Raw genomic sequence first — 57671 nt, forward strand, 5'->3', positions numbered from 1 at the left:
AGAGAAGTTAAGCCCACCAGAGCCGATGGTACTGCGGTAACACGTGGGAGAGTAGGTCGGTGCCAAATCTTAAGCAAAACCCTGTAGCTAAACGCTGCAGGGTTTTTGTGTTTATATACATTTCTGAAAGAAAAACCTTCTTAATAGCTATTCCATTAGATATAATTGACATTCATCTTAATGATGTTACAAATTATGAAAATAAATATTTCATAATGATAATGTATATCGCTAAGTTTAGTTCTTAAACACACACACAAATGAAAAAGAAACTATTAACTGCAGTAGCAGTATTGGCTTCCCTATGCGGGTATGCCCAAACAAAAGGTACCAATGCTTTAGGTTTTGGTATTAATTCACAAACAAGTAAATCTGAGGTCAGAAGTGAAACTGGAGCTACCGAGATTGAAAAAACAAAGGCAAATAATTTCACTTTGAGCTACGGATTATTTATAAAAGACAACACGAAATTAGGTCTTGATGTTAGTTATGGAAATCAAGATTATCGATATGTACAAGGATTATCTGGTTCAAAATCAAAAAGTTATGGAGCAGGTTTGAATTATCAGCAGTACTATCCATTGGTTAAAAAGCTATACGCCTTTGCTGGCGGTTCACTGGGATATGGTTATACGAAAACTGATAATGCCGATCCTAATTATGAAGACAGGAAAACGGATCAATATTCGGTTGGTGTAAATGGTGGTTTGACATGGTTTTTTTCTAAAAGATTTGCCATTGAATCCAGTTTATTATCAGCTAACGCATTCTACACTGTTGATAAACAAAATGGAAATAATTCCGGTGGTCAAAGTAGTTATGAAAATAGCTATACCAATTTTAATTTGAGCACTAGTGGAGCTTTCAATAACCTTGGTTTTAAAATCTATTTGCTATTCTAAAGCTTAATTTTACATCAAATTAATATCAAAATAAAGCACCTCAAATTGAGGTGCTTTATTGTTATGGTGTGTTTTTCACATTTATATTTAGAATTTTAAATAGTTTTTGGTTATTTATTCAATTTCGTATCAAGCGTAAAAATCGCTAAATTTAAGTGTCATGAGTAAAACTGCTAAAAATCCTTTGTTACAGAAGAAAATCTTTGTTCTCGATACTTCTGTTATTTTATACGATCATAACGCTTTCAATAATTTCCAGGAGCATGATGTTGCCATACCAATTCAAGTTCTAGAAGAGCTTGATAATATGAAAAATGGCAATGAAACACGTAATGCAGAGGCAAGGAGTTTTATTCGTCTTATGGATAATGCTTCAGGTAATAAAATAATGAACCAATGGATTCCTTTAAATGGCACTAAAAGTGGGCGATTTAAAGTGGTAATGGATAATAAGCCAGATCATGCTGATGCTGAGGCAATTTTTGGAGCCGGAAAGTTTGATCATCGTATTCTTAATGCTGCTTTAAGCTTAAAGCAAGAATTTCCAGAGAAAAAAGTGGTACTGGTATCAAAGGATATATGTCTGCGCTTAAAGGCAAAATCTCTTGAACTGTATGCTGAAGATTATGAAACTGGAAAGATTAAAAATGTAGATGAACTTTATACCGGTAAAACGGTTCTTTCTAAAGTTCCGGAACAACTTTTTGCAGAACTCAAAACTGAAGGCAGCATTAGCACTGAGTTACTGGATATTGTACCCCAATCTCCAAATCATTTCTGCATATTAAAAAATAGCCGGAAAACTGCAACTGCATGGTTCGACTCTACTACGCAACGCTTGTATCCGGTAGCGTCAAAGAAAATATTTAATATTTCGCCAAGAAACCATGAGCAGTCTTTTGCTGTACACGCTTTGCTTAATCCTGAAATTAAACTGGTAACTATTCAGGGTAAGGCCGGTACCGGAAAAACACTTCTTGCAATTGCCAGTGCATTGGAGCAACGTAAAGATTACAGGCAAATTTATGTAACCAGGCCAATTATTCCATTAAGTAATAAGGATATAGGTTTTTTACCGGGAGATGCTAAATCGAAGATAGATCCTTATATGGCACCAATATGGGATAATCTGAGGTTCATTAAAGAGCAGTATAATCATGATTTAAAGATGCAGGGAAGGATAGATGAGTTTGTAACTACAGGCAAAATCGTAATTACTCCCCTCGCTTATATTAGAGGAAGAACGCTTTCTAAAATCTTTTTTATTGTTGATGAGGCCCAAAACTTAACTCCACATGAAATAAAAACAATAATTTCGCGGGCAGGAGAAGATACCAAGATCATATTTACCGGCGACATATATCAGATAGATACACCTTATCTTGATGCCGAGAGTAATGGCCTGTCTTACCTGATTGAAAATGCAAAGAACCATCCACTATACGCGCACATTACATTAGATAAGGGCGAACGTAGTGAACTGGCAAATCTTGCAAACGACTTATTGTAATTTGAAAAATAAACTGGTTATCATGTTTAAAAAAGCTGTTCTAATAAAGAATCTAATCTTGTTGATTCCAATTCTGATGATATTATCGTGTAAACAAAAAGAACAAGCTGCAAGTCAGCTTGTTGAAGACCCGCATTCTTTCTCAAAACCATCTATAGCTGTAGTTGAACATCTGGATCTGGATATAAAGGTTGATTTTGAAAGTCAGCAGATTAGTGGGAAGGCAGTTTGGAAAATAAACAATAAGGCTAAATCAAATGAGATTATTTTTGATGATAGTCAGCTTAATATATCAAAAATCACTCTTGGTGCAGAAGAAAAGGAGACCACATTTACCTATGGCGAGGAGAAGGAGTTTTTAGGAAGGCCACTAAAAGTGGTTATTACCCCTGAAACAAAGTTGATAACCATTTATTATACAACCAATGCACAAGCAAGTGCTTTGCAGTGGTTAAACCCACATCAAACAGCAGGCAAAAAACGCCCATATTTATTTACGCAGTCAGAAAGTATTGCCGCACGTAGCTGGATACCTTGTCAGGATAGTCCAGGTATAAGGTTTACATACAATGCAACTGTTTCAGTTCCCAACGATTTGCTGGCTTTAATGAGTGCCGAGAATCCTGAAGTAAAAAACAGTACAGGTATTTATCATTTTAAACAAGTTCATCCTATTCCTTCATATTTATTGGCATTGGCTGTTGGTGATATTGAATTTAAAGCAGTAGATGAGCGCACTGGTGTATATGCTGAACCTTCGGTTTTAGCAAAAGCGGTATATGAATTTGCTGATATGGGTAAAATGGTAAATGCTGCTGAAAAGCTATATGGCCCATACAGGTGGGGAAGGTATGATTTGCTTGTGTTGCCTCCGAGTTTTCCTTTTGGAGGTATGGAAAATCCTAATCTGACATTTATTACCCCAACAATTATCGCTGGAGATCGGTCTTTAGTAAGTATAATTAGCCACGAATTGGCACATAGCTGGAGTGGTAACTTAGTTACAAATGCTACATGGAATGATTTCTGGCTTAACGAAGGCTTTACCAATTACTTTGAAAGAAGGATCGATGAGGAGATTTTTGGTAAACAGGAAGCCGAGATGCAGGAGGAATTTGCGAAAAAGGCTTTGGAAGATGCTGTAAAGGAAATGGGCGATACCAGTAAGGATACTTATCTGAAAACTGATTATACTGGAAGAAACCCCGATGAGGGTACTAATGATATTGCTTATGAAAAAGGCTATTTCTTTTTAAGGACAATTGAAGAGGCAGTAGGAAGAGAAAAATTTGATACTTTTTTAAGAGGCTATTTTGATGGTCATGCTTTTCAATCTGTTTCTACCGAACAGTTTCTAGCTTATCTGAATGAGAATCTAATTAAAGGTAATTCTGATCTTGAGAAGAAAATTAGGGTAAATGACTGGGTTTATGGCCCTGGTGTTCCATCAAATATCGCTTATTCGAAAGGTCTGTGGGCTAAAGATGGAAAGTTCGCTAAAATTGATCATATAGCATCGGTATGGAATAAAAATGAATTGAAAGATACTTCAGTGTTGACTAAAGAAATCGTTACAAGTAATGAGAAGAAATTCTTTATCAATCTCCTGTCACCTGAAATGACTGCAAAGCGAATGGCTGACTTAGATCGTCAGTTTAACTTTACCGGTTCTAATAATACTGACATTCAGTTGGCATGGTACACATTGGCCATTCGCCATCAGTACACTGCTGCCAATAAAAGAATAGAAGATTATTTAATAGAAAATGGAAGAATGTGGCACATCATTCCTTTGTATAAAGAAATGATAAAAACGCCAGAGGGTTTGAAAAGGGCCAAAGAGATTTACAAAAAAGCAAGGCCTAATTATCATCCTATGACTTATCTGGCGATAGATAAGTTTTTAAAGTAATGTAATAATTTGAAAGTGCAATTGTCTAAACTAAATTAATATAATTCGAATTAGTTGTAGCGGAATGACGATTAATCTCGTTATATATTAAATAACAGTTTATAAATCAATTCAACTTAATCATATTATGGATTCATTACACCCTTTTCACCAGAATATAGAACATATTAAGAATGATGCTTCTTCTCAATTTCTTATTGTAGATAGTGATGATATAAAACAGGTAGAATCATTAGCGATTATGTTCCCAAGGCTAACCAGTTTGATCAAAAACAATGGAAATAAGAATTTTCTAATCAATTTCCGTGATGAGCAGCAACGGTCTCTTATTGTAATGGTGGTTTCTAAGAATAGAATTCCGATGGCAAGCTAAAGATTCTTTTTGCCCTTAGTTAGTGTGGCACCAAGGCTTGCAATGATTACAAAAGTTACTGCCAACCATTGATGCAGGGTGAGGTGTTCTTTTAAAAACACTAGCCCGAATAATGCTGCAGCTGCTGGCTCAAGGCTCATCAAAATACTAAAAGTACGCGCTGGTAATTTCTTAAGGGCACCAATTTCCAAAGTAAATGGAATAGCACTTGATAACAATGCCAGCGCACCGCCGCTTAAGATCATAATGGGTGTGAAATTGGATAAGCCCCCGCTTCCAAAGCCGAAAGGAACCACTACAATAGCGGCGAATATCATGCCTACGGCTACTGCTTGTTCTCCATCCATAATTTTAGCTATTCGGCCGCCAAGAAGAATGTAGCCTGCCCAAAAACCTCCGGCCAGCAATGCAAGTGACGCACCAATTAAATCAATACCTTTTTCATTCCAGGGTGCAATAAAAGCTATTCCTATTGCAGCCAAAAATACCCAAAAGAAATCTAATATACGTTTGGATCCGCTTACAGCTAATAAAAGAGGTCCAATAAATTCGAGTGTTACACCTAAACCCAGTGGGATCCTTTCTATGGCCATATAGAAAATAACATTCATTAATCCTAGCGATATACCATAAGGGATAACGGCTTTCCATTGTTTTGCTGTGAAACGCTTGAAATTTGGTCTGTAGGCACCCACTAAAATAATTGCAGATAAACCTATCCTCACAGATGCAGTACCGGTTGCCCCGAGTGCAGGAAATAATCCTTTGGCTATTGCGGCTCCGGCTTGAACGCTAATTATAGACAATAGTACGGCAGGGAGGGGTGGTATATTTATTAATTTATTGGTGCTCATTGATAGATGGTGATGGGAGGGATAACCCTGCAAATTTAAGGATTTGATTAAATAAAAAAGCACCGAAATCCATCGGTGCTTTTTTATTTATCAACTAAACCTAAACTATAAATACTAACCAAATATTTATATCACAAATATAAGGTGGATTATAATAGGCAGATGTTAAGAAATGTTAAATTGAATTATTGGTAATATTTTGCTAATTTTGTTAGTAATGAAAAGATCTGGGACGGCTGATTTACCTTTGCATTATGGATATGTTCCTAAATGGCTGGCAGAACGTATGTCGCGTTTGGGGTTGGCAATTACAGAGGCAATAATTATCGAGTATGGTACAGCTGAAGTATTGCGGAGATTAAGTGATCCCTTTTGGTTCCAAAGTTTAGGTGCTGTGATGGGTATGGATTGGCATTCTTCCGGAATCACCACTTCAGTTATGGGTGCCTTAAAGGCCTCAGTTAACCCTCATTATAAAGAATTAGGCATATATATTTGTGGAGGCAAAGGCAAAAAATCCAGACAAACTCCGGATGAACTACTTAAATTTGGAGAACGCACCGGGTTAAATGGTAATGACTTAGTACGAAGCAGTAAGCTAAGTGCAAAGGTTGATAATACCGCTTTACAAGATGGGTTTCAGTTGTATATGCATAACTTTATTGTAGACAAGCACGGGTTGTGGACTGTTGTGCAGCAGGGAATGAGAGATGGAAGTTCGACTGCACGTAGGTATCATTGGCATTCGTCATCATTAAAATCCTTTGTGGATGAGCCCCATACAGGCATTTGTGGGAAAAACCAAGGACAAATTTTAAATCTTGTGGCCAAAGAAGCATTACTTTCCCGTAATGCTATGTTATCAATGACAGCAGAGCATCCGGAACGAATGATAGGAGAAGTGCGTAAACTCGTCTTGCCAGCGCATCATGACGTTAGGGCTAAAGATGTAGATCTTAAACGTTTGGGTGCGATGCTGTGGTTAAGTCATGAAAAGAACCCTAGTGATTTTGAAGAATTGCTGCTACTTGAGGGAATGGGACCTAGAACTCTGCAGTCACTTGCATTAGTAAGTGAGGTTATTTATGGTACATCTGCTCGATTTACTGATCCGGCCCGTTTCTCATTTGCACATGGAGGCAAGGATGGGCATCCATTCCCAGTGCCTTTAAATGTTTATGATGAAACGATTAGTGTACTAAGCAAAGCAGTTTATAAAGCAAAAATAGATCAAGCCGATAAGCTTCACGCTATACAAAAGCTAAGCGAACTGTCTTTCAAAGTTGAAAAGGACTTTATTCCTAATGATAATTTTGAAGAGCTTATAGAAAAAGAGAGAAACGACTCATGGAAATATGGCGGTAAAACAGTTTTTGGTGATGCAAAACCACCGAATGGCGGACAATTGAATCTGTTTTAAAATTATGAGGGAAAATAGCTTAACCCTCATAATTTATAAATTTTATAAGCTTGCCACAAATGGTGCTTTTCCAATAAAATCAGTTTCTAAGATCTGATCTATGAGAAAATGTGCCAGATCTGTTGTACTAATCTTTTCACCAGGGCTGTCTTCCAGACTTACAGTCAGGTTTCTTACTTCTTCCGTCTGTTCAATCCATGGTAACCGTACCATAGTCCAATCCAAGCCACTCATTTTTACTATTTCAAAAGCCTTTTCCTTGTCGGCTACAAATACTGGAAATGTCTCCTTCATCCATGTGGATGCCTGAACTGTTTTCATACTTTTCTTATCTCCCGGAACATCTATATTCAGCCCGGTTAAGAATATATATCTTTTGATCTGCTGCTTATTCATAGCTTTTATAATGTTGTGAGCTGCTACACTTGCTATTAGAGGCTCATCTTTTGCTTGTCCAAGAGCACTTATCACAACTCCACAGTTTTTAATAAGCTCATTCGCTGTTTCTAAATCTTTTATATCTCCTCTTACAATCTCCAAATTGGGATGCAGGTAATTATAAGATGATGGATTTCTGATTAGTGCTTTGACTGTATAACCTTGATTTAATAGTGTTTTTAGTAAATAGCTTCCAGCTTTACCAGTTGCGCCAATTAGGGCGACTTTTATATGATTAGTCATTTTTAAAATTCCAATGTGAAAAGAATAATTCTTTCTAAATATTATTAGGGATACGATTGTAACATAGGAAAAAAGGCAATAAAATAGCCTTCCCGCTATAGGTTTGGATTTTTGGTAATCCTATTTAGATATGTGACTAATGTTAATATGATTCAAATATATAAATAATCTGGCTGTAAATCATTACGTCCCCCAACATTTCAGTATCTTTAATTATTGTTATTTGTAGCATAATTGAAAATTTTAACGTCTTAAGGTTATGAAAAAATTATTATTCCTATTGTTTATTGGATTTGCCATGGTAAGCTGTAACACAGCGAAACAGGCAGGAAGTAAGGGCTTAGTTAAGTTAAGCGGTAAAATTGAAAAATTAGGGATGACCACATTCCAGTATGGTACCCATATTTTAACAGTGGATGCTAAAACCTATGCATTAAAAAGCAGTAAGGTTGATTTAAATGCTTATGTAAATAAGGAGGTTACCTTAAAAGGAACAAAGGTTGATGGTTATCCTATTGAAAATGGCCCGGACTTAATAGAGGTAGAAGAAGTTACTTCCAAATAGAACAGGAAAGTTTAAAAGGTTATCTTCGCCAAAAAAAGTTTAAATGCTAGAAATTGTTTATCAGGATGACCATTTAATTGCAATTAATAAACCTCATGGCCTGCTTGTGCATCGGTCGTCGATTGCCAATGATGCAAAAGAATTTGCATTACAACTTTTAAGAGATCAGGTAAACAGACATGTTAGCCCTGTTCATCGTTTGGACAGGAAAACAGGTGGTTTGCTACTATTTGCTTTTGAAAAAGATGTAGAAATAGCAATGCATCAGCAGTTTCAAAATGGTTTGGTTCAAAAGAAATATCTTGCGATTGTTAGAGGGTATGCGCCTGATAGCCAGGATATAGATTATCCTCTTGCAAAAGAAAATGGAACCATTCAGGATGCTTTTACTGCTTTTATAACTTTAAAGAGGGCAGAGCTGGATGTTGCCTTCGGTAAACATACCACCTCAAGATATTCCTTAGTGGAAGCTACACCAACAACCGGAAGAATGCATCAGCTTAGAAAACACTTTGCTCATATTTTCTATCCTATAATTGGCGACCGCAAGCATGGGTGCAATAAACAAAATAAACTGTTTAAAGAGCAATGGGAAATGACTACGATGTTATTACATGCATCAGAACTTATATTTAAGCATCCGGTAACCAATGAAGAAATTCACCTTAAAGCCCCTCTTCAAGAGGAGTTTAGAAGAGTGATGGAATTAATGAAATGGTAAAAAATAATTATGATTAATGTTACTTGCGCCATAATAGTGGATGATTCCAATAGCATATTGGTTACTCAGCGCAGTGCATCAATGAAACTACCATTGAAAATTGAATTTCCAGGAGGAAAAATTGAAGAAGGAGAAACCCCTTCCGAATGCCTGATAAGAGAAATAAAAGAGGAGTTAAATCTGGATGTTGAGATTCTTTTTGAAATGCCAGCCAACATTCATCATTATGTTGAATTTTCGATTAATCTAATCCCTTTTGTTTGTAAAGTTATTGGCGGTTCTATTGAATTAAGAGAGCATGTATCATACCAATGGCTAAATTCATCTGAGCTTTTAGATCAAGACTGGGCAGAAGCAGATGTTCCTATAGTTGAGAATTATTTAAACTCCCTAAATACGATTTAACTAGTATTACTTAAAAATGCCCGATATCGAACGTTTAGTTTGTTATCGGGCATTTTTATGAATTATTATTTATGTAATTAACTGTTTATTAGATATTTAAGTTTGGTATTTGAGTTGTAATGCTTTGTCGAAACAAACAAGCAATGGACAAATCAATTGAAGAAGAAGTTACCGTAAAAAGAAAGAAGAAAACCAGAATAATTGTAATCATAATAGTGGGAATTATAATTGGAGGAATATTCACTTTACGGGCTTACATCAAACCTTCGATAGCTACTTCCGAATTTACCACAGCGGTGGCTGAAACTGGGGATATAGAAAATACAATAAATGCTACAGGAGAAGTGCTGCCTGAATTTGAAGAGGTGTTAACCAGCCCTATAAATGCAGCTGTAAGAAACGTATTAATGGATGCAGGCACAAAGGTAAAAGCCGGACAATCTATTCTTACTCTTGATAAATCATCTGCCGAAACTGATTTTGATAAACTAAAGTTTCAAATTGAATCCAAAGAAAACGAAATCAGAAAACTAAAGCTTGATCTCGAGAAAACGTTTTACGACATCAATTCCAATAATAACATTAAACAATTACGCATTGCAAATTTTAAAGATGCAGTAGCAAGTGCCCAGAGGCTATACAAAGCCGGTGGAGGAACTAAGGAAGATATTGAGCAGGCTCAGTTAAATTTAAAAGTAGCAGAACTGGAAAAGCAGCAGCTTGAAAATGAAATTAAAAACAAGCAGCAGACCATGAAAATAGAGATCAGGGAGGCCGAAATTGCTTTAGCCATTCAAAAAAACGATCAACAAGCCTTAAAACGTAAGCTTGATCTTGCAAATGTGATCGCTACACGCGAAGGTGTGGTAACCTGGGTAAATAAAAATATCGGCGCAAGCATAAAGGAGGGCGAGTCATTGGCTAGAATTGCAAACCTGAGCAGTTATAAGGTTGCAGGAAGTATATCGGACAATATGTTAGATCAGCTTCACAATAATATGCCCGCTATTATCAGGATAAACGATATTCAACTTAGAGGATCTGTTGCCAGTGTTTCTCCGGCTGTAAGCAACTCAATTGTTTCATTTGAAGTCCAGTTGGACGAAAAGAATAATAAGCTGCTTAGGCCAAACATGAAAGTTGATGTTTTTCTGATTACTGAAACCAGAAGTAAGGTAATTCGGGTGAATAACGGAGCGGCCTTTAAAGGTTCAAATCAGCAAGAGGTGTTTGTGCTAAATAACGGAAAAGCAGTACGAAGAAATGTGAAAACAGGACTTAGCAATTTTGATTACATAGAGATCATCAGTGGTATAAAGGCAGGTGAGACTGTGATCACATCCGATATGAGCAAGTATGCGTATTCAAAAGAAATTTCAATCACTAATTGATCATAAGCGTATGAAAATCAGTTTCACAACCCTAATGATCATGTATTGCTTTAACGTTTGGGGCAGTAGCATAGAATTAAAAAATGCGGCCGACACTTTGAAACTAACTTTAAACGAGGTAGTTGAAAAAGCTAAGTCGAATTCAATAGCCGCAAAACAAGCCATTACAGTTAAGGAAACCAAGTATTGGGAGTGGCGGACATTTAAGTCTAATTATCAGCCTCAGTTGGCATTAAGTGGTATTTTGCCCGGATACAATAAAACCTACTCTCAAGTACTTCAACCAAATGGAACAGTAGCTTTTCAGCCAATAAGAAATGATAATTCTTCACTAACGCTCGATTTTAGTCAGAGTTTGGCCGCAACAGGTGGTACTATTTATGGTACCACCCAGTTGCAACGTTTTACAGATTTTGATAGGGACAATGTGTTGTATAATGGTACTCCTTATGGTATTGGGTACATACAACCTTTGTTGCAGTTTAATAGCCTCAAATGGGATAAAAAAATAGCACCCTTAAAATACAACGAGAGTAAACAAGCTTACATAGAATCGCAGGAACAAATTTCTGTAACAGTTACCGGATATTTCTTTGATCTGTTGCTTGCTCAGGTAAATCTTCATATCGCAGAGACGAATTATACAAATACCGGCAACATCTTAACCATAGCCAATACCAAATTTGAATTGGGAAAAATCTCTAAAAATGAAATTCTGCAATTACAACTTGAGCAGGTAAATGCTAAGAAAGCTGTTGGAACGGCCAAACGAGATATGGAAATTGCAACGCTGAACTTAAGAAGCTATGCCGGGATAGAGGGGGATGACAGGATTGTGCTGACCATGCCAGAGGCAGTAAAACGTGTTGAGGTTACTTCAGAAAGGGTTCTAACTGAAGCATTTGAAAATCGCTCTGATGCGATAGCTTTTGTTAGACGTATTGCTGAGGCAAAACGGGATGTAGCTAAGGCTAAAGGAGAGAATGGGCTTATAGCAACCTTAAAAGCTAATCTGGGCTTCTCTAGCGCAGGTAGTAATATACTAGATGTTTACCGTTCACCTAAAAGTCAACAATCTGTTGAGTTACAATTGGCTATTCCGGTTCTTGATTGGGGAAGATCTAAATCCAGAACCAAAACAGCCGAGGCGAATCAGCAATTTACTATTTATGAAGTAGAGCAAGACAAGCAAACCTTTAAGCAACAGATAGTAACGCAGGTTACGCTTTTTAATATGATGAAAGAGCAATTGGCGCTAACCGCGCAAGCCGATAGGATTGCTTCTGAAAAATATCAGATTGCAAGTGAACGCTATGTTTTAGGCAATTTGAGTATAACAGATCTGAGCATAGCCTTTCAGGAAAGCGATAGAGCCAAAAGAGATTATGTGGCTTCATTAAGAGATTTTTGGGGAGCCTATTACCAGTTGAGGTATTTGTCGCTATATGATTTCGAAAAGAATGAAAAAATAACTTATAAATAAATCTTAATTACTAATTATACATTATGATACGTTTACAAAATATTGAAAAGGTGTATCGCACCGATACGGTTGAAACACTGGCTATAAATGGCATTAACCTGGATATTGCAAAAGGAGAGTTTTTATCAATAATGGGTCCTTCGGGATGTGGTAAAAGTACACTTCTTAATATTATGGGTTTGCTTGATGAACCATCAAAAGGCAGTATTAGAATAGCAGATCAGGATATTACCAGATTCTCGGATCAGCAACTGGCAAAATTCAGAAATCAAAAACTTGGATTTATATTTCAGAGCTATCACCTGATCAATGACTTACAAGTGTTGGATAATGTGGAACTGCCGCTATTGTATCGTTCTGGATCTGCTAAAGAGCGCAGAGAATTGGCTACCGAAGCCTTGGCAAAAGTAGGACTGAGCAACAGAATCAAGCATTTCCCAACCCAGCTTAGCGGGGGGCAGCGTCAGCGTGTGGCTATTGCCAGGGCTATTGTAGGCAGACCCCAGATCATTCTGGCTGATGAGCCAACAGGTAACCTTGATAGTGCTATGGGGAATGAGATTATGGATATTCTGATTAGTCTGAACAAGAATGATGGTACTACCATAGTGATGGTTACCCACGATGAAAATATGGCACATAAAACGCACCGTCTGGTACGTTTGTTTGATGGTTCTCAAGTACAATAAATCCTATAGTTATGCTTAAAAACTACTTTAAAATAGCCATAGCAGTATTGAAACGGAGAAAGTTCTTCACTTTTATCAGTTTGTTTGGCATTAGCTTTACGCTTACGATATTGATGGTAACGACTGCGTTTTTTGATAAGATGTTAAGTCCTTCATACCCTGACTACAAGAGAAACAGATCTCTTTATATCACAGGTGTGGCTCTGGTAAGCTCTAAAAATGGCTGGTATAATGGAAGCTCGGCTTCTTTTTATTTCCTGGATCATTATGTATCGAAACTAAAGACTCCGGAAAAGATTGGCATTTTCTCTTTCTCTGCCAAGGCGAATGCTTATGTAAACAACAAGAAAGTTGTTATGGAATACAAATATACAGATGCTAATTATTGGGAAATTGCCGAATATCAATTTTTGGAGGGAAAACCCTATACCAAGCAGCAGATTGATAATGGGGAGAGAGTAGGGGTGATTTCAGAAAGCAATAAAAGAAATTACTTTGGTGATGCTAAATCAGTTGTAGGAAAGTACATAGAGGCCGATAACGTTAGTTACAGGATCATTGGCGTGGTTAAGGATTTACCAAGAAGTATGCGCAATTTCTATGGTGATTTGTATTTGCCATACACTGTTTCGAAAGGAAACTATAAAGACGTTGGCTTTCAGGGAGGATTCGGCGCTGTATTACTTGCTAAATCTGAAGCAGATGTTCCCAAAATGAGGGCAGAATATCAGCAAATGCTCTCAAAAATCCCAACTAACGATAAGGAATATGACAAACTTTATGCTCATGCAGATACCATGCTTGAAAGTATGTCAAGAAAATTATTTGGAAATGATGAAAACGTGGGTATTTCCAGGATGATCGCAATTGTTAGTCTTTTTATTTTGCTGTTCCTGTTGCTACCTACTATAAATCTGGTAAATATTAATATTACCAGGATAATGGAGCGTTCCTCGGAGATTGGAGTTCGAAAGGCTTTTGGCGCTTCATCTAAAACACTGGTTTATCAGTTTATTGTAGAGAATGTTATTTTAACACTGCTGGGAGGTGTTATAGGCGTTTTTCTCTCTATAGTGTGCATTTTTCTATTTAATCAATCCGATATTCTACCTAACCTTAATTTGTCGCTGAACTTTACCGTACTGGTATTTGGATTTCTGATCTGCCTATTTTTCGGGTTGCTTTCGGGAGTCTACCCGGCTTGGCGAATGTCGAGGTTAAATGTAGTTAATGCCCTAAAAGCTCAATAAGAACCATTTTAAAGAAATTATCATGTTCAAACATTTATTTAAATTGATCTGGAATAAAAGGAAGCAGAATTTCCTGTTCCTTTCGGAAATACTGGTGTCATTTTTGGTCATATTTGCCGTATTCTCCCTGTTAACTTTTTATTACTTGAATTATATGCTGCCCAAGGGATTCGAATCGGAACGGGTATGGTCTGTATCTTATAGCAGAAATGCTAAAACCAATAATATTGACTCTTTAAATATTTTTTACGAGAATGTAAGGCGTAGCTTAAAAGCGTTACCAGAAATAGAAGAGTTAAGCTTTACAAGTGCGAATTTTCCTTATTCAAATAGCCATTCCACAACTGGATTTACTTATAAAGGGAAAGAAATGTCTCCAATAAATAACTATGTTGTAGAAGATGATTACAATAAGGTATTAGGTATGCAATTACTCGAGGGTCGGTGGTTCAATAAAGAAGACATCAATCAAAGAAGTGTAGTTATTAATTCAACATTAAAGCAGGCGATGTTTGGAGACGAGCCTGCGGCCGGTAAAATTGTTGGTGCAGATAACGAAGAAGAAAAATGGAAGGTGATTGGCGTTACGGCCGATGTGAAAGCCGAAGGGGATTATTGGCCGGCAGGTAAGAGCTTTTATAAAAGACTTGATACTGGCAGTTTCAGGTGGGTAGGACACATTTTGCTTAAAGTAAGTCCAAAGGCTAATGCAGCTTTTGAAAGTAGGTTGAGTAAACTCCTTGCCAGAATAATTCAGAATTCAAATACGGAGATCCAGCATATGGAAGATACCCGGGAATCTAAAAATTCTGATACCGTTATCCCTATGATCATCTGTATTACAGTAGCAGGCTTTTTAATCATCAATGTGGCGCTGGGATTGTTCGGCGTGCTTTGGTATAATATTAGCCAGCGAAGGGGGGAGATCGGTTTGCGCCGAGCTATTGGTGCAACAGGTTCATCCGTATCATTTCAACTGGTCAGTGAGTCGTTGCTATTGGCTACATTATCTATTATTTTGGGTTCTTTTTTTGCTTTACAATTCCCCTTGCTAAATGTTTTTAATGTTGCAGCCAGCGTTTATATCATCGCTTTATTGTTGTCTATTGCTTTCATTTATCTACTGGTGATCTTTTGTTCTTTATACCCTGGAAAACAGGCTGCTGCTATACATCCTGCTGTTGCATTGCATGAAGAATAATAACTATATTAACTTTGTATATGATACTGATTGTAGATGACGATATTGCTGTAAGAACTTCTTTAACTTTATTACTTGAAAATGCAGGTAATAAGGTTAAGTCGGCAGATAGTGCCGTAGAGGCTTTAACTATTATCAAAGAGCAAACTCCAGAGTTGATTCTTCTTGATCTTAACTTTTCTATTGATACCACTGGAGTGGAAGGGATGGAATTGCTTAGCAGCATCAGAAAAATTGATGCTGTAGTACCTGTGATTTTGATTACAGGATGGGCAAGTATCCAACTGGCTGTTCAGGGCATGAAACTTGGCGCAAATGATTTTATAAATAAGCCATGGAACAACGAACACGTTTTACAATCAGTTAAAACATTACTTGAGTTAAATACTACTAAAACAAAGAATAGCAGTAGAAAACAATTGGATAAGCAATATAATTTTAAGCAAATTATTGCCGAAGATCCTCAGATGCTTGCTATACTTGAAACTATAGGGCAGATTGCGCCAACAGATGCATCGGTGCTTATTCTTGGAGAAAGCGGTACAGGAAAAGAGCTGATCGCAGAAGCAATACATGAGAATAGCTCACGTCGGAATAAGCCTTTCGTAAAAGTGAACCTTGGGGGAATATCTTCATCATTGTTTGAAAGTGAAATGTTTGGTCATGTTCGTGGAGCATTTACTGATGCACGTTTCGACAGAACCGGTCGATTTGAAATGGCTAACAAAGGGACTATCTTTTTAGATGAAATAGGAGAGTTGGAAGCGGGTAGTCAGGTTAAGTTATTGAGGGTGCTGCAAGACAGAACATATGAAGTGTTGGGTAGCAGCCGAAGTAAAGTAGTGGATGTCAGGGTGGTGTGTGCAACTAATAAAAATTTAAATGAAATGGTCGGTGCGGGCACTTTCAGAGAAGACTTGTTGTATCGCATCAACCTGATCACTATAAACTTACCGCCTTTACGTGAACGATCAGATGATATCCCTTTATTGGTTGATTTCTTTATTAATAATCTTAAAGAAATCTACAATAGACCATTGTTATCAATATCAGTCAGTGCAATGAAGTGGCTTCAGCAATTGGAGTTACCAGGCAACATAAGGCAACTGAAAAATCTGGTAGAGCGGACTATTTTAGTGAGCAAGAATAATGAACTTGGTATAGATGATTTTAAAGCGCAATTAGATCTGTCCCCTTCAAAAAAGGCGAATGTACAAATGCCCGGTGTAGGCAGTATTACACTTGAGCAGATGGAAATTGAAATGGTCAAAAGGGCAATGAGCTTTCACCAAAACAAGATTACCAAAGCCGCTGCATCTCTTGGGATAACAAGAAATTCACTATACCGTAGACTTGAGAAGTATCAGATTCCATTTAATGAAGCAGAAGATTAAACTGAATGAAGTTAAAGACCAAGTATATCCTCTTTATTGTTGTTCTTCATCTTGTCTTTTTAGGACTTAGCTATCTTATTCTGGAGAAGAATAAGATATTTTTTATTATTTCTGAGGTATTAGTTATTGTTTCTGTTGTGATATCAATAGGGCTTTATAAACAGCTTGTAGAGCCTTTAAATTATCTTAGGGAGGGGATTAGCGCCATCAATGATCGTGATTTTAATGTTAAGTTTTTACCAACAGGGAAGAAAGAAACAGATGAACTCATAGATGTATACAATCAGATGATGGATGCATTAAGGGAAGAAAGGACAAAACAGGAAGCACAGCATTTTTTTCTGGAAAAACTGATTCATACTTCACCCACTGGTATTGTTATCCTTGATTACGACAATCATATAAAGCAGATTAATCCAAAAGCAGAGGAAATATTGGGAACCAGACCTGAAATACTTTTGGCTCAGTTTGAGCCCCTTAAGGCTGGTGAGTCTAAAACAATGAGAATTGGCAGTTTAAATACTTATAAGGTCCAAAAATCTCATTTTATAGATAGGGGCTTTCCCCGAATGTTTGTAATGATTGAAGAAGTGACTGCGGAGATCTTTGAAGCGGAAAAGAATGCCTATGGTAAAGTAATCAGGATGATGGCTCATGAAGTAAATAATACAGTAGGGCCCGTAAATTCTATCATTAATATGGCTCTTGATACCAATGAAATATGGAGCTCTGAAGATAAATCAAGTTTAAAGAATGCAATGTATGTAGCTGTTGCCAGAAATCAGAACCTGAATCTGTTCATGAGAAATTTTGCAGATTTGGTAAAACTGACACCCGTAAACAAACTTCAGGTTGATCTTACTGCTTTAATTTATTCAGTTTCAGATTTTATGCTTATCAAAGCAAAAGAAAGTGGTGTTAGCTTTGGATTCGATTTACCTAATACTCCATTTTACATCTCAGCCGACTCACAACAAATGGAGCAGGCACTGATTAATATTGTTAAGAATGCGATAGAGGCTTTTGATCAGGAGGGTATTGTGAAGTTTAGTTTAGACGCTAAATTAAAGAAGCTCACAATTACTGATAACGGCAGGGGGATATCGGAGGACTTAAGTGAGCAGCTCTTTAGTCCGTTTTTTAGTACCAAGAAAGACGGGCAGGGTATTGGTTTGACTCTGGTCAGAGAGATATTGCTTAATCATGGCTTTTTGTTTTCATTAAAAACCCTACAACCAGGGCAAACAGATTTTGTTATTCAGCTCAGTTAATCAACTATTTACAGACTTTATTTTTTTGCTTTTTCATCTTGATGTCATAACATCTGGTTGAAGACTTTATCCTGACTATTTTAGTATAATATTCAAAAGTTGAGATGTACCTTTGCCGACATCCTGAATAATTATATCCGGTAAATGCCATTGCATTGGCGGGATCAAGGTAAATGAAATACATAATGAAACATCAATATTTTAAATATATAGGAACTGTTATTTTACTGATAGCGTTTGCTTTTACTTCAAAAGCTCAGCAAACAGTTGTTAACGGTACAGTAACAGATGCTACAACCAAAGAAACCTTACCGTATGTTTCGTTTCTGATTACCGGAACTGAAAAGGGTGGTAGAACAGATGCTGACGGCCAATACAGTATTACTATCAGTGATGACCATACACAGATTAAATTTAGTTATGTAGGATACAAATCAGTTGTAAAAACAATTGTTCCAGGCAAAACGCAGACAATTGATGTACAGCTGCAGAGTGAAACTACTCAAATGGATGAAGTGGTAATTACGGCAGGCAAAAAACCAAAATATAAAAATAAGGATAATCCTGCGGTTGCGCTTATTAGAAATGTCATTGCTAATAAACCAAAGAACCGTATGGATCATTATGATTTCGTTGAATACAAGAAATACGAAAGAATGATGTTTTCTATGAGTAACCTTTCTGATAAGTTTAAAAACAAAAGGATATTCCGTAATTATAAATTTTTGTTTCAGGAACAGGACTCCACTAAAATAGGTGGTAAAACCATGCTTCCTGTATTTCAGCAAGAAAAGCTTTCGAACAATTATTTCCGCAAAAGTCCGGAAAAACTTAAGACCATTATAGTAGCTGATAAGCGTGTTAACTTTGATGAACGTTTTATCGATAACCAAGGCTTAACTACTTATTTCGATAGAATGTATCAGGATATAGATATCTATGATAACAATATCTCAGTAGTAAGTAATCAGTTGTTAAGTCCAATTGCAGATGGTGCACCTACATTCTATAAGTTTTTCATTACTGATACCATTCAAAATCATAACCCAAAGCTGGTTGAGCTTTCGTTTATGCCAAGAAACAATACTGACCTCTTGTTTGAAGGAAAGTTATACATTACGCTAGATGGGAATTATGCTGTTCAAAATGCATACCTTACTGTAAATAAGGATATTAATTTGAATTTCGTTAGGGCGTTAGAAGCTAAGCTCGACTTTGAACAGAATCCAGATAAGCGTTATCACCTTAGTAAAAGTAATCTGATTGTTGATTTTGGTTTAAGTAAAAAAGGCGGAACGGGATTTACTGGCGAAAGAACTGTGAATTTTAAAGATTACCAAATCAACAAACCCCATCCTGATACTACATATTATGGCTCAGCGGTGCCTGTTGTAGTTGCAGATGCCACTAAAAGATCAGAAGAATTTTGGGCCGATAACCGTCCGGAAGCGCTTAGTGCTACAAATTTAAAGGTGTATAGTAATTTAGATACGCTGCAAACTATCCCATCATTTAAAAGAACAATGGATGTGGTTACGCTTTTCTTTGCTGGCTATAAAGATTTTGGACCTTTTGAAATGGGGCCGGTAAATACTTTTTACAGTTTTAATAGTGTTGAAGGTTTTCGTTTGCGTTTAGGGGGAAGAACTACTCCGGCGCTTAGCAAACGTTATTACTTTGAAACATATGCTGCTTATGGCTTTAATGATACGAAGTGGAAGTATTTCTTAAGCGGAACCTATTCGTTAAACAATAAATCTATTTATGCATTTCCCCAAAACTATTTAAGGGCAAGTTTCCAGAGAGATACAAAAATACCAGGTCAGGAATTGCAGTTTGTACAAGAAGATAACTTCTTGCTATCCTTCAAAAGGGGAGAGAATGATATGATGTTGTACAATGATTTTTACAGAATAGATTATGTGCATGAGTTCGAAAATCATTTCTCTTATAGCCTTGGTTTGCGCAAATGGAATCAAACACCTGCCGGATCTTTGTATTTTGCAAGTTCAAGAGACAATAATTTAATTAAAACTAACTCGATTAGTACATCAGAAATATCACTTCAGTTAAGGTACGCGCCACATGAAAAGTTTTATCAGGGTAAGGTATATCGTACCCCGCTTGTCGACAAGTATCCTATTTTTAATTTCAGATATACTGCAGGTATAAAGGGAGTTTTAGGAGGTGAATATAACTATCATAATTTCATGGGAAGCGTTGATAAACGTTTTTATCTATCTCAATTTGGGTATACCGATGTAACACTCGAAGGCGCTTATATTTTGGGTAAAGTGCCTTTCCCATTATTGTCTATTCACAGAGCAAACCAAACTTATGCTTATCAGTTGCAATCGTATAACCTAATGAACTTTCTGGAGTTTGTTAGTGATCATTACGCTAGCATCAACATAGATCAAAACTTTAATGGTTTCTTCTTTAATAAAATACCATTATTAAAAAAGCTGAAGCTAAGAGAAGTAATGTCGTTTAAGGCGCTATATGGTGGTCTGCGGAATGAAAACAACCCTGCGGTTAATAATAGCGCAATGCAATTTGTACTGAATCAGGATGGAGTACCTATCACAAACTCACTAAGTAGAGATCCTTATATTGAGGGAAGTGTTGGTGTAGGAAATATCTTTAAATTGCTTAGGGTTGATCTGGTAAAACGCTTCACGTATCTTGATAATCCTATGGTTTCTGAATGGGGAATCCGTGCAAGAGTCAAATTTGATTTCTAAGCTTAATATGATATATCAATTACGAGTAGTGCTAAGCCTTTGCGTATCCTAAAAATTCAAGTTCCTCAACGGCTTTTGTCAGATGGGTTTTTCCTCCTGTTAAAACGTAAAGACTATCACTGATCCCGATTATGTTTCTGAACATATGATCTGTAATCAATAATCCTTTATTTTTCTTTTCCTCGTTCATTAGTTCCATGATTGCCTCAATCATTATGGGGCTCAGGTGTGAAAAAGGCTCATCCAGCATGGCGAATTTAGATTTTGCCTTTAGTACAATGTATACTTCAACTAGCCTTCGGTTGCCGCCAGATAGACTTTTTAAAGCGCTTTTATAGTTGGATTTAAAATCCGGGAAGCGGTTTTCGAATTCAAAAAAGTCCAGATCAAAGTCGGCAAATACTCTTTTTAAAGTTAAAGTTTGTGGTATAAAGTTAAACTGCGGAAGATATAGGAGTAAATCAGGCCTCTTATAGGCAGCCTGAACCGTTAAATCGTCAAAGCGAATGGATTTACTGTTAGCATTTAGATTGCCGTAGATAATGTTCATTAAACATGTTTTACCATTTCCATTTCTACCGAGCAAACCAGTTATTTTGCCGGTTTCGCACTTTAAATAAATATCAGATAAGATCCTTCTTGAACCAAATTCAAGGAATATGCTATCGGCTTCAAGTTTATGGATCATTTAACGGCGTAAATTAAAAGGGCAACAAATAACAGGAAGTCGAAGGTTAAGGTACCTATCCATAAAGTAAGCTTAGGTATTCCCAAGTTTTGATAGTAATAAAACTCCTTATTTTTGTAGTTATTTATATAATAGATAATTATCCCGTAGGTAATTATTTTAAACCAAAATATTAAAGTGAAAGCTTCTGAACCAAGTTTGGATAGCATGTATGCCGACACCAAAGTTAATACAAAAGCTGTAGTGAAAAAGCTCATGTAAAAAGTAAACATCAGTCTTAATGTTTTAATTTTTAACATTTTATCTTTTGGTTGAATGGTTTTGGCACATTTAAGCTGGTTTAAATTCAATCTATCGCACCTTGCTAAATATAGTAAGAAGTTCTTGGAATATGGCTTTGCAGGGTGGGTAATTCTGTTTCAAAATATATTTCAGGCACTATTTATGTGCACTAGCAAGTATAACAACACGTACTCATGAATATTGAAATTAGAAAATTGACGCTCGAAGATTATAGTGACCTAAAGGAATCTATGGAGCAGGCATATGATACCCTGGGAGGACAAATCTGGAGCAAGCAAACTATCGCTAAACTATTAAAATTATTTCCTGAGGGCCAGTTGTGCATTGCTGTAGACGAGAAAGTAGTGGCCTGCTCATTATCTATTATAGTGGACTATGATGAGTATGGAGATAAACACACCTATCAAATGATAACCGGTAGGTATACATTTTCTACCCATGATCCCAATGGAGATACCTTATACGGAATAGAAATCTTTGTTTCGCCTGAATATCGCGGTCTGCGCTTAGGCCGCAGGCTTTATGAAGCCAGAAAGGAACTTTGTGAAAGCTTAAATTTAAAGAGCATCATTGCCGGCGGGCGCATCCCCGGCTATCATGAACATGCCGATACACTAAGCCCAAGACAGTATATCGATAAAGTAAAAGCTAAGGAATTATACGATTCAACACTTACCTTTCAATTATCTAATGATTTTCACGTAAGAAAGGTATTAAAAAACTACCTTCCGGGCGATCATGAATCTAAAGAATTTGCAACGCTGATTGAATGGAATAATATTTATTATCAGGGAGTTGATGCTTCGGCAAGATCTGCAAAAACCATTCGTATAGGATTGGTTCAATGGCAAATGCGTCTTTTCCCTACCATGGATGCTTTTTATGAGCAGGTAGAATTTTTTGTAGATGCTGTGAGCGGTTACAAATCCGATTTTATTATGTTCCCGGAATTTTTTAATACTCCGCTTTTACAGCCTTACAATCACTTGCCAGAAATGGAGGCGATGCGTAAACTTGCAGAACTTACCGAAGAGATTGTTATTAAAATTCAGGAATATGCGGTTTCATACAATGTAAATATCATTTCGGGCAGTATGCCAATATTAGAAGATAATAAGCTGTACAATGCCACCTATCTTTGCCACAGAAACGGAAAAACAGATGAATATAGAAAGATTCATATTACTCCAAATGAACGGAAATATTACGGTATGGTTGGGGGTGATAAAATTCAGGTATTTGATACCGACTGCGGGAAAGTAGGGATTCTGGTTTGTTATGATGTCGAATTCCCGGAGTTGAGCCGCATCTACGCCGATCAGGGAATGCAGATTCTATTTGTTCCATTTCTTACCGATACTCAAAATGGATACACCAGAGTAAGAAGATGTGCACAAGCCAGAGCCATAGAAAACGAATGCTATGTGGCTATTGCCGGCTGTGTAGGGAATTTGCCTAAAGTAAACAACATGGATATTCAGTTTGCGCAATCGGCAGTATTTACACCTTCTGACTTTGCTTTTCCTACCAATGCTGTTAAAGCTGAAGCGACACCCAATACAGAAATGATGTTGGTTGTAGATGTTGACCTACACCTGCTTGATGAAATTCATCATTTTGGTACCGTTAGGATACTTAAGGACAGGCGTAATGATCTTTATGAGGTTAAATTACTTAAATAGGATTATATTTATATTCCTATTTAAGTTTATGAAAAAGTATCTCAAGTTCTCTGTTTGTGGCTTAACCACCATTTTACTCCTGGTAACTAATGCATTTTCTCAATCAGATTCCGTAAAAAGTAAACCAGTAATAATTGGATACGTTGCCGGATTTAGAGGGTTAATAAATACCGATAAGATTGCTGCCCAAAAACTTACGCATATAAATTATGCCTTTGTAAATGTAAAAGGCAATAGTGCATTTTTAGGAAACCTGAAGACGGATACTGTAAATTTTAGAAAATTAAATCTGTTAAAACAAAAGAATCCTGATCTTAAGATATTTATTTCAATAGGTGGATGGGCATGGAGTGAGAACTTTTCGGATGCGGTATTAACCGATTCCTCCAGAGCTGAATTTGCACAGAGTTCAGTAGATATTATAAGAAAGTATAATCTGGATGGAGTAGACATCGACTGGGAGTATCCTGCCCGGCCAGGAGAAGAAGGTAATGTGTATAGACCCGAGGATAAGCAGAATTTCACATTAATGTTTCAGGCGATCCGTAAAGAATTAGATGTACTTCAGAAGGAGACAGGTCAAAAGAAGCTTCTTAGTACTGCTGTTGGTGGTTTTACTGATTTTTTGAATACCTCAGAGATGGGGAAAGCTCAACAATATCTGGATTACGTTAATCTGATGACCTACGACTTGTATACTGGCGGTGGTACGGCCAGTCATCATGCTAATTTATACGATTCAAAAAAGATAGCGTCTAATAGCTCTGCTGATAAAACGATAAAAGCTTTTATAGCTGCGGGCGTTCCTGCCAATAAATTAGTTATGGGAATAGCATTTTATGGCCGCAATTTTAAAATTGATGAAAGTGGTAAGAAAGGGCTTGGAGATAAAGTTGTTTCTGGTCAATTTGGAAAGGGTTATACACTTTTAAAAGATAGCCTTATTAATAAAAATGGTTACAAAAGATTTGTAGATAAGGGGGCAAAAGCGCCTTATCTTTTTAATGAAAAGAACAAGACTTTTATTACCTATGAAGATGAGCAATCCGTAAAGAATAAATGCAAGTATGTAAAAGAACATGGTCTGGCGGGAGTAATGTTTTGGGAGTATTCATCAGATCCCAAAGAGTATCTGCTTGACGAAATTAATAAGAGACTTGCTAATAGACTTTAGTGTACAAAATAGAAAAAACTTATTATGTCCCGTAAAATTAAAGTAATAGCCATTTCCGGAAGCACTAGAAAGACATCTTCTAATCTTAATCTGATAAAAGGAATTGCTCGGTTAACTTCTGATATTTTTGAAATAAACATTTTTGAAGGCCTATCTGATATTCCTCAATTTAATCCTGATCTCGATCTGGAGACACCACCAATACAAGTTGCCGATTTCAGGCAGCATCTTAAAGCTGCGGATGCAATATTGATCTGTACTCCAGAGTATGCTATGGGAGTGCCTGGTACTTTAAAAAATGCGATTGACTGGACGGTTTCGTCAATGGAATTTTCTAAAAAACCCGTCGCATTAATCACCGCGTCATTATCTGGAGAAAAAGCGCATGCTTCTTTATTGGGTACACTTTTAATTATAGAGTCAAAGATGACAGTAGATACACAGCTTTTAATTCCAGGTATTAAGAGTAAAATAGACGAGCAGGGTAATATAACCGATCAGTTAACCTTAGGTCTTGTAAATAAATTAATCCAATCATTAACAGATCTTGTACTTAAGGATGCAGATACAATTGAAGCGCCCTTTTTAGTAAATTAAATCGCAGACGGTATTTAATGACATGAAGACGACGGAGGAAATTGTAAGAAACCGCAACTTTATATCTGTTTGAATTTTATAATTTTTGTTGAATGGAACAAATTGAATCTCTACAAGAGTTTTATAGCCGGGTACCACAGGCAAATCCGTTAGGACTCTCACTTCACAATGCTGGCGCAGGGCATTTTAATGTGTTTGAGCGTAGATCATGCCTTAACAATGCCCCTTACATAAGACGTGATTTTTATAAAGTATCACTTATAATAGGTAAGGGCAAATTACATTATGCCGATAAATGGATTGAAATTGATAGGCCTGCATTACTTTTTTCAAATCCGGTAATTCCATATTCGTGGGAAGCAGCTTCAGATGATCAGGAAGGCTGGTTCTGTTTGTTTACAGAGGCGTTTATACACTCTAATGAAAAAATAGGAACCCTACAGGATTCACCGTTGTTTAAAATAGGGGGATCACCAATATTCTTTGTAAATGACGAGCAGCAGCAAGAAATCTCGGTCATCTTTAAGAAAATGATTTCTGAAGTATCCTCAGATTATATTCATAAGTATGATCTGTTACGTAATTACCTGCATCTCATTATTCATGAGGCCATGAAATTGCAACCTGCTCTGAATTTTGAAAAAAATACCAATGCTTCCTCAAGGATAGCAGGTTTATTTCTGGAATTACTTGAAAGGCAATTTCCTATAGATACACCTGAAATGGGACTCCAGTTAAAAACTGCCAATCATTATGCTGAAAATCTTTCCGTTCATGTAAATCACCTTAATCGTGCTGTTAAAGAGGTTACAGGTAAAACAACCACCGAACACATTTCATCCAGAATAGTAAAAGAAGCCATCGCTTTGTTGCAGCATACAGATTGGAATGTTGCTCAGGTAGCTTATGGGCTTGGCTTCGAATATCCTGCTTATTTTAATAACTTCTTTAAAAAACAAACCCAGCGTACACCAAAAGAGATTAGAAATATTGCTGTTTGAATTTTATAATGATCTGTTTGAATCCTTTAAACTACCGATCTTGGTAATTAGGTAATTTTGGATCATAAAATCTAAAAGTTATGAAATACAGGAATTTGGGTAAAACAAAAGAACAGCTATCGGCGATAGGTTTGGGCTGTATGGGAATGAGCTTTGCTTATGGCCCTGTTGACGATACAGAAAGTATTGCAACACTTCATAAAGCGCTTGATCTTGGAATTAATTTCTGGGATACTGCTGATATGTATGGAAATGGAAATAATGAAGAACTAATTTCTAAAGTTTTAGTTCCCAATAGAGATAAGGTCTTTATTGCTACTAAATTTGGATTCAGATTTAAAGATAACATTGCAGGATCAAGTAATGCTTCTGGAACTTACTTTGATGGTTCACCAAAATGGATTAAGGTTGCTGTAGAAAATAGCTTAAAACGTTTAAAAATAGATACAATTGATTTGTATTATGCTCACAGGATAGATCCAGACGTTCCGGTTGAAGATACAGTCGGAGCTATGGCAGAGCTGGTAAAAGAAGGTAAAGTACGGTATCTTGGATTGAGCGAGGCATCGCCTGCTTCTATCCGTAGAGCTCATGCAGTGCATCCAATTACGGCGTTGCAAAGTGAATATTCGTTGCTTACCAGAGATGTGGAAGGTGAGATATTGAGTACCGTGCGTGAACTTGGGATTACACTTATCCCTTATTCCCCGCTGGCAAGAGGTTTGGTAACTAACGCTTTAAATGTGGAACAGCTTGATGATACCGACTTCCGTAAAACACTTCCACGTTATAGCGGGGATAACCTAAAGAACAATGAAGGGCTTGCGCATGATTTTGGAAAGCTGGCACAGGAAAAAGGATGTACAGCGGCCCAATTGGCACTTGGATGGGTACTGGCTCAAGGCGATGATGTAATTCCTATCCCGGGAACCAAGAAAAGAAAATACCTTGAAGAAAATGTAGGGGCGGTTGATCTTACATTATCTGCCAACGACTTAAAAATCATCGATGAACTACTCCTTCGTTATCCAAATACAGGTGAGCGCTACAATGAGGGCTCAATGAAGCTGGTAAATAGATAGTTTTTGGTGAATTAATTTAGTTAATAAGTACCTTGCGCCCTTCTTTAGCTGAGCGTTTAGCTGCCTCCAATATTTTTACTACAATCAGATTGTTGTTTAGTGATGATAGATCATTTTCGGGTTTTACTTCATTTTTCAGCACTGCAGCAAGATAGTTAAGGTGGTTGCTATGCGCCGGCGCTAAAGGTTTGGCTTCTTCTAGCTGATAGTTGTTTTTTCCGTTTTCCTTGGTACGAAGTGTATTTGAGTTTACTGCCTGTATGTATCCTGTTTTTCCAAATACTTCCATGTCTTTTATGCTAAACGGCCAGTTCCATGAAGCTTCTATGATGCCAGTTGCCGTTGGATATTCGAGTAATATTGTTGCATCATCGTCAACGTTCGGGTAAACATCCTTTTTTATCTGATGTGTTAATGCAGTAACTGAAATGGGCGCTTTTCCATTCATTAGCCAGGTCATAAGATTTGCACCATAACAACCAAAATCTATAATCGCACCTCCACCATTCTTTTTTGGATCTGTAAGCCAATTTAAGAATTCCTTGCTTACCCCAATTTCTTTAGGTCCTTCATGGCCATCATGTGCAACTATTTTTCTAATGTCTCCAATAGCACTGCTTTGTTTAATTCGGGTGTATGCTTCCTGATTGCTTGGATACCATGTGGTTTCGTAATTGGTTAACAAATGGATTTTGTATTGTTTGGCTAATGCGGCCATACGCTCAGCATGTTTTACAGATACAGCTAAAGGTTTTTCTACCATAACAGAAATACCAAGAGGAGCAGCTGCCTCTACTACCATTAAATGATCTTCAATCGCATTGTAAGCAAGTACTGCATCAGGTTTACGGTGTTTCAGGAGCTCTTTTAAGTCTGTGAAAAATATTGAATCAGCAAACTTAAAGCGGGCTTTAAATCTTTCTACTAAAACCGGGTTTTCTTCTGCAATACCAATGATGTTTACCTCTCCTTTTTTGTAGCTATCCATTATCAGGTTTACGTGATCATGACTAAGGCCAGCCAATACAACGTTTAATTTGGATTGTGCTTTAACCTGTAAAGAAAAAAATGCCAACAGGGCAATGGTAAGGAACTTTTGCATAAGATAATTCTTAAGGTCTTGTATGTTAACTGAAGGGCAATTTATGAATTATTGGTGTCCTAATTGAGACATTCTTGTAACAAATCAGGTCAAGTGATTAGAAAAATGTAAATTGACCTGCCCTAAAACTGGTCATGGTATGAGATATATTATTGCTTTTATAATAGTTGTTGCTTCCTTTTTAAATGTGAATGCTCAAGCATTTAAGTATGCCTTTGTAACAGATACACATGTTGGTACTGAAACTGGTGAGGAGGATTTGAGAAGAACAGTAAATGATATTAATCAACAGAATGACCTTGATTTTATTATCGTTACGGGTGATGTAACTGAAATGGGAACTAAGTTGGAAATTAAGCTTGCAAAGGAGATTTTAACCGGGCTCAAAAAACCATGGTATGTTATTCCTGGTAATCATGATACAGGTTGGTCGGAGTCGGGTGGAGTAGACTTTATTCGTGAATTTGGAAATGATAAATTTACATTTGATCATAATGGGTATCGATTTATTGCCTGTGCATCGGGTCCTTATGTGAGGATGTCGGACGGACACATTCCAAGAGATGCCGTAGTGTGGCTTGATGAAGTTTTAAAGAAAACACCAGCAGATATGCCAATTGTATTTATCAATCATTATCCTATTGATAATAGTTTGGATAATTGGTACGAAGCAACAGACAGGATTAAAAAATACAATATTCAATATGCGATTTGCGGCCATGGCCATGCAAACCAGGCAATGGATTTTGAAGGAGTACCCGCAACTATGGGACGCTCTAATTTGAGAGCTAAAGATAGTGTCGGGGGATACAATGTGGTTACAATGCGAAGTGATTCTGTCTTGTTTGCTGTTAAAAAGCCCGGATTGGCGATAGAACCTAACTGGCGTGGTATTGCTTTGGGTAAATTTATTCCCAATAGCAGTGGTAAAATAGTAAGACCATCTTATGAGATAAATGCCACTTATCCGCAGGTTAAACAGACTTGGAATTATCATGCAAGTGCAAATGTGGTACTGACTCCAGCTGCTACTAAGAAACTGGTGGTGTTTGGAAATAGCATTGGTGAGGTTGAGGCATTATCCATAAAAGATGGCAGCAAAAAATGGGGATTTAAAACCGGTGGTGCTATTTATTCTTCTCCTGTAATTGTAGGTAATGTTATTGCATTGGGTTCTGGTGATGGTTGTATTTATGGTTTGGACCTGAATAGTGGAAAGGAGATATGGAAAATTAAAACTGGAGCATCTGTTTTAGGTGCGCCGGTTACTGATGGCAGAGTTGTTTATATTGGAGGAAGTGATCATAATTTTAGAGCTATTGATGCTAAAACCGGTAAGCAAATCTGGAGTTTTGATGGGGTAGAAGGGGCTATTGTAGGCAAACCTTTAATATATCAGGGCAAGGTGCTTTTTGGCTCTTGGGGGCGCCATTTATATGCTTTAGATGAAAGCAATGGTACGTTACTTTGGAAGTGGAACAATGGAAGTGCTAATCGTATGTTTTCTCCGGCGATGTGTACTCCAGTAGCGAAGGATGGCGTAGTTTATTTTGCTGCACCAGATAGGGTACTTACCGCGTTGGATGTTAATAATGGCAATGTTCTATGGAGGAACAAAGAGGCTACAGTGAGAGAATCAATAGGTATATCTGAAGATGGCAGTCTTATTTTTGGCAAAACAATGAACAATGAAGTAGTAGCTTATAAAACACAAACTACAGATCCGGGTGTTCTTTGGCGTTTAGACATGGGATTTGGGTATGAGCATACGCCCTCTATGCTAATTGCAAAAGATAAACAAGTTTTCTTTGGAACAAGAAACGGTGTAGTATATGCTTTTGATCCTGTTAGTCAGAAAACAGTTTGGGCACACAAAGTAGATAATTCTATGGTAAACACCGTAAACGTTATCAGTAAAAAATCTGTTTTACTGGCAACAATGGATGGTGTTGTAACCTTACTTACAGTTAAGTAAAAGTAGACCTATTCATCAACCTTACTCCATACTTCATAGATTTTAGCTCCTTTACTGCTCAATCCACTATGATGCCACTTGCCATCCTGCAATTTTCCATCAAATACTAATGAAACCCCAACACGACTATTGTCTCTTGAGAAAAACTCTATTTGTTCTGTGTATTTTCCATCTTTAAAAGTATATGAACCGCCGCCGGTGCCAGAAAATTCTTTTTTCTCGGGGTCAATAGCTACCCATTGAAATTTCTTGCCTGTAAGGAGTTTGTAAGTTTGGCGGGAGCCGGTTTGATGAATATCAGCAACCTTGCCATCTTCCTGCATTCTGCCAGTTATGCGCCATACGCCCGCAAGTGGCGCTTTCCCATCATCTACACGGTTGAAATTAACACGTCCGTCTGGTACATCCATAGATAGCTTATCCGCAGAAACTTCAAATGGAACATTTAGTTCGCCTCCAACATTGGATGAATCTGAACTGTTAAAATACACCTTTGCTTTAATGGTTCCATTGTTTGCTTCATAACTACCCCCGCGAGACATTATAAACTTATCAGCCTGGTGTATGGTATGTATGAAATAGCCATCTTCAAAAAAAAGCTGATGCTGATCTGTTCCATTGCTGAATTCCCATGCGCCAGTAAGAGCGCTCATTTGGGCCTGAGCTGTAGTAAAGGAAATACTGATTGCAAGTATTAACAAGATGATGTGCCTTTTCATAATGATTTAATTTATAAGTGATTGTATTAAAGATAAAAAACATTCTATGTTTATCTACAGTATTTCTCCAAAATTGTATCCCATCTTTAATTTGAAATTCCTTGGAGGGAATAAAACGATTAGAAGATGTATAGGAAATTATTAGTTATATTGGTCTTGTTCACAATACCCGGGCTTATTTTTGCCCAAACTCAGGATACATTACAGGAAAAGGGTAATTTTAGGTCAGACTCCAGTATGATGGTTTCGAGTAATTATAAACCCAAAGTTACAGCCTTTATTATTCCAGCAGTATTTATTGGTTACGGTGTGGTATCATTAACCGGTGATAATGTGATCAGGCGACTTGATTATAGCACTAAGGATGAGTTGCAGGAAGACCATCCTTTGTTTGCAGCACATGCGGATGATTATATGCAGTTTGCCCCGGCTGCGGCAGTTTATGGGCTTAATCTCTTAGGCATAAAAGGCAAGCATTCTTTGCTTGATGCTACTGGTTTATATGTATTATCATCTGCAATTATGGGCGGAAGTGTAACGGCATTAAAGAAAGCTACTCACAGACTCAGGCCTAACGGTTCGGGATATACTTCATTTCCTTCTGGTCATACTGCCAATGCATTTGCTGCCGCTGAATTTCTCAAACAGGAATATAAAGATGTTTCGCCTTGGTACGGTTACGCTGGGTATACGGTCGCAATTGCAACCGGTGTACTCAGAACGTATAACAATAAACATTGGGCTAGCGATGTGGTTGCAGGGGCGGGATTTGGTATTCTTTCTACTAAATTGTCGTACTTGTTATATCCTAAACTGAAAAAGCTGATTACAGGAAAGGGAAGTTTTAATTATACAGTAATGCCATCCTATCAGCAGCATAGTATGGGGCTTTCTTTGAGCGGAACCTTCTAATGTAATATAGATTAGCCGAATAACGGGTTGTAGCTTATTGGTTTATAATGTATTTTTAGAAGGAAATACGCCCTGACTTATGATCGAGATTGTTATTCCGTACATTGCTATAATTATTGTAATACTTTTTCTGGTAATGCTTGCCCAGAAGTTGAAAATTGCCTATCCGATAGTGCTTGTGGTTGGTGGCCTTGCAATAAGTTTATTACCCGGACTGCCCGTAATTAGCATTAACCCTGAACTTATATTTATTATTTTTCTTCCTCCATTACTATATGAGGCAGCCTGGTATACCTCCTGGAAAGATTTCTGGCGATGGAGAAGGGTAATTACGAGTTTTGCCTTTTTGATTGTATTGCTTACTTCGCTGGTGATTGCCCTGGTATCTCAAATGATCATACCAGGGTTTACATTGGCTTTGGGTTTATTACTTGGAGGAATAGTTTCTCCCCCAGATGCAGTGTCGGCAACCTCTATATTAAAGACAATAAAAGTTCCCAAGCGCATCACTGCCATATTGGAAGGTGAAAGTTTGCTAAATGACGCTTCAAGTTTAATTGTATTTCGTTTTGCTATTATCGCGGTTAGTACCGGAAGCTTTGTTTTTCATGAAGCTGCATTGAGTTTTGTTATTGTAGTTTTAATGGGCGTTCTAATTGGAATAGCAGTAGGACTAGTGTATTTTGCAGTTCATAAATGGATGCCAACTGATCCGAATATCGATATCATACTTACGTTAACTGCTCCTTACGTCATGTACATTGCTGCTGAGCATTTTCATTTTTCAGGCGTGCTGGCAGTAGTAAGTGGTGGGCTTTTTCTATCCTCAAAGAGTCACTTGTTCCTAAGTCACAGTAGCAGATTGCGGGGTGCTAATGTGTGGTCTGCATTTGGGTTTGTGTTAAATGGGCTTGTATTTATGCTTATTGGTCTGGAATTGCCGGTAATCGTTAATCAGCTCGGAAACGTAAGTTTAGGAGCCGCTATTGGTTACGGCGTTCTGATTACTTTAGTGCTTATTGTTACCAGGATACTGAGTACACTTGGGGCTTCTGTATTTACGGTATTTATCAGCCGCTACATAACCACAGCCGATAACAGACCGGGTTGGAAAGGACCGGTTATTATAGGCTGGGCAGGTATGCGAGGTGTGGTTTCCTTAGCTGCAGCATTATCAATACCGGCATATATGGGTAACGGGGTCCCGTTTCCTCAACGAAATCTTATTTTATTCATCACGTTTACGGTGATTCTTTTAACGCTTGTGGTACAGGGAATAAGCCTTCCTTATGTGATTAAATGGGTTAATATGTCAGATCCTGATAACCACCTTCCTGAATCAGAAGAGGACTCAAGAATAAGAAAAATGCTTGCCGAACACAGTATGCAATATCTGGATGCTAATCATTCTGAAAGGGTTAAAGTCAGCCCTGGATTACAACAGATCAGGGCTAGATTAGAGAATGATTTGGCCTTCGAACATCCGCAATATGATCATCAAGCGAAAGATTATCAAGATGTTTACCTTCAGTTACTAATTAAACAACGGCTATTTCTGACAGCGCTAAATAAAGAGCAGGATACGGATGAAGACGTGATTAGGAAATTGCAGGGGCTGATTGATCTTGAAGAAGAAAAACTCAGGGTACGATTTGACCTTTAATTAGTAGGATGTCGGTGGAGCGCCCGTCCATCGTTTAAAGGCCCTTGTAAAGGCACTTAATTCGTTGTAGCCAAGCAGGTATGAGATTTCTTTTATTTGATGTTCCCCTGATTTAAGATATTTTAAGGCCAGTTGTTTCCTTGCCTGATCCGCTATATACTGAAAACCTGTATCTTCTTCCTCCAATTTTCGCTGTAAGGTGCGCACGCTCATATTAAAGTTTGCCGCCACATCTTTTATTGATGAAATACCGAGGTAAGATTTTGCTAAAAGATAATTGTAAACCATCATTTCGAACTTATCCGGTTGGGTATTGGATAATTGATCAATATGCTGTAACAGCGTTTGTTGTATGCTGTAATTACCAGTAATAATTATATCATCCCAGATTTTTTTGTCGAATTGAATACAATAGCCGTCGCCTCGCTGAGGTTTACATCGTAAAACACGCTCGTATTCCTGATCGTGTGTGATCTCGTATGGAAATGTTACTTTTAGAGGTTTTATTTTTTCTAAAAGCAAACCATCCAATTCATGAATAGTAAATGCCATGAAAAAATCTACCATTTGTTTGTAAGCCAGATTTGTATGGTCTACCTTTTTATCCGGATTGAAAATGATGTCAAATACATCTGATTTCAAATTCACTTTCATACTGAACAGATCAGTTATTAAATGTGTTAATGTTGATGCCTGGGTTAAAGCATCGCCAATAGTGGTGCTTGTTTTAATGACTTCCCCAACGGCACCCAGTGCCGCTAATTGCATTGATTCTCCAAAATGGAGGCCAAATAAAGAATCTCGGCTGTTCTGAACTGCATTAAGCCAAATGTCATTCCATTGTTTTGGACCAAAATTTACCGTTTTGTTTTCCCTCAAAGATTTAAAATCGATGCCTGACAGATTGCATAATTTTTTGACATCAAGATCTCTTTGTGCATAATAAGCAAGTAGGCTCAATATAAAACGGTGCTGATGGTTTTCCATTTAGTAAAGTTATAGATTTAGTTATTCATTAAATATGTTTGTCGTGAAAAGACAACTCCTTGTCATTTATTGGTAAGGATAAACATCCTTGTGAGCACTTTCTTTGCATTAGACAATAATTAACAATTTAAAATCAAAGAACATGGAAAATCAAGCGATGAATGTAGTTACAGAATTTTTAACTGCAGTGCAAAAAGGAAATACAGCGAAATTAGGGGCATTGTTGCATCCGGAAGTAAAATGGTCGCAACCCGGAGATAATGTGGTTTCAGGATTTAAAAGCAATGCTGACGAGGTATTTCAAATGGTTGGTCAAATGTTTGAGCTATCCTCTAACACATTGGCTTTAACAGAAATAAAAGTGCTTGCCGAAAATGGAAACAGTATTGCTTGTCTTGTTCATTGGAAGGCCATACGCCCAAACGGTCAGGTTTTGGATATAGACAATATTGATGTGTATACTGTAGGGAACGGTTTAATCAATAATGTTGTGGTTTACTCAGAGGATATTGATTTTGAGAATGAGTTTTGGAGAAGATAATTCGGTATTTATGACTTTTGAGTAAGAGAGGGTGGATTATTCCACCCCTTTAACTTTCATTGGTAGCGTATATATGGTTTTGCGAGCAGTAATGAATAATATGTTCCTGTCCTTCCCTGCAAAACACACGTTACTTGGCCCGTCCTTTATCTTTAATTCGGCAATGAGCTCTCCTGCAGGATTGTATATGAAAACACCTTGTCCTAAAGTAAGATAAACATTGCCTTTTTCATCGAGTGTCATACCGTCAGATCCCTTATTAATGATCAATTGTTTTCCGGTTAGTTCACCATTTTTTTCGATAGCATATTTGTAAGTCTTTCCTGCATTAATATCCGATACATATAGATATTTGCCATCTGGTGTGCCAACAATTCCATTTGGTTTTACCAGGCCATCGGCGGCTATTTTTGGCTTTTTGCTGCCTTTTGCAAGGTAATAGACATCGTCACTTTTAAGATCTGGTGAAGTTCTTGTCCAGTAATCACGTTGATAATATGGATCTGTGAAATACATATCCCCGTTTGGATGAATCCAAATATCATTTGGTCCGTTAAATTGTTTGCCATCCAGGTCATTCATGATAACCTTTACTTTTCCTGATGGGCTTATTGACCATAATTGACCTTTTTCATCAGCACAGGTAATCAGGTTTCCTTTTTTGTCGAAGTATGTACCATTGGCTCTACCAGCTTTATCAAGAAAAATGGAAAGGTTCCCGTCAGTACTGTATTTCCATATTTTATCATTGGGTTGATCTGTGAAAAACACATTTCCATTTTTATCAACAGAGCAACCCTCCGTAAAACTAAAATCAGATGATATAAGTTTAGCATCGTCTGCCGCAAATAGATTACTTGGATGTGAGGTTAAGTTTTGTGCGAATAAATAAGGTGATGAAACGGAGAGGAGAATGGCAAGGATACCAAGACGTTTAATTTTCATGTTCATTTGGTTTGTGTGTTGATAAAATGTACAAGATAATGAAATGTGCTGAAATAATATGACCGTGGAGTAAAATGTATAAATTTGAGACCATTTACCATTACCATATGTATATATCTAAGCAAAATCTGACAACAGATGAAAATGAAATCATTGAATTTATTACCCAATATAGCTTTGCTGCTATTGTAACCTCGAACAACGATCGTCCTAATGCGAGCCATTTACCTTTTGTAATAGAGAAAAGAGGAGATAAAACTATTTTGATAGGCCATTTTGCAAAAGCTAATCCGCAATGGAAAGAGTTATTGAATAATGAGGTGCTGGTGGTGTTTTCAGAGCCACATGCGTATATCTCGCCGAAGCTTTATGATAAAGAGTTAAATGTGCCTACCTGGAATTACATAGCGGTCCACGCTTATGGCAAAGCACGTATTCTAAGTGAAACCACCCATATGCTTGAAGTTATGGAAAAATCAATAAATGCTTTTGAAGCTGATTATATGACTCAATGGAATAAGCTGCCTGAAGAGTATAAATTGAAAATGCTAAACGGAATTGTGGCTTTTGAAATTGAAGTTTCTTCGTTTGAGGCCAGTAAGAAATTAAGCCAAAATAAAACAAGTGCTGAGCAGCATAGAATTATTGAATCTTTGAGTAGAAGTGAGCATGATGTTGAAAGACAGATTGGGATATATATGAAGAAAGAAATAAAAGATTTATAAGTTTACTTATATCTTTTACCTATTGAATTTTAAAATATTTGTAGAAATGCAAAAAACAAATAAGAATTGGATTTTACTTGTTTTTGGTATAATAATGAACAATTCTTTTGAGACAAACGCTCAACAGATACTACCAATCAACGAAAAATCATATACCGACAGTTTGCAATCCATTTTGCAATCGAAACAATCTGATAGCATCAAAGCCAGAACCAGCTATTTATTATCGGATTATTGGCGATCAAAAGATACCGTTAAGAGTAAAGAATATTTAATAAAAGGGAAGGCAATGGGAAGTAAATATCCATTGGTTAAGGCGCTTTACCCATTTTATGAAGGTCAGTATTACTTTACACGTAATACTTCAAAAGCCGCTGAGGCTTTTATGAATGCCGAGAAAGAATTAGCTGCTTTTAAAGATAAAGAAGTTTACAAGTTCAGATCTGCAGCATGGTATAATTATGCCATAATGAAGAAAACTGAAAAGGGCGATGCTTTTGTAATTGATATCGCAATTAACAAAGCAATACCCTTGTCTGAAAAAGCAGGTGATGCTGAAAAAACCGCCCACTATTATTCGCAATTGGGTACGCTATTAATGTATAATGGCCAGTTTGAAAAAGCTGAAATTTATAATAATAAAGCAATTAGCTTATTGGAAAGTAAATATCCAAATTCATCAATTTTACTGCACGCTTATTTAGCTGCAACCAGCAATTACTGTTATCAGGAGAAAAAAACTGAAGCAAAAAAAGTACTTGACAAGGCAGGTGAAATGTTGAAGGGATACCCTAAATCCATTAACTATCCGAATTATTACTATAACGAAGCAATTTACCTAACCTTAACAAACCAGTTTGACAAGGCGCTGATGAGTCTTGACAAAGGTATACCGTTAGCAAAAGAATACAACCAGACTATGCTTTGGCAGATGCTTGTTTTCAGGAAATATGAGGTATTTGTTAGATTAAAAGAATTTAAGAAAGCTAAAGAGGTTTTATTAGGGCTATTGAGGGAAGGCCCGCTTGCGGCGGATGTAAACAGTAGAAAAGCTATTTACGATCAGTTGGCTAAAACCAACGCAAGCATGGGACTAATGGAAGAGGCTTATAAATGGTCTACTGCTTATAGCAAAACAAGTGACAGTCTGAATGATAGTAAACTAAAGGAAAATATTAATGCCCTGGAGGCTAAATTCAGAAATGCCGAAAATCAAAAGATGATTACTCAACTCGAAGCCGAAAATCAAAAGGCTGCGTTGTCGGCAAAAAACACCAGGCTTGCCAATTGGTTACTTGGTGGTGCGGTTATATTCCTGATCGCGATTGCAATTTTTATTTTGTACTACTATAGAAATAAAGCAAAGCTAATATCAACCAACGCGATGCTGGAAGGGGAGGAAAGAGAGCGAACAAGAGTAGCAAGGGATTTGCACGACGGCTTAGGAGGGATGCTTGCTGGTGTAAAAATTAACCTTTCCGGCTGGGCAGAGAATCAGGGCGCTAATATTAATAATGTTGAATTAGATCGAATCATTGGTCAACTTGACAACTCTGTGAAAGAACTAAGGCACATAGCCAGAAATATGATGCCCGAAACGCTCTTAAAGTTCGGTTTGGAAACAGCGTTGAAAGATTTGTGTGAGTCGGTAATGACAAACGATATTAAAATCAGCTTCCAGGCTTTAAGTGTTAAAGAGAAGATCTCTACTAAAACGCAGCTCACTATATATAGAATAGTGCAGGAGTTACTATCTAATGCAATTCGCCACGCAAAGGCAAAAAATATTATAGTTCAATGTAGTCAGAATGAGAATTCTTTTTATATAACAATAGAAGATGACGGGACTGGCTTTGATCCGACAATTGCGGGCAGAACAAAAAGCATGGGATTGCTGAATATCAGAAATAGGATAGCCTTGCTTAAAGGAAAAATGAATATAGAATCTATAATTGACGAGGGTACGGTAGTTAATGTGGAATTGAATTCAAGTAGTATAAAATAAAAAATCCATCGCATAATGTTGCGATGGATATACCGAGCGTTTTATTTAGAAATAGTTTTGGCTTAGATAAATGGAAAGGTTACACTGCCGGAAATGATTTCATTTCCAGAAAACACCTCTGATTTAACCACTTTGTCATCCACCAATACTTCAACCTTAACCGTACCTGCAGCATAGGATGTTACTCCAACGTTAGCTCCATCCCCCATATTAACAGTTCTTTTGAATTTTTTTGTAAAAGGAATGGGTGAATCCGACAATACTGTGTGACCGCCGGTTTCATTAGTATAAGAAATGTTTATTTTAGCCAATCCAGAAGTTGTTGTTACCCTGTACTCGATCGTTACTTCTTTGGGATAACTGCTTGACTGATCAGGACCATCCTTGTCTTTTCCGCATGATGCGAACATGACTACCGCTACTAGCATAGTCACAATTTTAAGCGTCGATTTTTTTAATGATAAAATTTTCATAGGTATTAGATTTAAATTTTCTACCGCAAAAATATTTTATGTTTTCAAGGAAGACAATCCCGTTAAACATGGTTTTTCTTCTACTGGTTTTCTGGTATTTTTTTTGCTTATAAACTGAGTTCCGAAATGATATCTATTTTTAACCGAAATGAATCGAAAAATCTCCCTTGCCATTGTTGATGATCACCCTATTGTTGTCCAAGGCCTCCAAATGATACTTACCAATAATAGTGATATCAATGTAACAGGCTGTTTTACATCAGGCAGCGATTTTATTGAGTTTTTAAAGAACAACGAAGTTGATATAGTATTACTGGACATCATGCTTCCCGACAGTAATGGGATGGATGTATGTAAAGAAATAAAAAGTGTATCTCCTAATACGTGTGTTTTGGCTTTGAGTAATCACAGCGAACGAAGTATAGTAATGCAAATGCTCCAAAATGGAGCAAGCGGGTATTTACTGAAAAATGTTTCGGTGCAAGAATTGACTAATTGTATTTACGAAGCTCTTAATGGAGAAGTGGCCTTTAGCAAGGCTGTAAAAGAAATTCTAGCTCGTCCGTCTGCCAATGATCTGAAAGGAATACCCCAACTCACTAAAAGAGAAAAAGAAGTATTACAACTAATAGCCGAAGGAAAAACAACGGCATTAATGGCGAAACACCTTTTCGTGAGCCCGTTAACAATAGAGACCCACAGAAGAAATCTGCTGCAAAAATTTGAAGTCAAGAATGTGGCTTCATTAATAAAAATTGCAGCAGATCAGGGGCTTCTTAAGTCTATTGGTTAGTTTTTTGATGAACTAATATTAGTCTATGTATGTTGACAATAGATTTTTTATCATCAGGCTTGAAATGTAAGGTTATCGCATTTTTAAAGTCATCCAGATCAATATCACAGAGATAGGAATTTGGAAAAGATTGGCGTTTCTCCGTATAAAAAGAAATTGGCTCACTTACCAGTTTTTGCCTTTGCCATATGGTAATTTCAGCTCCGTCATCAGATTTTTCCATATCAGCATACAATTTGTAATGACCTTTAGGCAGCTCACTAAGATCTATCTTTACTTGTCCGCCACCCGTAGCGTGTAAAATGTTTCCATCTATTTTTACCGCGCCCCCAATAGTATATTGCATTAGTTGAGGATAAACCATAAGCGTGTCGGGTATGTACACCTTGGTTAGTTCCTCGGTTGGTAAAACAAGGTTACTGTTAATTGATTTGTCTGCATAATAGAATGCTACAGAAGTATAATCTCCAGGTTTATTGTTTTTTTCCGGACCATGTTCAATAGTGTGTTTTATTTCTTTTTCAAAAGGCATTTTGTCCGATATAAATAGCCTGTATCCTCCGGTTCTGGCGTATGGCAAAGAATAATCAAGAGAGCCATGAAGTGGTAGGCTCATTTTTCTGTCCCAACGGTCAAGCAAAGCATACCATCCACCATTAAAATAATCTTCCGAGCCTGTTCCATGCATTCTCATCTCACCGTCTATAGTAGTTACATCATCACCCTCAAAGAATAATGTCATTCCCGGATTAAGCCCCTGAGCTTGAAGAATTGTCCCCACATAATGTCCCTTGCCTTTTCCCTCTAAGAATAAATGAGGTGTTTCTGGTTTAGTATTTTTATCCGGATTCCAAAAGGCATAGAATTTACCTTCTTTTGAAGGTTCATATTTGGTGTCTTCCACGTAAACATCTGCCTCAATATTTATCGGGGTTGATGCTGTTCCAGGAGTACCCTGAAGTTGTAAAAGTTCTATTTTTGCCTTTTTAGTAAAGGGCATCGGGAAGTAGCAGTAATTGGTATTGTCAGCCGAGCCCAGTAGCAGACTTTGCATAGACTCTTTGCCAAAGGCATAACCAAAGAAATCTGCCACAGGCATAAATATTGCCGGTTGTTCATCGTCCCAGCTCATCTTAATTAACACATTTTTATTTAGACCTCTAAAAGAATCGGCATGATGCAATTTTATACCAGTTATTCTTCCTCCTTCATTTATATCTGCAATGGTAACTGATTTGGAGGGGGTTAATATACTTTCAGTATGGATCGGTTTGCTATTTAGCTTAGCCACTTTGTTCCAATCATCACCAAGCGTAGTTAATACAAGTTTTTCCTGTTCATTAAGTTCAGAACTAAAATTTCTAATCTGGTAATTCTTGGGATAGCTTCTATATTGAATTTGATAGAATTCCATCTTTTTACCTCTCGAAACGATTTTGCAGCCATTCTTGAATGAGATTGGAAAATAACAAAAATAGCCGCCAAGTTCATTGCCTGTTAATGGCGAAATAAAAGGAAATACTTTGCCTGAGAAAAGATCTGAAAAACGAATTGAAAAGTTAGGTTTTGCTGATCCTCCGAAATAAAAATCAAGCATATCATTATTCGGTGTTGGCGTCCAGATCCTATTGATTACCCCGTTTCCTTTAGCTTCAAATATCACTAATGAGCTATCCGCATTTTTGCGTATAAAAGAATATTTGCCACTAAACCCATCATCATTGTTTCCTGTGGTATCGTAAGAGGAGACCTGCTTTACTTTGGTATCCTTCCAATATTTAGGCAGGTCTTGTATCAAGCATAATTTATTTAACTCAGTTGTTGTGTTTATTTGGTTGTTTTGGGCTATGGCGTTAAGGGTTAAACCACTTACCAGTAAGCATAGATAGGCTCTTTTCATCCGCTTAATTTAATTATTTTCATCAATAATTTCTAAAAATTACATCAAGAGAACACTTAAATGTAGATACCAATGTTAATATTCTTATATTTGCTAATATTTGTAGTATTTCAATTATTGTTATGACCGTTACTGTACTTCCAATTATAGAACCAGAATCTATTCCTGCTGCGCCGCTTGCTAAAGTTATGAATGAAAGATTACGTCGTTTGGCTACCGAGTTGAAAGAAATACACCTTATAGAATTGGAATCTGTTGAACCTCTGTTTGAAGATCTGGTAATCTATATAGGTTATAATAATAAATATGGAATCCGTTGGAAAATAGTAAACGACGTTCCCTTGAAGATAGAAACCATTGTGGCTGATCAATGCGCATTGCTAGGCTATATTAAATGGAAAACGGCAACACTTAATAGTTTCCATGGAAGATAGTATCCGCTAAGTTAACATATGGGTTTGACGATAAAGCTTTGGAGTCTTTCCCGTGATCATTTTAAAACTTTTGTGAAAAGAAGCAAAATTGTTAAAGCCCGACTCAAAGCATATCTGCTTAATATCCATTTTGTTTTCAAGAATTAACTTGCAGGAATAGCCAATTCTTATATCTACAAGGAATTTTGAAAAAGTCTTACCGGTTCGGGTTTTAAAATAACGGCAAAAGGAATTTGGAACTAAGTCTGCAACAGAAGCTATTTCTTCCAACTGAATTTTTTTCTTGAAATTATTTAGCGCAAAATTGTAAATGTTATTCATTCGTTCATTTTCAGATGCACTATAATCGTATTTAAAACCTATAGAAGAAAGCAGCGCAATTTGAGGAAGGTTTGCTATTGCCATTAAACATTCAAGAAGCGTTATTATTTTAGTTATGCCATCGCTTTGATATATTTTCTCAATATATGCAGCTATTTCTAAGGCATTTTTTTCCTGTATGAGAATCCCTCTCTTGGCCTTTTCGAGAATGTTTTTAATGGGCTTGGTTTCAGGAAGATGTAGAAATCGTTCGCCAATAAAGTTATCGTAAAAATGAATTACCGTAGAATATGGTTCTTTTGATCCGGCATCGTCAAAATAAGGGGAGTCATATTTCCAGTAATGAGGTAAATCGCTTCCCACCAAAACAATATCTCCAGGCGCAAATCTCTTAATGTTATCACCCACAAACTGAGTGCCCGTGCCCTTATGAAAGCAGATCAATTCTATTTCAGTATGGTAATGCCATCTGTTATTGATATTTGGAATCATGTCTTTTCTTACACTAAAAGAATGATCTGCACTGTTCGGAATAGTTAGGTGTTGCGGTTTCATCTCTTACTATTATAGCCAAAATATACTTCAAAAAAATATTTTAATACTATTTATGTTAAAATAACTTAATAAATGGATAAACACATCATATTTTATGTTTTAAAACACGCTTCCTTTATATTATCAATTACAAAACCATTGGATGTTATCTGTAAAAAAAGAACAAATCAAGAAAAATGGCGGAGAACTGCCACCAATAATTTTTGGTACAAGTAGTTTAGGGAATTTGTATCAGTCCCTAAGCTATGAAACCAAGCGGAATATAATAAAGGAATGTATTGAGCATTCTTTTGGAAAAGCTTTGTTCGATACGGCCGGTAAGTATGGAGCCGGTTTGGCGTTGGAAGTTCTGGGTAAGAGTTTGGCAGATTTACATGTTCACCCAGATGATGTAGTGATATGCAATAAGCTGGGGTGGTATCAAACCGAATTGCTAACTCCAGAACCCACCTTTGAAAAAGACATTTGGTTTGACTTGAAAAATGATGCTGTTCAGCAAATTAGTTATGATGGTATTATGAAATGTTTTGATCAGGGAAATAGTTTGCTAGGTATTTATTCGGCAAAAATGGTTTCTGTTCATGATCCTGATGAGTATTTAGCTGCGGCAAAAGATGAGATAGAGGAGGAACAAAAGTATCAGGATATTCTTGAAGCATATAGGGCACTTGCCGAATTAAAAAGGCAGAAATTAGTAACTTCAATCGGTATTGGAGCTAAGAACTGGAAGGTAATTGAGCGTGTTGTTGCTGATGTAGAGTTGGATTGGGTAATGATTGCCAATAGCTTAACAGTAAAGTCACATCCAGAAGATTTAGTCAGATTTATTGCTAATTTAAAGGAGAAGAATATTGTAGTTATTAATTCGGCCGTATTTAATGGGGGATTCTTAATAGGGAGTGATTTTTACAATTATCAAAAAGTAAACAAACACACTGTAGAAGGTGAAGCACTTTACCAATGGAGAAGCAATTTTTTTGCCTTATGTAGTAAATTTAATGTTAAACCTGCCGAGGTGTGTTTTGATTTTGGATTTAACATACCGGGGGTAAGCAGCATCGCCTTAAATACAACCCGTCCAGAGAAAATAAAAGAAAATATAATGATGGTAAATAAGAAAATTCCGCAAGCTTTTTGGAAAGCTATGCAAGAGGAACAGTTGATATCGATACCTTTAAATAAATGAAAGCATTAGTTTGTAATACACCAGGAGAGTTTGAATATATAGATAAAGTATCACCAGAGTTAATAGAAGGCTATACTAAGTTGAGGATTAAAGCAATAGGTATTTGTGGTACAGATTATCATGCTTATCAAGGTGTCCAGCCTTTTTTTAATTATCCTAGAATACTGGGGCACGAAATTGCAGCCGAAATTGCTGAAACTTCAGGGAAAAGTTTATTTAACAAAGGAGATAAGGTTACAATAAGCCCATATTTTTATTGTGGTGAATGTATTGCCTGTCGCAACGGAAAGACCAATTGCTGTGAAACAATGAAGGTCTGCGGTGTGCATATAGATGGCGCAATGAGTGAATACATTCTTGTTCCTGATTATGCCTTGGTAGCAGGTGAAGGTTTGAGTGAAGATGAACTGGTATTGGTGGAGCCACTAGCCATTGGCGCTCATGGGATCAGAAGAGCAGGCGTTAAACCTGGGGAATTTGTTCTGGTTGTAGGTGCCGGGCCTATAGGTTTAGGAACTATGGATTTTGCCAGGATAGCCGGAGCAGAGGTAATTGCTTTGGATACCAACATGCAGCGTTTGGAATTTTGCAGAGATAAGCTGGGAGTAAAGCATGTTATAAATGCCGTGTCTGATGATGTTTTTGAACGATTAAAATCAATTACAAATGGTGATATGCCTACGGTTGTAATTGATTGTACAGGAAATTTGAAAGCTATAAATAATGCATTTCAGTATATGGCCCATGGCGCTCGTTTTGTTTTGATAGGCTTACAAAAACAGGAAATAAGTTTTAGTCACCCCGAATTTCATAAAAGGGAAGCAACACTATTAAGTAGCCGCAATGCACTGCCAGTTGATTTTGAGCATGTGATTTCGTGCATAAAAAATGGGCAGATAAAGCCATTAAATTATATCACGCACAAACTGAAATTTGAAGAAGTGAAAGATAGGTTTTCAGACCTTATCGCTTTTGAAAACGGCTTGGTAAAAGCCGTGATCGTATTCTGACAGCAGGATACGGAAAACCTATCTGGGAAATGCCTATTTAGAAATTAGCTTTTTTAATTCCATCAATAGTTCAATATCTTTTTGCCTTATTTTTCCTTCTCTATTGGGAGGTGTGTTTAAAATTAAGATATTATTTTGGGCAGTAGTTATTTTATAATCCTCAACCAGTTTATCTATAGACTTGTAAGTAGTGTCTTTGGTGTTATAAAACCACTTTGAACTTATGCATATGGTGGATTCCCAGGGCATATAGTAATTCTCATTATTGTGAGAGAATATTTTTGGATCAGGCGTTGCAGGGAGGTATGGGTCACCTAGTCTAAAATCGCTTGGGAAGTATCTGATAGGATAGCCTTCTTTTTGCTGAGCAGGTAAAACCATGTGCTGATCAGGATTTCCAGGTGCACCTATAGACCAGTTAATTCCTATTTGGCATTGGGGTTCTTTAGATTTTATTGCTTTATAGATCTCAGCAGCAGGCCATCTGTTGTTTTGTTTTACCCAGCCTCCATCAAACCAAAACTCTACAACTTTAGTTTTGGACTTCTGAGTTATAGCAATTAACTCGTTAATTTGATTTACCATAAAATCATTATACGCTTTGTCCAGAGTTGTATCCTCGGTTTTCGCATTCTCATGTCTGTCCCATAAAGAGTAATATAATCCTAAACCGATATCGTACTTTTTGCATGCTTTTGCAACGGCTTCTATTACGTTAGTCTTGTTGGCAGAACTATTTACATCATAGGTGGTATACTTACTGTCCCAAAGGCAAAACCCGTCATGATGTTTAGTAATAAGTATTACATATTTCATCCCGGCATCTTTAGCTGTTTTAACCCATTGTTCTGCATCAATTGCAGATGGATTATAAGATGTTGGCGGTAATGTTCCGTCGGTCCATTCTTCATCATGGAAAGTGTTGATGCCGAAATGAATAAACATTCCGTATTTACGATTTATTTGTTCTAATTGGTATTTGCCAGGTTTTGAAGAGGGAGTGGGCTTTGTAATACCTTCCTGGGCTAGAGATAATTTTACTATTGCAAGCAATACTAAGGAAAATAAGATGTGTTTTTTCATTTAGTGGTTTAGGTTTTGGTTCATTTTGATGATTCACCAGCGCTGATAATATTAAGCCCGATGAATCGAAAGGTAAGGAAGTAATTTCGCAAATCAGGTCTTTTATCGCCACTTAAAACTGCGCAAACGTTTGTGTATAATGTGTTTAAATGCTTATTCCGCTCTTTTTCTTCGGTTTTAGGATATTGAACCTGGTCTGGAATTATGGTACTCAACCGGATGTTAATTAAAAGTTAATATTTGTGTGCTGTAAAATTTAATTTAATCATCTTCACGCAGAAATCCAGCCTGTCTAAGCTTCCGTTTACTTTAAATTATTAATGAATAAATTATTTTAGATTGTGATTATTGTGTTACGTTATTTTAATTGTCTATTTATCAGTTGTTTAAAACAAAGTATTAATTTTATTACAAAGTAATATATAAATGTTATAACTTTATTAATGCTATATCGATTTTCCTTTATACTCACAAGAATATGTTAGTGTAAGTTAACTTTGTTAAGCAGAAAACCAAACTAACCAAATTAGAACCATGTGTAATTGTATGAAATTTTATGTGCCTTTGGCATGTTCAGGCATTTTGTGGTGCACTTTGATCACGAAAGTATGAAGAGACTTTACTATCCAATTATTTTTATTTTAATGTTTTCGGCTTGTAAGCAATCCACAAAAGATGCAGCAAATGCAGTCGCCGAAAATCCTTTGTTTAAATTGTTGGATTCTGCACAAACCAATATTCTTTTTGCAAATAATATCAAAGAAACCTTCGAACGAAATGTTTTTAACTACCCGGCTTTCTATAATGGCTCTGGTGTTTCTATAGGAGATTTAAATAATGATGGACTGGAGGATATCTATTTTTCCGGTAACATGACATCGAATAAACTCTACCTGAACAGGGGTAATATGAAGTTTGAGGATGTGACAGCTATCGCTGACGTTACAGGTAGAACAGAGGGATGGAAAAATGGAGTCAATATGGCCGATGTTAATGGCGACGGGTTGTTGGACATCTATATATGTTATTCAGGTAAATATCCTGGCGAGAACAGAAAAAATCAACTGTTTATTAATAAAGGGCTAACAGAAAAGGGCATTCCTCAATTTAAAGAAGAGGCCGAAATCTACGGAGTGGCAGATTCTTCTTACAGTACACAATCCTATTTTTTTGATTACGATAAAGATGGGGATCTTGACATGTTACTGGTAAATGAGAACATTAGGGTACTTACCGAGCTTGATGATATTACTATTCAGGAACTTCAAAAAACTCCAGATAGCTTGTCTGGAACCAAATTGTTTAGAAACGAAGGAGGGCATTTTAAAGATGTTACCCTTAAGGCAGGCTTACATAGTTCAGTATTGTCATATGGATTGGCCGCGGCTACCTCGGACGTAAATGGAGATGGATGGCCAGACATATATGTTTCAAACGACTATTCTATACAAGATCGTTTATATATCAACAATAGAGATGGGACATTCACTGATCAATTGACGTCAAATCTTCGGCATATTTCTATGTATTCAATGGGCAATAATGTTGTGGACATAAATAATGATGGGTTAATGGATATATATACCCTTGATATGATTCCCGAAGATAATCATCGCCAAAAACTGCTCCAGGGATTTGATAACTATGAGTTTTTCGATCTGAATTTACGCAATGGCTTGTATTATCAATATATGCGCAATATGCTTCATATAAACAATGGTAACGGAACATTTAGCGAGGTAGGCCAACTGGCAGGTGTTTCCAATACTGACTGGAGCTGGGCACCTTTATTTGCCGACTTTGATAATGATGGCTGGAAGGATCTTTTTGTAACCAATGGGTATCTTCATGATTTTACCAATATGGACGTGGTAAAATATAATGCCAATTATTTCAACAGCATAAATGGGGATGTTGAACCCCGTCATATTTTAGATATGCTGAGCAAATTGCCGTCTTCTGATGTAAAGAACTATATCTATAAAAATAAAGGCGGTTTTGATTTTGCAAATAAGTGTTTTGACTGGGGGATAGATGTTCCATCAAATAGTAGTGGGGCAGCATATGCTGATCTTGATAATGACGGTGATCTGGATCTGATCATTAATAATATAAATAAACCCGCCTTTATTTATCAGAATCAGGGAGACTCGACCACTCATTATCTTAAAATAAAACTAGCCGGATTAAAACAGAATACCGTAGGTATAGGGGCTAAAGTTACCATCTATTCAGATGGTAAGCTTCAGTCTTTAGAGCAAATGCCTTCCAGGGGTTATTTATCCAGCGTTTCGCCAATCTTACATTTTGGATTAGGTAAGAAAAACACAATTGACTCCATATCAGTGGTTTGGCAAAGTGGTAAAAAACAAGTTTTGGCCAAAGTTAAGGCCGATCAGTTATTGCTGTTAAATGAAAAGGATGCTTTAGGGAATTACACTCCGCCGGGTATAAAACCTGCATTGTTTAAGGAAGTAATATCCCCGGTAGATTTTGTTAAAAGTAAGAATGGCATCAATGACTTCAAACGTCAGCCATTAATGACCAATCCACAATCTTTTGCTGATCCTTGCATGGCAAAAGGCGATGTAAATAAGGATGGTCTGGAAGATGTTTATGTTGGTGGAAATAAGAATGAACCTGGTATATTATATATCCAGCAGAAAAATGGCAAGTTTATTAAAAATCAAAAGCCTTTTGAGGGTGATAAGGATAGTGAAGATGCAGACGCAGTATTTTTTGATGCGAACGGTGACGGTTTTACCGATCTGTATGTTGTAAGCGGTGGATATCATGGTTTTAATGTTGCCGATCCATTATTGCAAGATCGCTTGTATATGAATGATGGAAAGGGGAATCTTTTAAAATCAACCGGTACGCTTCCCGAAATGAATGTAAGCAAAAGCTGTGCGCGTGTAGCAGACTTTAACGGAGATGGACATTTAGATGTTTTTGTTGGAGGTCGGGTGATCCCGGGTCTTTATCCTGAAGCCCCAAAGAGTTATCTTTTAATAAACGATGGAAAAGGTCATTTTACAGATCAGTTAAGCCTTATTTGTCCTGAATTAAATCAAGGTGGGATGATTACTGACGCTGCATGGATAGATTTAAACGGTGATAAAAAACCCGATTTGGTTACTGTAGGAGAGTGGATGCCGGTTAATGCATTCATTAATACAAGCGGAAAATTAGTAAATAAAACCAAAAGTTATTTTGATAAAGAATACAGTGGCTGGTGGAATAAACTTCAGGTTGGTGATTTTAACGAAGACGGCAGACCAGATTTAGTTGTTGGAAATCTCGGTTTAAATAGTCAATGCAAAGTCAGCGATAAAGAACCTGCAGAAATGTATTATAAAGATTTTGATGGTAATGGTGCCATTGATCCTATTCTATGTTTTTATCTGAAGGGAAAAAGCTTCCCTTATATAACCAGGGATGAATTATTAGATCAAATGAGCATAATGAGGCCACGGTTCTCAAATTATACAAGCTATGCTGATGCGACATTGAAAGATGTATTTACAGCAGATGAATTAAAGGATGCTAGATATTTAAAGGCCAACTGTCTTAAAACTACCTATTTTCAGAGTGGAACCGACGGGCGTTTTCATGAAAGGGATTTACCCGTTGAAGCACAAATGGCTCCGGTTTATACCATTACTTCTATTGATTATGATGCAGATGGTCATAATGACCTGCTATTGTGTGGTAATATGAATCAGGCCCGACTTCGTTTCGGAAAATACGATGCTAATTATGGAGTACTGTTAAAAGGCAATGGTAAGGGTAGTTTTAGCTATATACCTCAGTATATATCCGGATTTAAGTTACAAGGGGATGTTAGAAGTGTAATCGAGATTAACAATACGATTGTCTTTGGTATTAATCAGCAGGGTGCAAAGGCCTATCAGTTAAAAGGAAAATAGAACTATTATTATTTATATGAGAAAACTATTGTTTTTTAGTTTGTGCGTAATATGCTTCGCCGCATGCCGCAACAATGAAAAATCACCGGAGCTTAGTAATAAGGATATTGCTAAAGTCCTGGATGAAATGACTTCACTCATGATCCATGACGTAACAAATCCTCCGCTTGCTGCCCGATTTTTTACTTATGCAAGTCTTTCTGGTTATGAGGTAGTTGTACAAAATGACTCCAATTGTATTTCGATGAAGGGGATATTGAATGACTATCCGGAAATTATTAAGCCATCTGTTCCCGGAAGCTATTCTTATCAGTTAAGCGCAATATTGGCTATGATTGCGACAGCAAAAAAAATGCAGCCATCCGGAAGTTTGTTTGAAAAATATGAGCAATCATTTTTAGACTCCTGTAAAAAAATAGGATTTTCTAACAATGTTATTGAGAATTCTAAATTATATGCGCAGCAAGTAAGTAAACAGATATTAGGATATGCCAAGGCAGATAAGTATAACAAGATCAGTAACTATCCCCGCTATACACCTCTAAATATAGAAGGTAGCTGGTATCCAACTCCACCTGCTTATTTCCCACCGGTTGAGCCGTATTTTAATACCATACGTCCGTTTACACTAGATTCCTGCTCTCAATTTAAACCAGCACCTCCTGTCCCTTTTTCTAAGGATAAAAATTCGGCGTTTTATAAATTGATGTTAGGTAATTATGTGGAGGGAGGGGCAGGGCTAACACCAGAACATAGAGCGATAGCCGCATTTTGGGATTGCAATCCTTTTGCATTAAAAAGTGATGGACATTTGTTAACCGGCATGAAGAAGATCTCTCCGGGAGCACACTGGATAGGTATAGCAGGAATTGCATGTAAGCAATCGAAGTTTAGTTTCTCTAAATCTTTAGAAGTATATACCATGGTGTCTGTTGGTTTAACAGATAGCTTCATTAGTTGTTGGGACGAGAAATTCAGAAGTAATAGGATACGACCAGAAACCGCCATTAGGAGCTATATTGATCCCAAATGGAAACCATTGCTACAAACCCCGCCATTTCCGGAATATCTAAGCGGGCATTCTTGTATTTCCGCTACTTCTTCTGTTATACTGACCCACTATTTTGGTGATAATTACCATTATACTGATGATGTTGAAGAGAAATATGGCCTGCCATCCAGAAAATTCACCTCATTTAAAGCGGCTGCAAAAGAAGGAGCAATGAGTAGATATTGGGGTGGTATCCATTTCATGGATGCTATAGAAAACGGAATGACCACTGGCTTTGGTGTTGGGGAATTGGTCATCTCGAAATTGAAAGCCAAACAATCTTAAAAATAAACCAAACAAACTAAATTTTTAACCTAAAAATCAATTATGAAAAAAATCTTTACCACGCTCGCTATTGTTTTAATCACCGCTAAAGTTTTTTCCCAGGGATGTGTAGCAATCCGAAGCACCGGAGGGATTTGTGCAATGACCGAACATCCTGATAGCTCGTTAACATCTGATGGTGGAAGTTGGGTTTTGAATATCAATACCCGATATTTTATGTCAAATAAGCATTTCAAAGGCGATGTTTATCAAAAAGAGAGGATTAAGGCTGGAAACGAAGTGATCAACCATCAGTTTGCTACTGATCTTTCCCTGATCCGAGTATTCAACAGTCGTTGGTCTGCAATGATAGATGTTCCTATTATCTCCAATGCCAGATCCTCCAAATATGAGCATAATGCGCCGCCAAATCTTAATGACGAAAGACATAGTATGCACTCATTTGGATTGGGCGACATTAGGGTTGCAGCTTATCGCTGGTTGTTCAATCCTGCAACCAGTCCAAAAGCAAATGTTCAGGTAGGATTGGGGATTAAATTTGCCACCGGTGTTTATGATTATAAGGATTACTGGCAAAATGTTGGTCCTGGTAAAAAACCAGAATTACGTACCGTAGATCAGTCAATTCAATTGGGCGATGGAGGAACAGGTTTAACCCTTGAAATTAATTCATTTGCTAACATAAAAAACAACCTTGGTTTGTATGCTAATGCTTTTTATTTAAGTAATCCACGTCAGAATAATGGAGTAAGAACTTATCGCGAGTTAGTTAGCCCAGCATTGGCTAACGAGGCAATTAGCAGTGTTCCAGATCAGTTTATGGCAAGGTTAGGAGCCAACTATGCTTTGAATAAATTAGTCGTTTCTGCAGGTGGACGAATTGAAGGTATTCCAATTCATGACGTTATTGGTGGAAGTGGAGATTTCCGCAGACCAGGATATGTTATTTCAGTTGAACCAAGCCTTACTTATCAGCTAAGCAAAATAAATATTTATGCTTCGGTACCTGCAGCGGTATACAGAAAAAGAACTCAAAGTGTTACCGACAGGGCGCGCTCAACTGCTACAACATTTGTAAACGGGGATGCAGCCTTTGCGGATTATTCTGTCAATCTGGGAATTTCTTTCAGACTGTAATAATTTGAATAGGAAGCTGTCCATAAAGCACAATCGTGCATTATGGACAGCTTTTTTGTTTCTATGCCTTTGGTAAATGAATATATAATTGTAATTTGAAGCAAACTAAACACAAATGAGACTGAAACAGAGCATTTTAATGCTCTGCCTTCTGCTTGCTTCCTCTGGGTGCAACATGTCAAAAAAGACAAGTCAGAGGAATGTGAAGGGAATAACCGACCCTGATCAAAAGCAGTTTGCAGAGCATATCCGTACCACTGAATTTCAGACACCTGAGCAGGAGCGTGCCGGATTTAAATTACCTCCGGGATTCGAAATTACACTTTATGCATCTGAACCCGACATAGGAAAACCAATAAACATGGAGTTTGATGAAAAAGGTCGGCTATGGGTCACACAGTCATCAGAATATCCAATGGCAGCAGCTCCGGCAAAAGGTCATGATAAAATAACCATACTTGAAGACTCAGATGGAGATGGGAAGGCCGATAAATTCATACCATTTGCAGAAAATCTAAATATACCAATTGGTATAATACCGGTTCAGAAAGGCGCTATTGCCTTTAGTATCCCAAATATTTACCAGTTTACTGATTTAAATGGAGATTGGAAATCAGATGAAAAAAAAGTAATTCTAGGTGAATTTGGTCACCAGGATACACATGGGATGGTCAATAACTTTATAAGGGGGTTCGACGGATGGATCTATGCTTGCCATGGGTTTACCAATACTTCAACAATTGCAGGTACTGATGGAGATTCCATTACCATGGTTTCAGGAAATACATTTCGTTTTCAGCCTGATGGAAGTAGGGTAGAGCAAACTTCATATGGTAGGGTGAATCCTTTTGGCTATACATTCGATGAATGGGGGTATCTGTATTCAGTTGATTGCCATTCTAAACCAATTTATCAATTGATTAGAGGAGCGGAATATCCTCATTTTGGTAAGAAGTCGCCAGCCATGGGTTTTGCTCCCGAAATGATGAGTTATGAACTTGGATCAACAGCGTTATCTGGTCTGGTTTATTATTCCGGAGAGCAATTTCCCCAAGAATACCGAAACAGTTTTTATTCAGGAGATGTGGTTACCTGCCGGATCAATAGAAATACAATGTCTTTTACCGGTTCATCACCCGAAGCGAAGCGTCAGGAGGATTTCTTAATCAGTTCCGATCCATGGTTCAGGCCCGTTAACATTAAAACAGGGCCTGATGGTGCTTTATATATTGCCGATTTCTATAACCGTATTATCGGGCATTATGAGGTACCTCTGGACCATCCGCTCAGAGACCGTCAAAGTGGAAGGATCTGGAAAATAACTTATAAAGGCGATAAGAAACATAAAGATAATAAGCTTAAAGATTGGTCAAAAGCCAGCCTTGCTGAATTGATTAAAAACTTAAACCATCCTCAACTTAATCTAAGAATGATGATTGCCAATCAAATTGTTGAAGGGTATGGGGTAAAGGCAGTTGATCAGTTAACCGATAAACTTAAATCATCCAAAACCGATTCAAGGTCCTATGTTCAGACTTTGTGGATTTTGTTTCGTTTAAAGGCTTTACAGGACGGGGTTTTAGATAAGGCACTTAATCATAACGATGCGGTGATTAGAGTGCATGCATTTAGAATACTTGCGGAGAAAACAGCAATTCCATTAAAATATCAGGAAAAGGCATTAAATGCATTAAAGGATACAAGTACACATGTACAGCGTGTTGCGTCAGAGGTGTTGGGTAAATATCCAAAAGCGGTAGCGGTTAAGGCTTTACTGTCGGTTTACGCTGGCGCTGGTGAACAGGATAGTCATTTGAAATATACTGTTCTATTGGCTGTAAGAGATAACTTAAAGAATACTGAAGTAATGAAAAATGTTCTTGCTCAGAACTGGAATGAAGAACAGTTAAAAGTATTGATCAAAGTTATTTTGGATGTGCCGTCTAAAGAGGCTGCACTATTTGCGATGAGATATCTGCAAAACCATAATTTATCACATAAAGAATTGGTTTCTAATTTAGAATATATTGGTCGTTATATGGATGCCGAAAACCTGACGCAACCTATTGAGTTTATCCAGAAAAAGTTTTCTGATGATCTTGATGGGCAGTATGCATTGTTCAATACCATGCAGCAGGGTTTACGGCAACGGGGGGGGAAATTAACACCGTCAATGAAAAGCTGGGGAATCACCCTGGCCCAAAAGTCATTAAAAAACATCTCCGCTACATCTAACCTCTGGAGTAATAAACCACTAGAACAAACCGGCGATCCCATAAATCCTTGGTCAACAATAAATCATGCAATTATTGCAGAATTACCTACTCTTAAAGTAATCTGGAGCGAGATTAATGGCTATCCTCCAACTGGCATACTTGTTTCACCTGATTTTGCTTTACCCTCATCTTTAGCACTTAGTGTATTTGACAACGATGTACATAACACTGAATCTAAAATAGGTATTTCAAAAAATACTGTTCGAATTCGTCTGGCTAAATCTAAAAAGGTAATTGCCTCTTATCGTGCAGTGTTTAATGATAAAATGGAAGCTAAAGAACTTATGAAATCTGTGAAGTTCAATTTAGAGCCTTATAAAGGGCAAATGGCATTTCTTGAAGTTGTTGATAGCACTAAGACCGGATCTGTTGGGATTGGGGGATTAATACCTGCAGTTTTAAATATCCCGGATAAAGGGGTGGCGGAAACAGCAGCACGCTATACTTTGGCTGCTGAAATTGTAAGCGATTACAAGGTAAGGGAGCTGGAACCAGAAATGGAAATGTTAGCAAAAGCGCGCTGGGCCGATTACAAGACACGGGCTGCGGCTGCAATGGCTTTGATGAACTTAAACCCTGCTAAGCATAAAGCACTAATCTCAGAGATATTTTTAAGTCTTGATGAGGGGCAGTTGTTGAAAGAAAAAATTGCTCAGGTAATTGGTCAGGATAATTCTGAGAACCGATACGTCTTATTACAAAAAGGTTTTGAGGGAAGTCAACGCAGCTTACAGCTTGCAATTGCAACTATATTGGTCAACTCTGAAAAAGGTATTGATTACCTTTTGACTTCTGTTAAACAAGGTGATGTAAAATTCGATCTTTTATCTGAATTGCCAGTAAAAGAGGGGCTTGCTGCAAATATTAGCTCAAAACAACAGAAACAAATAGATCAAATGAGCTTAGGTCAGGCCTCAGAGAGCGAAGCACGGAAACAGCTGATAGCATCCCGATTGTTAGACTTTGATCCTACAACTGTAACTCTAGAATCCGGTAAAGCAATGTTTATGCAGAATTGCAGCATGTGTCACCAGATAAAAGGAAATGGCGGCATGATAGGCCCACAGCTCGATGGTATTGGAAACTGGGGCCAAAAGGCCTTAACAGAAAAGGTATTAGATCCAAATCGCAATATTTCACAAGCCTTTAGAACATATAATATAGTTTTAACAAACGGGAAGGTGTTAACCGGTTTGTATCGCAGAGAAGAGGGTGAAGTGTTGGTGTTTGCAAACCCTGGTGGGCAGGAATTTTCCATTCCTAAAAATGAAATTAAAGAAAGAAAACCTTCCAAATACACGCTAATGCCAGATCAATTTAGTAAAACGATTGCCAAAAAGGATTTTGATGCATTGCTTAAATATTTGTTAAGTGTAAAAGAATAGAATTATCCATATAGAAAAATAAAATGAAGAATATAAACAGACCACTAATTGCATGTTTAGTAGCTGGTATTTCATTGCTTAGTAATACAGGGTCAGCACAGGTGAAAAGTAAAAATGTAAAAGAAATACATTTTAAAAAGCATACGCTAACTAATGAATTTATCTCAGAAGGTTCAGCCGTAGGTGATTTGAATAAAGATGGTAAAATGGACATCATTGCCGGAGCTTACTGGTTCGAAGCACCTGATTGGAAACAACATGAAATTGATGAACCTAAAAAGTTTGATTGGAAAAACGCTTATAGTAATTCATTTCTAAACCACACAATGGACGTAAATCAGGATGGTTGGTTAGACATTATTCGGGTCGATTTTCCGGGAGAACCCGCCGTTTGGTATGAGAATCCAAAGAATAAAGACGGACACTGGAAAATGAGAACGCTGTATTCATCTGTAGGAAATGAATCGCCTCGCTTTGTAGATGTTGACGGAGATGGAAGAACAGATCTGTTATGTGCAGATTCCAAGGGGAATAAAGTAGTTTGGTTAAAGGCGCCAGTTTTAAAGGGTGATACTACATGGACGGTACATGTTATAAGCGATGTAAAAGACAGGGGAACTCACCAGTTTACCCATGGTTTGGGCTTTGCAGATATCAATAAAGATGGCCGGGCTGATGTGTTTATTAAAGATGGATGGTGGGAGGCCCCGGTTGACCGTACTGCCTCTGACTGGACATGGCATCCAGCAAATTTTGGCGATGATTGCTCTCAAATGTATGCAATGGATTTGGATGGCGATGGCGATGTGGATGTTATTAGTGCTTCTTCTCATAATTACGGAATTTGGTGGCATGAACAGGTAAAAGATAGTCAGGGGAATACAGCTTGGGCACGTCATGAGATTTTTAAATCATTTTCACAAACCCATGGCCTTGCACTGATAGATATGAATCGGGATGGTCATCCTGATCTGGTAACTGGAAAG

Annotated in this window: 47 protein-coding genes (1 of these 47 running past the window's edge); 36 read left to right on the top strand and 11 right to left on the bottom strand. The window is 37.2% G+C overall.

Features of this window, described 5'->3' with window-relative positions; all coding sequences use genetic code 11:
- The first annotated feature begins 260 nt into the window (after positions 1 to 260).
- The 4 genes from AC1DDK_RS19925 to AC1DDK_RS19940 all read left to right on the top strand — a co-directional run bounded on the left by AC1DDK_RS19925 (position 261) and on the right by AC1DDK_RS19940 (position 4697).
- Positions 261 to 902 (top strand): porin family protein, encoded by a 642-nt coding sequence (locus AC1DDK_RS19925; RefSeq protein WP_172662437.1) that lies wholly within the window; start codon positions 261 to 263, stop codon positions 900 to 902.
- Positions 903 to 1062: 160 nt separating this feature from the next.
- Positions 1063 to 2412, top strand: coding sequence for a PhoH family protein (locus AC1DDK_RS19930; RefSeq protein WP_337717837.1), 1350 nt, complete (start codon positions 1063 to 1065; stop codon positions 2410 to 2412).
- 22 nt (positions 2413 to 2434) lie between these two features.
- Positions 2435 to 4324: a M1 family metallopeptidase gene (locus AC1DDK_RS19935; RefSeq protein ID WP_337717835.1), complete on the top strand. Its 1890-nt coding sequence runs from the start codon at positions 2435 to 2437 to the stop codon at positions 4322 to 4324.
- Between the two features lie 127 nt (positions 4325 to 4451).
- Positions 4452 to 4697 (top strand): hypothetical protein, encoded by a 246-nt coding sequence (locus tag AC1DDK_RS19940; RefSeq protein WP_048906350.1) that lies wholly within the window; start codon positions 4452 to 4454, stop codon positions 4695 to 4697.
- Here the strand turns inward: AC1DDK_RS19940 and AC1DDK_RS19945 are convergent.
- A complete protein-coding gene (locus AC1DDK_RS19945) occupies positions 4694 to 5551 on the bottom strand; it encodes an EamA family transporter (protein WP_172662439.1) in 858 nt (285 codons plus the stop codon). The genes AC1DDK_RS19940 and AC1DDK_RS19945 overlap by 4 nt on opposite strands.
- Before the next feature lie 217 nt (positions 5552 to 5768).
- On the opposite strand from AC1DDK_RS19945, the gene AC1DDK_RS19950 reads away from it, so the two are divergent.
- The gene (locus tag AC1DDK_RS19950) at positions 5769 to 6971 is read left to right on the top strand and encodes a DUF763 domain-containing protein (protein ID WP_172662440.1); all 1203 of its coding nucleotides are present in this window, start codon (positions 5769 to 5771) and stop codon (positions 6969 to 6971) included.
- A 42-nt stretch (positions 6972 to 7013) separates the two neighbouring features.
- Here AC1DDK_RS19950 and AC1DDK_RS19955 read toward each other — a convergent pair whose 3' ends face one another.
- Positions 7014 to 7652, bottom strand: a complete 639-nt coding sequence (locus AC1DDK_RS19955; RefSeq protein WP_337717833.1) for an NAD(P)-dependent oxidoreductase — start codon at positions 7650 to 7652, stop codon at positions 7014 to 7016.
- A gap of 259 nt (positions 7653 to 7911) precedes the next feature.
- On the opposite strand from AC1DDK_RS19955, the gene AC1DDK_RS19960 reads away from it, so the two are divergent.
- The 11 genes from AC1DDK_RS19960 (at position 7912) to AC1DDK_RS20010 (ending at position 20766) form a co-directional block, all read left to right on the top strand.
- Positions 7912 to 8217 carry a hypothetical protein gene (locus tag AC1DDK_RS19960; protein ID WP_288883920.1) on the top strand — a complete coding sequence of 102 codons (306 nt, stop codon included), beginning with the start codon at positions 7912 to 7914 and terminating at the stop codon, positions 8215 to 8217.
- A gap of 43 nt (positions 8218 to 8260) precedes the next feature.
- A complete protein-coding gene (locus AC1DDK_RS19965; RefSeq protein ID WP_288883919.1) occupies positions 8261 to 8938 on the top strand; it encodes a pseudouridine synthase in 678 nt (225 codons plus the stop codon).
- A gap of 9 nt (positions 8939 to 8947) precedes the next feature.
- On the top strand, positions 8948 to 9343 hold the full coding sequence (locus AC1DDK_RS19970; RefSeq protein ID WP_288883918.1) for a (deoxy)nucleoside triphosphate pyrophosphohydrolase: 396 nt from the start codon (positions 8948 to 8950) through the stop codon (positions 9341 to 9343).
- Between the two features lie 143 nt (positions 9344 to 9486).
- Positions 9487 to 10734, top strand: coding sequence for an efflux RND transporter periplasmic adaptor subunit (locus AC1DDK_RS19975; RefSeq protein ID WP_288883917.1), 1248 nt, complete (start codon positions 9487 to 9489; stop codon positions 10732 to 10734).
- A 10-nt stretch (positions 10735 to 10744) separates the two neighbouring features.
- Positions 10745 to 12217, top strand: coding sequence for a TolC family protein (locus AC1DDK_RS19980; RefSeq protein WP_216854452.1), 1473 nt, complete (start codon positions 10745 to 10747; stop codon positions 12215 to 12217).
- Between the two features lie 23 nt (positions 12218 to 12240).
- Entirely contained in the window at positions 12241 to 12906 is a 666-nt protein-coding gene (locus AC1DDK_RS19985) for an ABC transporter ATP-binding protein (protein WP_172662446.1), read from the top strand.
- Between the two features lie 11 nt (positions 12907 to 12917).
- Positions 12918 to 14156 carry an ABC transporter permease gene (locus tag AC1DDK_RS19990; RefSeq protein ID WP_288883916.1) on the top strand — a complete coding sequence of 413 codons (1239 nt, stop codon included), beginning with the start codon at positions 12918 to 12920 and terminating at the stop codon, positions 14154 to 14156.
- A 22-nt stretch (positions 14157 to 14178) separates the two neighbouring features.
- Positions 14179 to 15357 (top strand): ABC transporter permease, encoded by a 1179-nt coding sequence (locus tag AC1DDK_RS19995; protein ID WP_288883915.1) that lies wholly within the window; start codon positions 14179 to 14181, stop codon positions 15355 to 15357.
- A 20-nt stretch (positions 15358 to 15377) separates the two neighbouring features.
- Positions 15378 to 16751, top strand: coding sequence for a sigma-54-dependent transcriptional regulator (locus AC1DDK_RS20000; RefSeq protein WP_288883914.1), 1374 nt, complete (start codon positions 15378 to 15380; stop codon positions 16749 to 16751).
- Positions 16752 to 16756: 5 nt separating this feature from the next.
- A complete protein-coding gene (locus AC1DDK_RS20005) occupies positions 16757 to 18022 on the top strand; it encodes a sensor histidine kinase (protein ID WP_288883913.1) in 1266 nt (421 codons plus the stop codon).
- A 185-nt stretch (positions 18023 to 18207) separates the two neighbouring features.
- Positions 18208 to 20766 (top strand): DUF5686 and carboxypeptidase-like regulatory domain-containing protein, encoded by a 2559-nt coding sequence (locus AC1DDK_RS20010; protein ID WP_288883912.1) that lies wholly within the window; start codon positions 18208 to 18210, stop codon positions 20764 to 20766.
- A 31-nt stretch (positions 20767 to 20797) separates the two neighbouring features.
- On the opposite strand, the gene AC1DDK_RS20015 is transcribed toward AC1DDK_RS20010, so the two are convergent.
- Positions 20798 to 21454, bottom strand: coding sequence for an ATP-binding cassette domain-containing protein (locus tag AC1DDK_RS20015; RefSeq protein ID WP_337717831.1), 657 nt, complete (start codon positions 21452 to 21454; stop codon positions 20798 to 20800).
- A gap of 476 nt (positions 21455 to 21930) precedes the next feature.
- Between AC1DDK_RS20015 and AC1DDK_RS20020 the strand changes: the two genes are divergently transcribed.
- The 5 genes from AC1DDK_RS20020 to AC1DDK_RS20040 all read left to right on the top strand — a co-directional run bounded on the left by AC1DDK_RS20020 (position 21931) and on the right by AC1DDK_RS20040 (position 27293).
- The gene (locus tag AC1DDK_RS20020) at positions 21931 to 23439 is read left to right on the top strand and encodes a bifunctional GNAT family N-acetyltransferase/carbon-nitrogen hydrolase family protein (RefSeq protein ID WP_172662453.1); all 1509 of its coding nucleotides are present in this window, start codon (positions 21931 to 21933) and stop codon (positions 23437 to 23439) included.
- Positions 23440 to 23467: 28 nt separating this feature from the next.
- Complete coding sequence (locus tag AC1DDK_RS20025; RefSeq protein WP_288883911.1) at positions 23468 to 24613, top strand: glycoside hydrolase family 18 protein; 1146 nt, start codon at positions 23468 to 23470, stop codon at positions 24611 to 24613.
- A 24-nt stretch (positions 24614 to 24637) separates the two neighbouring features.
- On the top strand, positions 24638 to 25210 hold the full coding sequence (locus AC1DDK_RS20030) for an NADPH-dependent FMN reductase (RefSeq protein WP_288883910.1): 573 nt from the start codon (positions 24638 to 24640) through the stop codon (positions 25208 to 25210).
- A gap of 92 nt (positions 25211 to 25302) precedes the next feature.
- Positions 25303 to 26211, top strand: a complete 909-nt coding sequence (locus AC1DDK_RS20035; protein ID WP_172662456.1) for a helix-turn-helix domain-containing protein — start codon at positions 25303 to 25305, stop codon at positions 26209 to 26211.
- A gap of 80 nt (positions 26212 to 26291) precedes the next feature.
- Complete coding sequence (locus tag AC1DDK_RS20040) at positions 26292 to 27293, top strand: aldo/keto reductase (RefSeq protein WP_172662457.1); 1002 nt, start codon at positions 26292 to 26294, stop codon at positions 27291 to 27293.
- 16 nt (positions 27294 to 27309) lie between these two features.
- Here the strand turns inward: AC1DDK_RS20040 and AC1DDK_RS20045 are convergent, their stop codons facing one another.
- Positions 27310 to 28395: a Gfo/Idh/MocA family protein gene (locus AC1DDK_RS20045; RefSeq protein ID WP_337717829.1), complete on the bottom strand. Its 1086-nt coding sequence runs from the start codon at positions 28393 to 28395 to the stop codon at positions 27310 to 27312.
- 139 nt (positions 28396 to 28534) lie between these two features.
- Between AC1DDK_RS20045 and AC1DDK_RS20050 the strand changes: the two genes are divergently transcribed.
- Positions 28535 to 30370: an outer membrane protein assembly factor BamB family protein gene (locus tag AC1DDK_RS20050; RefSeq protein WP_337717827.1), complete on the top strand. Its 1836-nt coding sequence runs from the start codon at positions 28535 to 28537 to the stop codon at positions 30368 to 30370.
- 8 nt (positions 30371 to 30378) lie between these two features.
- Here the strand turns inward: AC1DDK_RS20050 and AC1DDK_RS20055 are convergent, their stop codons facing one another.
- The gene (locus AC1DDK_RS20055; RefSeq protein WP_172662460.1) at positions 30379 to 31089 is read right to left on the bottom strand and encodes a membrane or secreted protein; all 711 of its coding nucleotides are present in this window, start codon (positions 31087 to 31089) and stop codon (positions 30379 to 30381) included.
- 126 nt (positions 31090 to 31215) lie between these two features.
- On the opposite strand from AC1DDK_RS20055, the gene AC1DDK_RS20060 reads away from it, so the two are divergent.
- Together AC1DDK_RS20060 and AC1DDK_RS20065 are read left to right on the top strand one after the other, a co-directional pair.
- Entirely contained in the window at positions 31216 to 32001 is a 786-nt protein-coding gene (locus tag AC1DDK_RS20060) for a phosphatase PAP2 family protein (protein ID WP_246269692.1), read from the top strand.
- Between the two features lie 79 nt (positions 32002 to 32080).
- Positions 32081 to 33664: a Na+/H+ antiporter gene (locus AC1DDK_RS20065; RefSeq protein ID WP_337717825.1), complete on the top strand. Its 1584-nt coding sequence runs from the start codon at positions 32081 to 32083 to the stop codon at positions 33662 to 33664.
- Here AC1DDK_RS20065 and AC1DDK_RS20070 read toward each other — a convergent pair whose 3' ends face one another.
- Complete coding sequence (locus AC1DDK_RS20070) at positions 33665 to 34651, bottom strand: AraC family transcriptional regulator (RefSeq protein WP_172662462.1); 987 nt, start codon at positions 34649 to 34651, stop codon at positions 33665 to 33667.
- Positions 34652 to 34793: 142 nt separating this feature from the next.
- Here AC1DDK_RS20070 and AC1DDK_RS20075 point away from each other — a divergent pair, with 142 nt between their 5' ends.
- The gene (locus AC1DDK_RS20075) at positions 34794 to 35192 is read left to right on the top strand and encodes a nuclear transport factor 2 family protein (protein WP_288883905.1); all 399 of its coding nucleotides are present in this window, start codon (positions 34794 to 34796) and stop codon (positions 35190 to 35192) included.
- 36 nt (positions 35193 to 35228) lie between these two features.
- Here AC1DDK_RS20075 and AC1DDK_RS20080 read toward each other — a convergent pair whose 3' ends face one another.
- Positions 35229 to 36137 carry an SMP-30/gluconolactonase/LRE family protein gene (locus AC1DDK_RS20080; protein WP_288883904.1) on the bottom strand — a complete coding sequence of 303 codons (909 nt, stop codon included), beginning with the start codon at positions 36135 to 36137 and terminating at the stop codon, positions 35229 to 35231.
- Positions 36138 to 36244: 107 nt separating this feature from the next.
- Between AC1DDK_RS20080 and AC1DDK_RS20085 the strand changes: the two genes are divergently transcribed.
- Together AC1DDK_RS20085 and AC1DDK_RS20090 are read left to right on the top strand one after the other, a co-directional pair.
- Positions 36245 to 36862 carry an FMN-binding negative transcriptional regulator gene (locus tag AC1DDK_RS20085; protein WP_172662465.1) on the top strand — a complete coding sequence of 206 codons (618 nt, stop codon included), beginning with the start codon at positions 36245 to 36247 and terminating at the stop codon, positions 36860 to 36862.
- 46 nt (positions 36863 to 36908) lie between these two features.
- Complete coding sequence (locus tag AC1DDK_RS20090) at positions 36909 to 38867, top strand: sensor histidine kinase (protein WP_337717823.1); 1959 nt, start codon at positions 36909 to 36911, stop codon at positions 38865 to 38867.
- A gap of 62 nt (positions 38868 to 38929) precedes the next feature.
- Here the strand turns inward: AC1DDK_RS20090 and AC1DDK_RS20095 are convergent, their stop codons facing one another.
- Positions 38930 to 39340 (bottom strand): hypothetical protein, encoded by a 411-nt coding sequence (locus AC1DDK_RS20095; protein WP_172662467.1) that lies wholly within the window; start codon positions 39338 to 39340, stop codon positions 38930 to 38932.
- A 148-nt stretch (positions 39341 to 39488) separates the two neighbouring features.
- Here AC1DDK_RS20095 and AC1DDK_RS20100 point away from each other — a divergent pair, with 148 nt between their 5' ends.
- A complete protein-coding gene (locus tag AC1DDK_RS20100) occupies positions 39489 to 40133 on the top strand; it encodes a response regulator transcription factor (RefSeq protein WP_337717821.1) in 645 nt (214 codons plus the stop codon).
- Here the strand turns inward: AC1DDK_RS20100 and AC1DDK_RS20105 are convergent.
- On the bottom strand, positions 40123 to 42033 hold the full coding sequence (locus tag AC1DDK_RS20105) for a glycoside hydrolase family 172 protein (protein WP_337717819.1): 1911 nt from the start codon (positions 42031 to 42033) through the stop codon (positions 40123 to 40125). The genes AC1DDK_RS20100 and AC1DDK_RS20105 overlap by 11 nt on opposite strands.
- A 122-nt stretch (positions 42034 to 42155) precedes the next feature.
- Here AC1DDK_RS20105 and AC1DDK_RS20110 point away from each other — a divergent pair, with 122 nt between their 5' ends.
- Positions 42156 to 42467, top strand: coding sequence for a hypothetical protein (locus tag AC1DDK_RS20110; protein ID WP_172662470.1), 312 nt, complete (start codon positions 42156 to 42158; stop codon positions 42465 to 42467).
- 6 nt (positions 42468 to 42473) lie between these two features.
- Here the strand turns inward: AC1DDK_RS20110 and AC1DDK_RS20115 are convergent, their stop codons facing one another.
- Positions 42474 to 43343, bottom strand: a complete 870-nt coding sequence (locus AC1DDK_RS20115; protein WP_288883865.1) for an AraC family transcriptional regulator — start codon at positions 43341 to 43343, stop codon at positions 42474 to 42476.
- A 142-nt stretch (positions 43344 to 43485) separates the two neighbouring features.
- On the opposite strand from AC1DDK_RS20115, the gene AC1DDK_RS20120 reads away from it, so the two are divergent.
- Positions 43486 to 44529, top strand: a complete 1044-nt coding sequence (locus AC1DDK_RS20120) for an aldo/keto reductase (RefSeq protein ID WP_288883863.1) — start codon at positions 43486 to 43488, stop codon at positions 44527 to 44529.
- Complete coding sequence (locus AC1DDK_RS20125; RefSeq protein ID WP_172662473.1) at positions 44526 to 45539, top strand: zinc-binding alcohol dehydrogenase family protein; 1014 nt, start codon at positions 44526 to 44528, stop codon at positions 45537 to 45539. The genes AC1DDK_RS20120 and AC1DDK_RS20125 overlap by 4 nt, the downstream gene beginning before the upstream one ends.
- 33 nt (positions 45540 to 45572) lie before the next feature.
- Here the strand turns inward: AC1DDK_RS20125 and AC1DDK_RS20130 are convergent, their stop codons facing one another.
- Positions 45573 to 46622: an alpha-L-fucosidase gene (locus AC1DDK_RS20130; protein ID WP_337717817.1), complete on the bottom strand. Its 1050-nt coding sequence runs from the start codon at positions 46620 to 46622 to the stop codon at positions 45573 to 45575.
- Positions 46623 to 47230: 608 nt separating this feature from the next.
- On the opposite strand from AC1DDK_RS20130, the gene AC1DDK_RS20135 reads away from it, so the two are divergent.
- From AC1DDK_RS20135 to AC1DDK_RS20155, 5 genes are all read left to right on the top strand, one after another.
- Positions 47231 to 50551: a VCBS repeat-containing protein gene (locus AC1DDK_RS20135; RefSeq protein ID WP_337717815.1), complete on the top strand. Its 3321-nt coding sequence runs from the start codon at positions 47231 to 47233 to the stop codon at positions 50549 to 50551.
- A gap of 16 nt (positions 50552 to 50567) precedes the next feature.
- A complete protein-coding gene (locus AC1DDK_RS20140; protein ID WP_172662476.1) occupies positions 50568 to 51887 on the top strand; it encodes a vanadium-dependent haloperoxidase in 1320 nt (439 codons plus the stop codon).
- Positions 51888 to 51929: 42 nt separating this feature from the next.
- A complete protein-coding gene (locus AC1DDK_RS20145) occupies positions 51930 to 53024 on the top strand; it encodes a hypothetical protein (RefSeq protein WP_172662477.1) in 1095 nt (364 codons plus the stop codon).
- Positions 53025 to 53139: 115 nt separating this feature from the next.
- Complete coding sequence (locus tag AC1DDK_RS20150) at positions 53140 to 56685, top strand: PVC-type heme-binding CxxCH protein (protein ID WP_337717813.1); 3546 nt, start codon at positions 53140 to 53142, stop codon at positions 56683 to 56685.
- 23 nt (positions 56686 to 56708) lie between these two features.
- On the top strand, positions 56709 to 57671 hold the 5' portion of the coding sequence (locus AC1DDK_RS20155) for an FG-GAP-like repeat-containing protein (protein ID WP_337717811.1). 228 nt of this gene lie beyond the right edge of the window; only the first 963 of its 1191 coding nucleotides appear in the window; its start codon is at positions 56709 to 56711; its stop codon lies off the right edge, out of view.

This window comes from Pedobacter sp. 05T44 (genome assembly GCF_056395985.1).

Bases quoted from the DNA above. Each gene is read 5' to 3' on its own strand.
- AC1DDK_RS20075 (WP_288883905.1), top strand. From the start codon at position 34,794: ATGGAAAATCAAGCGATGAATGTAGTTACAGAATTTTTAACTGCAGTG.
- AC1DDK_RS20030 (WP_288883910.1), top strand. From the start codon at position 24,638: ATGTCCCGTAAAATTAAAGTAATAGCCATTTCCGGAAGCACTAGAAAG.
- AC1DDK_RS20115 (WP_288883865.1), bottom strand. From the start codon at position 43,343: ATGAAACCGCAACACCTAACTATTCCGAACAGTGCAGATCATTCTTTT.
- AC1DDK_RS20105 (WP_337717819.1), bottom strand. From the start codon at position 42,033: ATGAAAAGAGCCTATCTATGCTTACTGGTAAGTGGTTTAACCCTTAAC.
- AC1DDK_RS19945 (WP_172662439.1), bottom strand. From the start codon at position 5,551: ATGAGCACCAATAAATTAATAAATATACCACCCCTCCCTGCCGTACTA.
- AC1DDK_RS19965 (WP_288883919.1), top strand. From the start codon at position 8,261: ATGCTAGAAATTGTTTATCAGGATGACCATTTAATTGCAATTAATAAA.
- AC1DDK_RS19960 (WP_288883920.1), top strand. From the start codon at position 7,912: ATGAAAAAATTATTATTCCTATTGTTTATTGGATTTGCCATGGTAAGC.
- AC1DDK_RS20090 (WP_337717823.1), top strand. From the start codon at position 36,909: ATGCAAAAAACAAATAAGAATTGGATTTTACTTGTTTTTGGTATAATA.
- AC1DDK_RS20130 (WP_337717817.1), bottom strand. From the start codon at position 46,622: ATGAAAAAACACATCTTATTTTCCTTAGTATTGCTTGCAATAGTAAAA.
- AC1DDK_RS20025 (WP_288883911.1), top strand. From the start codon at position 23,468: ATGAAAAAGTATCTCAAGTTCTCTGTTTGTGGCTTAACCACCATTTTA.
- AC1DDK_RS19995 (WP_288883915.1), top strand. From the start codon at position 14,179: ATGTTCAAACATTTATTTAAATTGATCTGGAATAAAAGGAAGCAGAAT.
- AC1DDK_RS20145 (WP_172662477.1), top strand. From the start codon at position 51,930: ATGAAAAAAATCTTTACCACGCTCGCTATTGTTTTAATCACCGCTAAA.
- AC1DDK_RS20010 (WP_288883912.1), top strand. From the start codon at position 18,208: ATGAAACATCAATATTTTAAATATATAGGAACTGTTATTTTACTGATA.
- AC1DDK_RS19930 (WP_337717837.1), top strand. From the start codon at position 1,063: ATGAGTAAAACTGCTAAAAATCCTTTGTTACAGAAGAAAATCTTTGTT.
- AC1DDK_RS19955 (WP_337717833.1), bottom strand. From the start codon at position 7,652: ATGACTAATCATATAAAAGTCGCCCTAATTGGCGCAACTGGTAAAGCT.
- AC1DDK_RS19935 (WP_337717835.1), top strand. From the start codon at position 2,435: ATGTTTAAAAAAGCTGTTCTAATAAAGAATCTAATCTTGTTGATTCCA.
- AC1DDK_RS20135 (WP_337717815.1), top strand. From the start codon at position 47,231: ATGAAGAGACTTTACTATCCAATTATTTTTATTTTAATGTTTTCGGCT.
- AC1DDK_RS20055 (WP_172662460.1), bottom strand. From the start codon at position 31,089: ATGAAAAGGCACATCATCTTGTTAATACTTGCAATCAGTATTTCCTTT.
- AC1DDK_RS20095 (WP_172662467.1), bottom strand. From the start codon at position 39,340: ATGAAAATTTTATCATTAAAAAAATCGACGCTTAAAATTGTGACTATG.
- AC1DDK_RS19975 (WP_288883917.1), top strand. From the start codon at position 9,487: ATGGACAAATCAATTGAAGAAGAAGTTACCGTAAAAAGAAAGAAGAAA.
- AC1DDK_RS19950 (WP_172662440.1), top strand. From the start codon at position 5,769: ATGAAAAGATCTGGGACGGCTGATTTACCTTTGCATTATGGATATGTT.
- AC1DDK_RS20150 (WP_337717813.1), top strand. From the start codon at position 53,140: ATGAGACTGAAACAGAGCATTTTAATGCTCTGCCTTCTGCTTGCTTCC.
- AC1DDK_RS20000 (WP_288883914.1), top strand. From the start codon at position 15,378: ATGATACTGATTGTAGATGACGATATTGCTGTAAGAACTTCTTTAACT.
- AC1DDK_RS19980 (WP_216854452.1), top strand. From the start codon at position 10,745: ATGAAAATCAGTTTCACAACCCTAATGATCATGTATTGCTTTAACGTT.
- AC1DDK_RS20045 (WP_337717829.1), bottom strand. From the start codon at position 28,395: ATGCAAAAGTTCCTTACCATTGCCCTGTTGGCATTTTTTTCTTTACAG.
- AC1DDK_RS20050 (WP_337717827.1), top strand. From the start codon at position 28,535: ATGAGATATATTATTGCTTTTATAATAGTTGTTGCTTCCTTTTTAAAT.
- AC1DDK_RS19970 (WP_288883918.1), top strand. From the start codon at position 8,948: ATGATTAATGTTACTTGCGCCATAATAGTGGATGATTCCAATAGCATA.
- AC1DDK_RS20125 (WP_172662473.1), top strand. From the start codon at position 44,526: ATGAAAGCATTAGTTTGTAATACACCAGGAGAGTTTGAATATATAGAT.
- AC1DDK_RS20110 (WP_172662470.1), top strand. From the start codon at position 42,156: ATGACCGTTACTGTACTTCCAATTATAGAACCAGAATCTATTCCTGCT.
- AC1DDK_RS20085 (WP_172662465.1), top strand. From the start codon at position 36,245: ATGTATATATCTAAGCAAAATCTGACAACAGATGAAAATGAAATCATT.
- AC1DDK_RS19925 (WP_172662437.1), top strand. From the start codon at position 261: ATGAAAAAGAAACTATTAACTGCAGTAGCAGTATTGGCTTCCCTATGC.
- AC1DDK_RS20100 (WP_337717821.1), top strand. From the start codon at position 39,489: ATGAATCGAAAAATCTCCCTTGCCATTGTTGATGATCACCCTATTGTT.
- AC1DDK_RS20040 (WP_172662457.1), top strand. From the start codon at position 26,292: ATGAAATACAGGAATTTGGGTAAAACAAAAGAACAGCTATCGGCGATA.
- AC1DDK_RS19990 (WP_288883916.1), top strand. From the start codon at position 12,918: ATGCTTAAAAACTACTTTAAAATAGCCATAGCAGTATTGAAACGGAGA.
- AC1DDK_RS20120 (WP_288883863.1), top strand. From the start codon at position 43,486: ATGTTATCTGTAAAAAAAGAACAAATCAAGAAAAATGGCGGAGAACTG.
- AC1DDK_RS20070 (WP_172662462.1), bottom strand. From the start codon at position 34,651: ATGGAAAACCATCAGCACCGTTTTATATTGAGCCTACTTGCTTATTAT.
- AC1DDK_RS20065 (WP_337717825.1), top strand. From the start codon at position 32,081: ATGATCGAGATTGTTATTCCGTACATTGCTATAATTATTGTAATACTT.
- AC1DDK_RS19940 (WP_048906350.1), top strand. From the start codon at position 4,452: ATGGATTCATTACACCCTTTTCACCAGAATATAGAACATATTAAGAAT.
- AC1DDK_RS19985 (WP_172662446.1), top strand. From the start codon at position 12,241: ATGATACGTTTACAAAATATTGAAAAGGTGTATCGCACCGATACGGTT.
- AC1DDK_RS20020 (WP_172662453.1), top strand. From the start codon at position 21,931: ATGAATATTGAAATTAGAAAATTGACGCTCGAAGATTATAGTGACCTA.
- AC1DDK_RS20035 (WP_172662456.1), top strand. From the start codon at position 25,303: ATGGAACAAATTGAATCTCTACAAGAGTTTTATAGCCGGGTACCACAG.
- AC1DDK_RS20015 (WP_337717831.1), bottom strand. From the start codon at position 21,454: ATGATCCATAAACTTGAAGCCGATAGCATATTCCTTGAATTTGGTTCA.
- AC1DDK_RS20080 (WP_288883904.1), bottom strand. From the start codon at position 36,137: ATGAAAATTAAACGTCTTGGTATCCTTGCCATTCTCCTCTCCGTTTCA.
- AC1DDK_RS20005 (WP_288883913.1), top strand. From the start codon at position 16,757: ATGAAGTTAAAGACCAAGTATATCCTCTTTATTGTTGTTCTTCATCTT.
- AC1DDK_RS20140 (WP_172662476.1), top strand. From the start codon at position 50,568: ATGAGAAAACTATTGTTTTTTAGTTTGTGCGTAATATGCTTCGCCGCA.
- AC1DDK_RS20060 (WP_246269692.1), top strand. From the start codon at position 31,216: ATGTATAGGAAATTATTAGTTATATTGGTCTTGTTCACAATACCCGGG.